General features: G+C 73.4%; 22 protein-coding genes and 4 pseudogenes (1 of these 26 running past the window's edge). 11 read left to right on the top strand and 15 right to left on the bottom strand.

Annotation, left to right across the window (positions count from 1 at the left end; all coding sequences use genetic code 11):
- Window positions 1-52 precede the first annotated feature (52 nt).
- Entirely contained in the window at window positions 53-1,138 is a 1,086-nt protein-coding gene (locus tag JE024_RS30900; RefSeq protein ID WP_205377200.1) for a WD40/YVTN/BNR-like repeat-containing protein, read from the top strand.
- Between the two features lie 146 nt (window positions 1,139-1,284).
- On the opposite strand, the gene JE024_RS30895 is transcribed toward JE024_RS30900, so the two are convergent.
- Window positions 1,285-1,962 carry a uracil-DNA glycosylase gene (locus JE024_RS30895; protein ID WP_205377199.1) on the bottom strand — a complete coding sequence of 226 codons (678 nt, stop codon included), beginning with the start codon at window positions 1,960-1,962 and terminating at the stop codon, window positions 1,285-1,287.
- Between the two features lie 342 nt (window positions 1,963-2,304).
- Here JE024_RS30895 and JE024_RS30890 point away from each other — a divergent pair, with 342 nt between their 5' ends.
- Complete coding sequence (locus JE024_RS30890) at window positions 2,305-3,336, top strand: N-acetylglucosamine kinase (RefSeq protein ID WP_205377198.1); 1,032 nt, start codon at window positions 2,305-2,307, stop codon at window positions 3,334-3,336.
- An 82-nt stretch (window positions 3,337-3,418) separates the two neighbouring features.
- A complete protein-coding gene (locus JE024_RS30885) occupies window positions 3,419-4,336 on the top strand; it encodes a sirohydrochlorin chelatase (protein ID WP_205377197.1) in 918 nt (305 codons plus the stop codon).
- Between the two features lie 477 nt (window positions 4,337-4,813).
- Here JE024_RS30885 and JE024_RS30880 read toward each other — a convergent pair whose 3' ends face one another.
- The 3 genes from JE024_RS30880 to JE024_RS30870 form a co-directional block, all read right to left on the bottom strand.
- Window positions 4,814-5,857, bottom strand: a complete 1,044-nt coding sequence (locus tag JE024_RS30880) for a lactonase family protein (protein WP_205377196.1) — start codon at window positions 5,855-5,857, stop codon at window positions 4,814-4,816.
- Window positions 5,858-5,997: 140 nt separating this feature from the next.
- Window positions 5,998-7,500 (bottom strand): FUSC family protein, encoded by a 1,503-nt coding sequence (locus JE024_RS30875; RefSeq protein WP_205378435.1) that lies wholly within the window; start codon window positions 7,498-7,500, stop codon window positions 5,998-6,000.
- Between the two features lie 285 nt (window positions 7,501-7,785).
- Window positions 7,786-8,007, bottom strand: a complete 222-nt coding sequence (locus JE024_RS30870; protein ID WP_205377195.1) for a hypothetical protein — start codon at window positions 8,005-8,007, stop codon at window positions 7,786-7,788.
- Between the two features lie 197 nt (window positions 8,008-8,204).
- On the opposite strand from JE024_RS30870, the gene JE024_RS30865 reads away from it, so the two are divergent.
- The 6 genes from JE024_RS30865 (at window position 8,205) to JE024_RS30840 (ending at window position 12,922) form a co-directional block, all read left to right on the top strand.
- A complete protein-coding gene (locus JE024_RS30865) occupies window positions 8,205-8,747 on the top strand; it encodes an Lrp/AsnC family transcriptional regulator (RefSeq protein WP_205377194.1) in 543 nt (180 codons plus the stop codon).
- Between the two features lie 163 nt (window positions 8,748-8,910).
- Window positions 8,911-9,603: an HAD family hydrolase gene (locus JE024_RS30860; RefSeq protein ID WP_205377193.1), complete on the top strand. Its 693-nt coding sequence runs from the start codon at window positions 8,911-8,913 to the stop codon at window positions 9,601-9,603.
- A 272-nt stretch (window positions 9,604-9,875) separates the two neighbouring features.
- Complete coding sequence (locus JE024_RS30855) at window positions 9,876-10,370, top strand: DUF2617 family protein (protein WP_205377192.1); 495 nt, start codon at window positions 9,876-9,878, stop codon at window positions 10,368-10,370.
- Entirely contained in the window at window positions 10,367-10,783 is a 417-nt protein-coding gene (locus tag JE024_RS30850) for a DUF4247 domain-containing protein (protein ID WP_205377191.1), read from the top strand. The genes JE024_RS30855 and JE024_RS30850 overlap by 4 nt, the downstream gene beginning before the upstream one ends.
- Window positions 10,784-10,883: 100 nt before the next feature.
- Window positions 10,884-11,321, top strand: coding sequence for a DUF350 domain-containing protein (locus JE024_RS30845; RefSeq protein ID WP_205377190.1), 438 nt, complete (start codon window positions 10,884-10,886; stop codon window positions 11,319-11,321).
- A 5-nt stretch (window positions 11,322-11,326) separates the two neighbouring features.
- Entirely contained in the window at window positions 11,327-12,922 is a 1,596-nt protein-coding gene (locus tag JE024_RS30840; protein WP_205377189.1) for a polyamine aminopropyltransferase, read from the top strand.
- Window positions 12,923-13,022: 100 nt separating this feature from the next.
- On the opposite strand, the gene JE024_RS30835 is transcribed toward JE024_RS30840, so the two are convergent.
- The 5 genes from JE024_RS30835 to JE024_RS30815 all read right to left on the bottom strand — a co-directional run bounded on the left by JE024_RS30835 (window position 13,023) and on the right by JE024_RS30815 (window position 18,711).
- A complete protein-coding gene (locus JE024_RS30835; RefSeq protein ID WP_205377188.1) occupies window positions 13,023-13,844 on the bottom strand; it encodes a siderophore-interacting protein in 822 nt (273 codons plus the stop codon).
- A 98-nt stretch (window positions 13,845-13,942) separates the two neighbouring features.
- Window positions 13,943-15,907, bottom strand: coding sequence for an acyl-CoA dehydrogenase family protein (locus JE024_RS30830; RefSeq protein WP_205377187.1), 1,965 nt, complete (start codon window positions 15,905-15,907; stop codon window positions 13,943-13,945).
- A gap of 307 nt (window positions 15,908-16,214) precedes the next feature.
- Window positions 16,215-17,432 (bottom strand): beta-ketoacyl-[acyl-carrier-protein] synthase family protein, encoded by a 1,218-nt coding sequence (locus tag JE024_RS30825; RefSeq protein ID WP_205377186.1) that lies wholly within the window; start codon window positions 17,430-17,432, stop codon window positions 16,215-16,217.
- Window positions 17,429-17,671: an acyl carrier protein gene (locus tag JE024_RS30820; RefSeq protein WP_205377185.1), complete on the bottom strand. Its 243-nt coding sequence runs from the start codon at window positions 17,669-17,671 to the stop codon at window positions 17,429-17,431. Before JE024_RS30820 ends, JE024_RS30825 begins: the two co-directional genes overlap by 4 nt.
- 29 nt (window positions 17,672-17,700) lie before the next feature.
- Window positions 17,701-18,711, bottom strand: a complete 1,011-nt coding sequence (locus tag JE024_RS30815) for a beta-ketoacyl-ACP synthase III (RefSeq protein WP_205377184.1) — start codon at window positions 18,709-18,711, stop codon at window positions 17,701-17,703.
- Window positions 18,712-18,842: 131 nt separating this feature from the next.
- Between JE024_RS30815 and JE024_RS30810 the strand changes: the two genes are divergently transcribed.
- Window positions 18,843-20,444 (top strand): acyl-CoA carboxylase subunit beta, encoded by a 1,602-nt coding sequence (locus JE024_RS30810; RefSeq protein WP_244883273.1) that lies wholly within the window; start codon window positions 18,843-18,845, stop codon window positions 20,442-20,444.
- Window positions 20,445-20,590: 146 nt separating this feature from the next.
- Window positions 20,591-21,355, top strand: a complete 765-nt coding sequence (locus JE024_RS30805; protein WP_205377183.1) for an AfsR/SARP family transcriptional regulator — start codon at window positions 20,591-20,593, stop codon at window positions 21,353-21,355.
- Window positions 21,356-21,456: 101 nt separating this feature from the next.
- On the opposite strand, the gene JE024_RS30800 is transcribed toward JE024_RS30805, so the two are convergent.
- From JE024_RS30800 to JE024_RS41320, 6 genes and pseudogenes are all read right to left on the bottom strand, one after another.
- A complete protein-coding gene (locus tag JE024_RS30800; protein WP_372449885.1) occupies window positions 21,457-21,990 on the bottom strand; it encodes a DUF1707 SHOCT-like domain-containing protein in 534 nt (177 codons plus the stop codon).
- A gap of 126 nt (window positions 21,991-22,116) precedes the next feature.
- Window positions 22,117-32,616, bottom strand: a pseudogene (locus JE024_RS42705) (type I polyketide synthase); the annotation flags it as partial.
- A gap of 87 nt (window positions 32,617-32,703) precedes the next feature.
- Window positions 32,704-47,580: pseudogene (locus JE024_RS42590) on the bottom strand (SDR family NAD(P)-dependent oxidoreductase); the annotation flags it as partial.
- Between the two features lie 96 nt (window positions 47,581-47,676).
- A pseudogene (locus JE024_RS42585) lies at window positions 47,677-50,979 on the bottom strand (type I polyketide synthase); the annotation flags it as partial.
- A 177-nt stretch (window positions 50,980-51,156) separates the two neighbouring features.
- Window positions 51,157-55,491: pseudogene (locus JE024_RS42580) on the bottom strand (type I polyketide synthase); the annotation flags it as partial.
- 25 nt (window positions 55,492-55,516) lie between these two features.
- A protein-coding gene (locus tag JE024_RS41320; protein WP_244883271.1) for a type I polyketide synthase crosses the window boundary here: on the bottom strand, window positions 55,517-57,671 show its 3' end. It continues 22,433 nt past the right edge of the window; only the last 2,155 of its 24,588 coding nucleotides appear in the window; its start codon lies beyond the right edge, outside the window; it ends in the stop codon at window positions 55,517-55,519.

Here is a 57,671-nt window from a genome sequence, read left to right as displayed (position 1 = left end):
GGGTGCACACTGGCCCGTATCCGAGACAACGGCGTCCTGGAGGGATCCGGTCATGACGGAAGTACTGCTCACCGTGGGCACACGCAAGGGGCTGTTCATCGGCCGCTCGAACGGCGGATCATGGGAGTTCGACGGCCCGCACTTCGCCGCGCAGGCCGTGTACTCCATCGGCATCGACACCCGCGGGGACGTGCCGCGGCTGCTGGTGGGCGGCGACAGCGCGCACTGGGGCCCGTCCGTCTTCCACTCCGACGACCTCGGCGCGACCTGGGTCGAACCGGACCGCCCCGCCGTCAGGTTCCCCAAGGAGACGGGGGCGTCGCTGGAGCGGGTGTGGCAGCTCCACCCGGCCTCCGCCGCCGAACCGGACGTCGTCTACGCGGGCACCGAGCCCGCGGCGCTGTTCCGTTCGGAGGACCGCGGCGAGAGCTTCGCCCTGGTCCGGCCGCTGTGGGAGCATCCCACCCGCTCCCAGTGGGTGCCCGGAGGCGGCGGCGAGGCCGTGCACACGGTGGTCACCGACGCCCGGGACACCGAGGCGGTGACGGTGGCCGTGTCGACCGCCGGCGTCTTCCGGTCCCTGGACGGCGGGGCGAGCTGGGCGCCGTCCAACGACGGGGTCTCGGCGGTCTTCCTGCCGGACCCGCACCCGGAGTTCGGCCAGTGCGTCCACAAGATCGCCCAGGACGCGGCCGATCCCGACCGGCTCTACCTGCAGAACCACTGGGGCGTCTACCGCAGCGACGACGCCGGAGCCACCTGGACGGACATCGGCACCGGCCTGCCCTCCGACTTCGGCTTCGCGATGGTCGCGCACCCCCACCGGGCCGACACGGCGTACGTCTTCCCCATCACCGCGGACTCCGACCGTGTCCCGGCGGACCGTCGCTGCCGGGTCTTCCGCACCCGCGACGCCGGGGAGAACTGGGAGGCGCTCAGCACGGGCCTGCCGCAGGGCGACCACTTCGGCACGGTGCTGCGGGACGCCATGTGCACCGACGGCGCCGACCCGGCGGGCATCTACTTCGGCAACCGCAACGGGGAGGTGTACGCGAGCGCCGACGACGGGGACACCTGGCGGCTGCTCGCCTCCCACCTCCCCGACGTCCTGTGCGTCAGAGCGGCCGTGCTGAGCTGACACCGGCGTCGCACCCGGACGCCGGCGGCCGCGCCCAGGCCGTCGGCGTCCGGCAACCGCGCCGTCGGCGGTCGTACACGATCCGCCGCCCGTCCGGACGGGCCGTCAGCCCGCCCCTGATGCCGGAGCAGTTGTCAGTGCGGTCGTCAGGGCAGTCGCCAGTCCACCGGCTGCGCCCCCAGGCGCATCAGGTGGTCGTTGGTGCGGCTGAAGGGACGGGAGCCGAAGAATCCGCGGTCCGCCGACATGGGCGAGGGATGGGCCGACTCGATCGCGGGCAGGTCGCCCAGCAGCGGGCGCAGATTGCGCGCGTCGCGCCCCCAGAGCACCGAGACCAGCGGCTTGCCGCGGGCGGTGAGGGCGCGGATGGCCTGCTCGGTCACTTCCTCCCAGCCCTTGCCGCGGTGCGCGGCCGGCTTGCCGGGGGCGGTGGTGAGCGCCCTGTTGAGCAGCAGGACGCCCTGCCGGGTCCACGGCGTCAGATCGCCGTTGGACGGGCGGGGCAGTCCGAGGTCGGTGCCGAGCTCACGGAAGATGTTCTCCAGGCTGCCCGGCAGGCGCCGCACCTCGGGCGCCACGGCGAAGCTCAGGCCGATCGCCATCCCCGGGGTGGGATAGGGATCCTGACCGACTATCAGGACCCGCACCTCGTCGAACGGCTGCTGGAACGCCCGCAGCACGTTCGCTCCCGCCGGGAGATAGGTGCGTCCCGCCGCGATCTCCGCGCGCAGGAAGTCCCCCATCGCCGCGATGCGTCCGGCGACCGGACCCAATGCCTCGGCCCAGCCGGGCTCCACCAGTTCGTTCAACGGTCGTGCTGTCACAGCGCGTCACCCTACCGGCCCACACGGGCCCGGGTCGATCGAGACCGATCATGACGGGCGGGCGGCGGGGGCGTGCGATGTGGGGGCGATGCGGGGGGAGGCTGCGGAGGCGGGCTCGCGCGGTGCCGTGATGCTGGCGCGGTGCCGTGATGCTCGTGCGGTGCCGCGCTCCGGCGCGTGGGCCGCTCGGACGGCGCGTGGCGCATCCGAACGGCGCGGAAGATCACGGCGGTTCCGCACCGGCGCAACGGGCGCTAGGCTTCCGGCCGTCGTCCCCTCCTCTTCTCCCCGGAGCCGGTCCATGAGGTCGCGCAGGCGTTCGTCCGAGAACCGCGGTGCGCCGTGCCCGTGGTGACGGGGCCGCTCGTCCTCGGCGTCGACTCGGGGGGCTCGGGGCTGCGGGTCGCCCTCGCGGACGCGGCCGTCCCCGGCCGCACCGAGACGCTGACCGCCCGGGTGCCCGTCAGAACGGGCCCGGACGGCATCGACGCCGGACACATGCGGGAACTGCTGCTGCCGATGGCCCGGAGCCTGCTGGAGCGGTCCGGACACGACGGCCGGGACACCGTGTCCGCCGTGGTGATCGGTGCCGCGGGCATGGCCACCCTCGGGGACGGCCTGCGGGCCGAACTGCCCCGGGCGCTGGGGGACGCGCTGGGCGCGCGCACCATCGGCCTGGCGGCCGACGCCGTCACCGCGTACGCCGGCGCACTCGGCCAGGCCCCCGGCGCCGTGGTCGCGGCGGGCACCGGAATGATCGCGCTGGGCACCGATCTCACCGCCTGGCGGCGCGCCGACGGCTGGGGGCACCTGCTGGGCGACTGCGGCTCCGGCGCGTGGATCGGCCGGGCCGGCCTGGAGGCCGCGCTGCGCGCCCACGACGGGCGGCGCGGCGGCTCACAGCCGCTGCTGGAGCGGATGACGGCCGTCCTCGGGCCGGCGCAGGAGGTGCCGGCGCTGCTGTATCCCCGGACGGACCGTCCCGCCGTGCTGGCGGCGTTCGCCCCGGAGGTCGCGGCCTGCGCGGGCGCGGACCCGGTGGCGGCGGGCATCCTGGCGCGCGCGGCCGAGGGGATCGCAGAGTCGGCGGCGGCCGTCTGCCCGCCGGCCGGAGCGGCGCCGGAAGGCTGCCGGGTGTCCCTGACGGGCGGGCTGTTGAAGATGGGCGACCCTCTTCTGGTGCCGCTGCGCGCGGAGTTGACGCGTCTGGTCCCGCACGCCGTGGAGGCACCGGCGGGGGGCGACCCGCTGGCGGGCTCGCTGCTGCTGGCCGGCGCCCTGGCCACGGACACGCTCCGGCTGCCGACACATCCGACGATGCTCCATGTATGCGACGCATCGGGCCGGAACATCCGTACGGTGCACGACGGATAACAGCGGATCAACACGGGCATATGACGCACGACTGCCCCCTCCCCGAACAGTCGCGGCGGCAAAACCAGTAGCATGCGGCGCCATGAGCTCCCCCACTGGGCCCGCACCCGGCCTGCCAGTACGAATGCCGCGCCCCCGTCAGTCCGGGCGACACCGCCGCCCGGAACCGGTGGCCGCTCCCGAGGGCGCACCCGCCCTCGTGCTCGCCGTGCCCGGCGCGCCCGCGCCCGCCATGCGCAGCCTGGCCGAAGAGGTCATAAGCATCGCCCGCTCCGAGCTGCCCGGCCTGGAGGTCGGCATCGGATACGTCGAGGGCGACGACGCCGAGTACCCCACGCTCGCGACCGTGGTCGCGGGCGTCGCGGCCCTGCGGACCGAGCGCTACGAGATCGCGCTCGCCGCCGGCCGCGAGGTGGCCGAGCCGCAGGGCCCCGCCGCCGTCGTGGTCCCGCTGCTGGTGGGCCCGGACAACGCGCAGATGCGCCGCATCCGGCAGGGCGTCATGGACAGCGGCGCGGTCGCGGAGCTGACCGATGTGCTCGGTCCGCACCCGCTGCTCGCCGAGGCCGTGCACGTGCGCCTGTCGGAGGCCGGCCTCGCCCGTGCCGACCGCGCGCGCCTGTTCACGGTGGCCACCGCCGCCGACGGCATCATCCTGGCGACCGTGGGCGGCGAGGAGGCCGTGCAGGCCGCCGGGATCACCGGCATGCTGCTCGCCGCGCGTCTCGCCGTCCCGGTGATGGCCGCCGCGCTCGACGAGGAGGGGTCGGTCGCCGCGATCGCCGAGCAGCTTCGCGGCTCGGGCTCGGTGCAGCTCGCGCTCGCCCCGTACCTGGTCGGCCCGGAGCTGCCCGAGGGCCTGCTCGACTCGGCCGCGAAGGACGCGGGGTGCGCCACGGCCGAGGCGCTGGGGGCGTACCCGGCGATCGGCAAGCTGGTGCTGTCGCAGTACACGACGGCGCTGGGGATCAGTCAGCCGCAGGGCACACAGCAGCGCTGAGGCGCGGCCGCGAGGCCGCCCCGGTGGAGGCAGGCCCCGGTCGGGGCGGCGCGGAAGCGCTGCCCCGACCGGGGCCTGCGGTGTGTCCGGCCGGGGGCGGGGCCTGGGGGCGGGGCTTGGGGGCGGGGCTTGGCGGCCGGGCGGGTGGGTGGAGCTTGCGGTGCGCCCCCGGGCGGGGGCCTGTGGCCGCGGCACGGCCTGCGGCCGTGTCCTCAAACGCCGGACGGGCTGGACAGGGGCGGGCTCCGGGGCGGGAAGGAGCGGGGCACGGATTCACCGGCCCGCCGCCGGGGCCGTGCGTGGGCACAGCCTGCAGCCGTGCCCTCAAACGCCGGACGGGCTGGACAGGGGCGGGCTCCGGGGCGGGAAGGAGCGGGGGCACGGATTCACCGGCCCGCCGCCGGGGCCGTGCGTGGGCACGACCTGCGGCCGTGCCCTCAAACGCCGGACGAGCTGGACCGGGGCGGGCTCCGGGGCTCAGGTGAAGAGGATGCTGGACGGGGCCGGGACGGGCAGGGAGCCGGTGGGGTGGGGGTGGCCCGTGGTGGGGTCGAGGGTGAACCAGGTGATGTCGCCGGAGCGTTCGTTGGCGACGTAGAGGCGGCGGCCGGACGGGTCGAGGACCAGGTCGCGGGGCCAGTGGCCGCCGCACGGCACGGTGGCGACGAGTTCGCCCTTCTCGAAGCTCTCGTCCAGGTCGACCACGGCGATGGTGTCCTGGCCCCGGACCGCCGCCCAGAGGCGCCTGCCGTCGGGTGAGACGGCGAGTTCGGAGGGGTAGGAGGGGCCTTCGGCGTCCTGGGGCACCAACGGGATCTCGGCCACCGGTGCCAGCTCGCCGGTGGCCTCGTCCCAGCGGCACAGGGTCACGGCCGCCTCCAGTTCGCCGAGGACGCAGACATGGCGGCCGCCCGGGTGGAAGGCCAGGTGGCGCGGGCCGCTGCCGGGGCGCAGGGCGGTCTCCCGGTGGACCCGGAGCTCGCCGGTGACCGGATCCAGGGTGCAGACGCGGACCGAGTCGGTGCCGAGGTCGACGCCGAGCACCCAGCGCCCCGAGGGGTCGGGCAGCACCTGGTGGGCGTGGGGCTCCTGCTGGCGTTCGCGGTCGGGGCCCTGGCCGGTGTGCCGGAGCACGGACGGCGTCCCCTGCGGGGCCTCGTCCGGTCCGAGGGCGAGGCTGCTGACGCTGCCGGAGCCGTAGTTGGCGGTGAGGACCCTGCCGTGCGCCAGGGCGAGGTGGGTGGGCCCGTCGCCCGCGACGGGCACCGGCGGCCCCAGCGGGCGCAGGTCCGGCCCGCCGGCGTCGAAGGCGGCGACGGCGCCCTGCGACGTCTCCGAGACGGCGTAGAGCACCGTCCCGCCGGCTCCGGCCGCCAGGTACGAGGGGTCCGCGACGGCGTCGCTCACCCCGGTCTCGGTGAGCGCGCCGGTGTCCGCGTCCACCTCCGTGACGACGATGCCCCGGCCGCCGGCCGAGGTGAACGACCCGATGAAGGCGCGTCGCGCCCTGCTGTCACCCACAGCGTTCTCCCCTCCGCGCCCCGGCACACCCGTGCCCCCGCGCGCGCACCAGACGGTAGCAGGCAGGTCTAGACCAAGAGGGTCCAGGCCAGGAGCGGGTCCCTCGCCGCACCGCCGGGGAGGCGGCGGTCAGGCGGGTGTCAGGCGGCGGGGACGAGGGGCGAGCGCGGAGAGGTGCGGACGGGGGCCGCGAGGTCGACAAGGGCCCGCTCCAGGTCGTGGAGGTGACGCAGGGCGGCCTCGGCGCCCGGGTGGTGCTGCGGGGCCGGGCCGAAGGCCATGGCGCGGCGGGCGGCCGAGCACGGCGGCACCAGCGCGTGGACGGCGCTCTCGACCCGCCGGCAGGCGGCCGTCAGCCGGGCGTCGTGGGAGGCCTGGGGGTCGGCGGCGACGGCCGAGAGCCCCTTGATCTCGCGGGCGCAGACGTCGAGCAGCTCCATGACCTGGCGGGCCCTGGTCCGGCGGGCGCGCAGGGGGCTGAGCGGATGCACCAGCGGCGCGAGCGAGAGGCGGACACGGCCGAGCAGCGTCTCCAGTTCGGCGACGAGCGGCGCGGGATCGGCCCGCTCGTCGCCCCCGAGCCGGCGGGCGGCCTCGGCGGTGCAGCGGTGCACGCACTCGACGGCCCGGCGGATCCAGGCGTCGGTGGCCGCGTGGGTGGTGACCGGCAGGACGACGGCGACGCCCAGCGCGGCGGCCACCGCGCCGACGGCGGTCTCCTCCAGCCGCAGCACCAGCAGTCCCGGGTGGAGGACGCCGAGGAGCCCGTAGAGCAGCCCGGCCATGACGGTCACGAAGAACATCATCCAGCTGTAGGAGGGCGCGGCGGTGTAGAAGATGCCGAAGACGCAGACGGCGACCAGCGCCGCGGTCGGGACGGCTTCGCCGGCCACCGGTACGGCGACGAGCAGGCCCGCCACGATGCCGGTGACGGTGCCCACCACCCGGCGGAAGCCGCGGACGAGCGTCTCGCCGCGCGACGCGGTGTTGACGAAGATCCACCAGGTGGTGCCGACGGCCCAGTACCAGCGGTCGTCCGAGACGAGCTGCCCGGCCGCGAGCGCCACCGCGCAGGCCGCGGTCGCCTGGAACGCCTGGCGGGTGGTGGGCCGGTCGAGTCCGCGGCCCGGCAGCGGCGCGGGGGCGGCGGGCGGCGGTGTGCGGCGCTCGACGCACCAGAGACCGAAGCGGACCGTCGAGGAGGCGAGCAGGGCCAGGCCCACGGCGGCGAACAGGCCCGGGAGCTGCGCGGTCACCGCGTGCAGGAACTGGGTGACGAAGAACATCATGAACGCGAAGATCCCGAGCGCGTGTCCGCGCGGTCCCCAGCGCCTGGCGTACACACCGCAGAAGACGACCGCGAGCCAGGCCGCGGCGCGCGGCAGCGGGTGGTCGTGCAGCAGGGTGGCGAGCGCGAGGACGGGGAATCCGGCGACCGGCAGCAGGGCCGTGGTGACCGCCTGCCGGCGGACGGTGGCGTCGCCGACGGTGAAGAGCGCGAGGAGGGCCGCGAGACCGCCGGTGATGGAGGCCGTCAGCGACAGTCCGCACAGCTCGGCCACGGCGACGGCGAGGCCGATGCCCAGCACCGCGCGCAGGGCGAGCCGCAGGCGCAGGCGCCCCGGGTCCGGGGCCATGAACATCTTCTTCACGGCGGTGCCGCTCCCCCTCACGGTGGTGTCCGCCGCGGCCGCCGCGGCCCGGGGTGGGGGCCGTCGTGTGCGGACACGACGAAGGCACCGCGGTCCGGTACGGCTTCGTCGCCGTCCGGCGCTGCGGCGCCGTGTGTCATGTGGATACGGCCAAGCTTAACCGCCCACCGGCCCAATGGCTCAATCGGCCGCTCGCCCGGTGGACCATTGGCCCACCGGACGCCCACCATGCCGAGCCGTCGGCTGCCCGGCCGTGCGCCGCGGGCGCGGGCGGGTCTAGCGCTGGAGGAAGGGGGCGTCGAGGCTGAGGGCGCCGTTGTCGTGGGTGCGGGCGTCCACGGCCTCGGGGGCCACGAAGGTGCCGAGGGTGTCCACGGCCTGCCCGGCGGGTGAGGGGACGGCGGCGGCGGGCACGGCGCACGCGGCCGCGGCGGCGACCGCCGTGGCGGCGACGGCGGCGGCGCGGCGGGCGGTACGGGTGAGCGGTACACGGATCATGCCGTGCCCAACGAGGCACCCCTCCCCCGGGCACGCCCCGCGCCCGCGCGCGGCCGCCCGCGCGCCCCGCACGCGGGAGTGCGCCGGATACGCGGGAGTGCGCCGCGCACCGCGCCGTCCGCCCGTTGGCGCCGTCCGCCCGTTGGTACGGTCGCTGCGAGCGCAGCCGAGAGCACAGGGAAGGACCCCGCGGAACCATGGCGGTCGACGAGCTGGACACCCGCATCCTGACGCTGCTGATCGAGCACCCGAGGACCAGCCTGCGGGAGTGCGCCCGCCTCCTCGGCATCGCCCGCGGCACGCTCCAGGCCCGGATCGACCGGCTGGAGCGGGACGGCGTGATCACGGGCACCGGGCCGCGCCTCTCCCCCGCCGCGCTGGGGCACCCGGTGCTGGCGTTCGTGCACGTCGAGGTGACGCAGGGGCGGCTGGACGAGGTCGGCGACGCGCTGGCCGAGGTGCCGGAGATCATCGAGGCGTTCTCCATCACCGGCGGCGGGGATCTGCTCACCCGGGTCGCCGCCCGGGACAACGGGCACCTGGAGGACGTGGTCCAGCGGCTGATCAGCATCCCGGGCGTGGTGCGCACCCGGACGGAGATGGCGCTGCGCGAGCGGGTGGCGTACCGGCTGCTGCCGCTGGTCGAGTCGGTGGGACGGACCGCCGGCGCCGTCGCCGACCCCGTCGCGGTGGCCCCGGCGCCCGAGAAGGCGGGCGCGGCCACCGCCGGCGGCGTCTGACCGCGCGGCGCCCACCCACCGCGCCACGCCATCGGCCGCACGCGTTCGACGTCCGCGCCGCGCCCATCGGCCGCACGCGTTCGACGTCCGCGCCGCGTTCATCGGCCGCGCCGCCCGGCCCCGGGGCCGCGACCGGGTGCGGCCGGTTGGCATGCTGGGGGCCATGAGCACCTCACCCGCCCCCGCGGTCGTCTTCGACCTCGACGGCACCCTCGTGGACAGCGAACCCAACTACTACGAGGCGGGGCGCAGGCTGCTCGCCGCCCACGGCGTGGACGGTTTCGACTGGGAGGAACACACCGCGTTCATCGGCATCGGCACCCGCGAGACGCTGGAGGTGCTGCGCGCCCGGTACGCGATCGACGCCTCCCTGGAGGAGCTGCTGGCCGCGAAGAACCGTCTGTACCTGGAGCTGGCGCGGCAGTCCACCGAGGTCTTCCCTGAGATGCGCCGCTTCACGGGGCTGCTGGCGGCGGCCGGCGTCCCGATGGCGGTGGCCTCGGGCTCGTCGCGGGCGGCGATCGACGCGATCCTCGCGGGGACCGGCCTCGACGCGCACATCCGGGTGACGGTCTCCGCCGAGGAGGTGGCGCGGGGCAAGCCGGAGCCCGACGTCTTCCTGGAGGCGGCCCGGCGGCTCGGGGCCGCGCCGGCGGACTGCGTGGTGGTGGAGGACGCGCCGCCGGGCGCGGCGGCGGCGCGCGCCGCGGGGATGCGCTGCATCGCCGTCCCCTATGTGGCACAGACCGCGGACGACCCGGCGTTCCTCGCCTCCGAGCTCCGCTTCCCGGGCGGGCAGGCGGAGTTCACCGCGCAGGCCGCGTGGGACTGGCTGATGGGCGGCGCCGGGCGCTGACGGCCCCCGGTCCCGCACGGCGCGCACCGGGCGTGCGCCGGAGCCGCCTGCGAGGGCGCTCCGGCGCTGTGCCATACTCGGCGCGCTCATGCCCGTTCCATGTCGTGGGGATCACCGTTGAAGCCCGAGTCCGCCGTCGTCGGCACCGGACACGCCGCCGGCGCCCGAGCTGTTCCCGCCTGGGCGGAAGTGTCCGGCTCGCCTGCGGTGCGCGGTTCGTCCGACGGGGCCGCCGCGGGCCGTGGCCGCCGGGGCTGCGAGGCCGACGGCAGGTGAACGGCATAGCGCTGACGACCCCTTATCTGGACACCGACGCGGACCAGCTCTCCTTCTCGCTGGAGCAGGGCCCGCTCGACGCGCTCGCCGTCCGGGAGGTGTCCGTCGGCGGCACCGCCGTCCAGTTGCGGCTGCTGGGCGCCTCGCACCAGGTCCTCGCCGGGCCCGTCCGCGAGACCGTGGCCTGTCTGCCGGGCGTGGCCGGCGGCCTGCCGGCCTCCGCGGCACGTGAGTTCGAGGGCTGGACCTACCGCTTCGGCGCCCGCGTCGAGCGGCTGCCCGGGGACCGTTTCAGCGAACGGGTCGCGTGGATCCGCAGCCGCTCGGACGGTGAACCGGCCGCGCTGTACGGCATTTTCCCCGGCTCCCCCGAGGCCGTCACCGCCCTGTGCGTCGAGCGGCGCGGTTCCGGTCTGAGCTGGCGCACCTGGCACACCTACCCGCAGAGCCGCCAGATCGTGGCGACGCACACCCGGCTGGAGGCCCGATGAAGACCGCCCGAATCCTCAGCGTGACCATACTTGCGGCGGCCGCGCTCACCGCCTGCGGCAGTGGCGACGACGATGACGACCACAACGCCGTGCCCTCGTCCTGGATCCGGCAGCAGTACAGCGTCGCGACCACCGGCTCGGGCTATGTCGACGCGGTGGACCGGCTGCCGGCCGTGGCCAAGGAGATCGACGGCCACGCCGCCGCCCGCGACCGCATCAGCTCCGCCGACGTGGAACTGCTGCGCTACCGGGACGACATCGTCGCGGTCACGCCGCTGGCGGCCGGCGGCAGCCGTATCGAGATAGACGACTACCGCACCGGCTACAACCGCTGGCAGACGCGGATCGGCAGCATGTGGCCCGACCCGGCGAGCAGTTCCTTCCGCGGCGGCGGCCCCGGCGAGGGCAAGTAGCCGCCCGGCCCTCCGCCGGACCGGCCCCGCCCGCCGCCCGCCCCGCCTCTCCCGCACCTCTCCGCCCGGACTTCCCGACGACGTACCCGAAAGGCACCCCGTGTCCGAGATATTCGAGTCGGCAGGCATCGCCCTGCTCTACGGCCTGGTCGGCTTCGTCGTGATGGCGGTCGGCTTCATCGCGCTCGACCTCGTCACGCCCGGCAAGCTGGTCCACGTGGTGTGGACCGAGCGCAACCGCGGCGCGGCGGTCCTGCTGGCCGGCCAGACGATCGCCATCGGTCTCGTCATCGACCAGTCCATCCGGGCGAGCGAGTCGGAACTGGGCCTCGACCACGGCCTGTTGAGCACGCTGCTGTACGGCCTCGCCGGTGTGGTGGTGATGACCCTGGTGTCCGTCATCGTCGGCCTGCTGACGCCCGGCCGGCTCGGTCACGCCGTGCTGGACGACAACGGCGACCGCCCCCACCCCGCCGCCTGGGTCCAGGCCGCGATGTACATCGGCACGGCCTTCATGGTCGGTGCCGCCGTCTCGTAGCACCCGTGAGCACCACCACCCCCGCCGCGGCGGCTCCGGCCGCCGCGGCCGCACCCCCCGTGCACTCGCGCGGCGCGCGCTTCCTGCTGATGTTCGCCGTCTTCCTCTGCGCCGCCTGCGGACTCGTCTACGAACTGGCCCTGACCGCGCTGGGCAGCTACCTCATCGGCAACTCGGTGATGCAGACCTCGGTCGTCATCTCGGTGATCGTCTTCGCGATGGGCATCGGGTCGCTGGCGGCCAAACCCCTCCAGAAGCGCGCCGTCGGCGCCTTCGCGCTCGTCGAGGGGCTGCTCGCGCTCGCGGGCGGCCTGTCGGTCCTGGTGCTGTACGTGTGCTTCGCGTGGCTGCGCGTCTACATGCCCGCGATGGTGGTCGTCTCGTTCGTCGTCGGTCTTCTGATCGGGGCCGAGATCCCGCTGCTGATGACACTGCTCCAGCGGATCCGCCGCCAGGAGGCGGGCAGCGCGGTCGCCGACATCTTCGCGGTGGACTACATCGGCGCGCTGATCGGCGGCCTCTGCTTCCCGCTGCTGCTGCTGCCCGTCTTCGGGCAGCTCAAGGGCGCCCTGGTGGTGGGGGCGGTCAATGCGCTGGCCGGGGTGCTCGTCGTCCTGTGGATCTTCCGGCGGCAGACCCGGCGGGTGGTGCGGATCGGGCTGCTGTCGGGCATGGCCGTGGTCATGGCGGCGCTCGGCACCGTGTACGTCCTCGCCGACGACATCGAGGTGACGGCACGCCAGCAGCTCTACCGCGACCCGATCATCCACGCCGAGACGACGCCCTACCAGGACATCGTGGTGACCCGGTCGACCGCGTTCACCGGCGAGCAGGACACCCGGCTGTTCCTCAACGGCGACCTCCAGTTCTCGTCCGTGGACGAGTACCGCTACCACGAGGCCCTCGTCCATCCGGCGATGTCCGGCGAGCACGGCTCGGTGCTCATCCTGGGCGGCGGTGACGCCCTCGCGCTGCGGGAGGTGCTGCGCTACGACGACGTGGAGAAGGTCACGCTCGTCGACCTGGACCCCGCGATGACCCGGCTCGCCCGCACCTTCGGGCCGCTGCGCGACCTCAACGGCCGAGCGCTCGCGGACCCCCGGGTGACCGCGGTCAACGCGGACGCCTTCAACTGGCTGCGGGACGCGCGCGGACGCTACGACACCGTCGTCATCGACTTCCCCGACCCGGACACCGCGGCGCTGGCCAAGCTGTACTCGGTGGAGTTCTACCACCTGCTGCGCAAGGTGCTGACGCCGGACAGCCAGGTCGTCGTGCAGGCCGGCTCGCCGTTCTTCGCGCCCAAGTCGTACTGGTCGATCGACGCGACGATCCGCGCGGCGGGCTACGGCACCACCGCGTACCAGGTGGACGTGCCCAGCTTCGGCAACTGGGGATACGTCCTCGCCCGGCCGGGCGGCGACGGGGCGCCGGAGCTGCGTCTCGCGGACGACGCCCCCGCGCTGCGGTTCCTCGACGACGCCGTCCTGGAGGCGGCCACCGTCTTCCCCGTGGACCGCCGGCCCCAGAAGGTCCGCGCCAGCACGCTGATGGACCCGGTGGTGCTGGAGTACTCCCGCCACGAGTGGAACAACTACTGACGGGCCGCCGCCCGGAGCCGTCTCACCCGCGGCGGCGGGCGCCGCGCTGTCGGGCCGTGCCCGGTGGTCCCGGTGGTCCCGCCGGCCGGGGGCCGGATGGTCAGGCGGCCTGGCCGGCTTCGTGCTTCCAGAAGCCGGAGAAGGTGATGCGGTCCTTGGGCAGGCCCAGGCGGTGCAGGTGCCGGCGGCCCTCGGTGGCCAGGGCCGACTCGCCGACGACGAAGGCGTAGCCGGCGGCGTCGACGGAGGTGTGGCGCAGGAGTTCGGCGAGGGCGGCGGTGCCGGGCACCGAGCGCGTGTCCCGGCGGACGACCCAGGTGACCGCCATCCCGGGCGGCGCGTCCATGATCCGGCGGTCGCCGGCCGTGGGCACCTCCTGGATGACGCGTCCGACGGTGTCCTGCGGCAGGGAGCGCAGGATGCCGGCGGTGGCCGGCAGGCCCGTCTCGTCGGCCACGATCAGGACCTCGGTCGCGTCCTCGGGGCGGTCGAAGAGGATGCCCTGGTCGAGCACGGCGAGCGCGTCGCCCGGCCGGGCCGAGCACGCCCAGATCGCGGCGCGGCCCTCCAGTTCGCCGGTGGGGCCGCAGTGCAGCACGAAGTCGATGTCCATCTCCGCCTCACCGGCGCGGAAGTCGGCCACGCTGTAGTTGGCGCAGTGGGGCCGCTCGCGCTCGGGGATGGCGAGATAGGGCTGCCACCAGCGGGTGCCGGTGAACTCGGGGAGCCGCATGGCGCCCTGCTGGTGCGGGAGTTGGAGGAAGAGGCGGAACCAGTGGTCGTAGCCCAGCCAGGGGAACCGGCCGAGTTCGGGGCCGGTGACCGTCACGCGCTGGACGGAGGGGGACATCCGTGCGGAACGCACGACCTCGGCCCGGAACATGCCGGGCTGCTCCGGTGTGAGCCGGTGGATCTTCGCCATGAGGCAAGGTTAGCCTTACCGAACCTGCCTGTGCAGCCCGGGGGCCGATCCGGTGCCGGTGCGCGGCCGCCGGGCGGACCCGGCGGCCCCGGCTCGGCTCACCCCACGAGGTCCGGCGCGCGCAGCATCTCCGGCGGGACGCCCCAGGCGTCGACCAGCTCGGGGGCGAGGGGCCGGACCTTGCGGCAGAGGTCGTTCACCTCGCGGCTGATCGCCTTGGAGCGCTGCACGGTCAGCCTGCCGTGCTCCATGAACCAGGCCCGGTCCGCCTCGATCGTCGACAGGGCGAACAGGTCGCACAGCAGGCCGAGCGCGACCTTGTTGCCGCTCTCGGGCAGCACGCGCACCGCGTCGGTGAACGCCTCCAGCACCAGGCGTTCGACATGCGCGCGGGCGAGCGCGATGACATGGTCCTGCACCTGCGAGAAGACGGCGCCGGCATCGCGCTTCTGGTCGATCCCCCGCTTGAGCCGCCGGGCCACCCCGGCGAGCATGTGCTCCTCGCGGTAGCGGAGCATGGCGAGCTGGTACTCCGAGTCGAGCAGACCGGCCTCCTGGTCCCACTCGTCGCCGCCGGGCAGCAGGTCGCGCACCCGCTCCAGCAGTTTGTGGACGGACGTCTTCTCGATGACCGTCTCGACGGCGAGCCCGGTGACATGGCGGACCATGCCGAGCTGGTCCAGGTCCTCGAACTCGCTCGCGTAGTCGGTCAGCAGGCCCTTGGCCACCAGTTGCAGCAGGACGTGGTTGTCGCCCTCGAAGGTGGTGAAGATGTCGCTGTCCGCCTTGAGGGCGGCGAAGCGGTTGACGGCGAGGTAGCCGGCGCCGCCGCACGCCTCGCGGCACTCCTGGACGACGCGGGTGGCGTGCCAGGTGGCGAGCGCCTTGGTGCCGGCGGCCCGTGACTCCAGCAGGCGGCGCGCCTGCTCGTCGCCGGTGATCCCGGAGAAGACCTCGTGCAGACGGGTGCGCACCACGTCCTGCGCGAAGTGCAGCGCGTAGGTGCGGGCGATCAGCGGCAGCAGACGCCGCTGGTGCAGTCCGTAGTCGAGGAGCAGCTGCTCCTCCTCGCCCGGGGACGCCCGGAACTGCCGCCGCCGCACGGCGTACTTGGTGGCGATGGTGAGGGCGACCTCGGCCACGCCGACCCCGGCGCCCGCGACGCTGACCCGGCCCTGCACCAGGGTGCCGAGCATGGTGAAGAAGCGCCGGCCGGGGTTGTCGATCGGGCTCTCGTAGACGCCGTCCGGGGTGACGTCGGCGAACCGGTTGAGCAGTGCCTCGCGCGGCACCCGCACCCCGTCGAAGGCGAGACGGCCGTTGTCGACGCCGTTGAGGCCCATCTTGCGGCCGTCGTCCTCGATCCGGACGCCGGGCGCGGGCTCGCCGCCGGCCCGGATGGGGACGAGGAAGGCGTGCACGCCCTCGGCCTTCCCGCCGACCTCCAGCTGGGCGAAGACGACCGCCAGCTCGCCGTGGCGGGCCGCGTTGCCGATGTAGTCCTTGCGCGCCTCGTCGCCGTGGGTGGTGATGACGAACTCCCGCGTGCCGGCGTCGTAGCGCGCCACCGTCCCCAGCGCCTGGACGTCGGAGCCGTGGCCGGTCTCCGTCATCGCGAAGCACCCCATGAGCCGCCCGGCGATCACGTCCGGCAGGTAGGCGTCGTGGTGGCGTGCGGTGCCCAGGTGCAGGATCGCCCCGCCGAAGAGCCCGAACTGCACGCCGACCTTGACCAGTACCGACAGGTCGCCGTGGGCGAGCGTCTCGAACGCGGCGATCGAGGCGCCGATGTCGCCGCCCCCGCCGTACTCGCCGGGGAAGCCCATGCCGGTCTGGCCCGTCGCGGCCATCTCGACCACGAGTGCGCGCACCCGCTCGCGGAAGGCGTCCACGCCGAGTTCCTCCGCGTCCTCGAGGACGGAGGCGTGCTTCACCAAGTTCTTGCGGACGAGGTCGCGGATCCCGGCGTACTCGCCGTCGAGCAGCGCGCTCAGCGCCGGGACGTCGACCTCGGGCTCCACATAACCGCTCGCGGCGGTAGATGCGTTGTCAGTAGCAGCCATACCGGCTTGCTACCCCGAGCGGAGACGATCAAGCGGTCGGCCCGGGCAGACGGAGCAGCCGGGCTCCCCCGGCCGGGGCGGCGGGGGCCCGGGGCTGCCCGGCGGAGGGCCGGGCCCCGGGCGGCGGTGGAGGCGCGGCGGAAGGCGGCCGCGGGGCGGCGGTGACGGCGCGGTGGAGGGCCGCCACCCGCCCGGGGAGGGCCGGGCGGGTGGCGGGGGCGGCGCGGCAAACCCGCGCCGCACCCCTATCGGACCCCTGAGCCGCCCGCGCGCCGCGCGGTGCGGCGCCGTGCGGACCGGCGCCGGGTCAGGGGGCGAAGGCGAGGACGGCGTTCTGCCCGCCGAAGCCGAGCGAGTTCGACAGCGCCAGGCCGACCGGCTGGGGCCGGGCCTCCTTGACCACCACGTCGATGTCGATCTCCGGGTCCTGGCTCTCCAGGTTGGCCGTCGGCGGGATCAGCCCGTTCTCGATCGTCAGCACCGTCAGCGCCGCCTCGATCGCCCCGGCCGCGCCGAGCGTGTGCCCGAGCGCCCCCTTGGCCGAGGTGACCGCCGGGCCGGGACCGAGACAGCGGGCCAGCACCCTGGCCTCCGCCAGGTCGTTCAGCGGCGTCGACGTGCCGTGCGCGTTGACGTGGTCCACGTCGGACGGCACCGCGCCGGCATCGGCGAGCGCGGCGCGCAGCGCCCGCTCCACACCGGCGCCCGACGGGTCCGGCGCCGTCGCGTGGTACGCGTCGGCGGAGGCCCCGTAGCCGACGAGCCGGGCCCGGACCCGGGCGCCGCGGGCCGCGGCGTGCTCGGCGCGTTCGAGGACGAGGATGCCGCTCCCCTCCCCGATGACGAATCCGTCGCGGTCGGTGTCGAACGGCCGGGACGCCGTCGCCGGTGACGTGCTCCGGGTCGACAGCGCCCGCATCCGGGTGAAGCCGGTGAGGATGAGCGGCACCACGGCGGATTCGGTGCCGCCCGCCAGGACGATGTCGCAGACGCCCTGGCGCAGCATGTCCCGGGCCACGCCGATGGCGGTCGCCCCGGAGGCGCACGCCGTGGCGGTGATGAGGTTCGGTCCGGTCGCCCGGAACCGCATGCCCAGGTGCCCGGCGATCATGTTGGGGAGCATCATCGGCATCATCAGCGACGAGACCTGATCGGGTCCCTCGGCGAGGAAGGTCGCGTGCTGCGTCTCCCAGGTTCCGGCGCCGCCCAGGCCGCAGCCGACGACGACGCCGACCCGGGTGCCGTCCCAGGTGGCGGGATCCAGTCCGGCGTCCGCGACGGCCTCGTCCGCGGCGATGAGCCCCAGCTGCACGAAGCGGTCGTACAGGAGGTTGGCGCGGCGGCCCAGCAGCTCCCGGGCGTCGAACTCCGGCACCCGGCACGAGAAGTCGACGGGCAGCCCGGCCAGCGACGGGTCGGTGGCGGCGGTCGGCTCACCGGCGCACACCGCGCGCCAGGTCGGTTCGGTGCCGACGCCGGCGGCGGTCACCAGCCCCAGACCCGTGACGACGACACCGGTGGTCATGACGCGGGGTCGAGCTGGGCTTCGATGAGCTTCACGACGTCGGCGACCGTGCTGCGCGGCGTCGCGTCGTCCTCGTTGATCTCCACGTCGAGGTCCCGCTTGACGACCAGGGTGAGTTCCACCAGGAACAGCGAGTCCAGTTCGAGCTCCTCGAAGGTGACGTCCGGACGGAGCTCGTCGGGCCGCACCTCGAACTGGTTGACCAGGATGTCGGTGAGCCGGTCGTACGCACTTGCCATGGGGTGACTCCTCTTCAGCAGTGGTTCCGTCACTCGCCGGTCGCAACCGCGAGTTCGGGCCAGGTCAGCAGCGTCGAGCCCCAGGTGAGGCCCGCGCCGAACGCGGTCAGCAAGGTCCGCTGCCCGGGTCGCACGGCGCCGTCCGCGACCCCGTGGAACAGCGCCAGCGGGACGGAGGCGGCCGCCGTGTTGCCGACGCGGTCGATGTTGGCGACGACGCGGCCCCGGTCGACGCCCAGCTCGTCGGCGAGCTGGTGCAGGATGCGGATGTTGGCCTGATGGGCCACGATCCGGTCGACGTCGGCGGGCTCCTGGCCGGCGCGCTTGAGCACCGTCCGGCACGAGTCGGCCATCCGCCCGACGGCGTGCTTGAACACCTCGCGGCCGGCCATCGTCAGATACCGTTCGCCGTCCTGTTCCGGCCGGCCGGACATGCGCTGGCGTGAGCCGCCGCCGCCGACCGCGATGAGGTCGGCTCCGGTGCCGTCGCTGCCCAGGTCGATGTGGCCGATCGCGCCCGGCTCCCCGGGGGCACCGGCCCGCAGCACCACCGCGCCGGCCCCGTCGCCGAAGATGGGGGCGGTTCCGCGGTCGAGCGGGTCCAGCAGGCAGGAGTAGGTCTCGGCGCCGATGAGGAGCACCCGGTCGGCGGCCCCGGTGGCGATCAGGCCGGCCGCGGCGGCGAGCCCGTACAGGAACCCGGTGCACGCGGCGTTCATGTCGAAGGCGGCGGCGCCCGTCAGCCCCAGGCGGGTCGCGATCTCGGGGGCGGTGGCCGGGCAGATCCGGTCGGGCGTGGTGGTGGCCAGCACGACGGCGTCCGCCCGCGGCTCGCCGGAGGAGGCCAGGGCGCGCGCGCCGGCCTCGACGGCGAGGTCGGACGTCGCGGAGCCGGGATCGGCCCGGTGACGGCGGGTGATGCCGGTACGGGTGCGGATCCACCGGTCGGAGGTGCCGAGTCCGGCCGGAAGGTCGTCGTTGGTCACCACCCGTGGAGGCAGCCAGCCGCCCAGTCCACAGATCACCGCGGCACGCGTCATGCGCCAACCATGGCAGCGGGCGCTGAAAATCGGCTGAAGGGCCTCTGACGTCCAGGCACTTTCAGTGGTCTGTCAGCGGTCTTTCCGCAGCCGTTCAGGGGCAGGGCGGCCGGGTGCGACAGCATGCAGGGGTGCATTCGGAAGAGGTGTGTTCGCAGCAGGGGCCCGCCGGGGAGACGCGCACCACCGCGGGCAGGATCGCCGAGCTGCGGGCCCGGCGCGAGGCGGCCCGCCACGTCCCCGACCGCACGGTCCGCCGCCTGGCCAGGTTCGGCCGGATGACCGCCCGCGACCGTATCGAACACCTGCTGGATGCGGGCTCGTTCGTGGAGACCGGTCTGCTCGCCCGGCACCGCCACACCGGATTCGCGGCCGACACGGAGCGGCCCGTCGGCGACGGCGTCATCACCGGTCACGGCACGGTGGACGGCCGCAAGGTGTGCGTCTACGCCCAGGACGTCCTGGCGCTGGGCGGCAGCGTCGGCGAGGTCTTCGGCGAGAAGGTGGGCAAGCTCCTCGACCTGGCCCTGACCATCGGCTGCCCGGTCGTCGCCATCAACGACTCCAGCGGCGCGCGCGTCGCCGAGGGCGTGCTCTCCCTGGCCGCCTACGGCCGCATCGCCAACAAGGTGGTCACCGCCTCCGGTGTCGTGCCGCAGATCTCGCTGATCATGGGCCCCTGCGCGGGCGGTGCCGTCTACGTGCCGGCCTGCACCGACTTCGTCGTCATGGTCGACCGGACGTCCCACATGTTCGTGACCGGCCCCGACGTCATCCGGTCGGTGACGGGCGAGCGGGTCCACATGGAGGACCTCGGGGGCGCGCGGGTGCACGCCTCGGTCACCGGCAACGCGCACTACGTGGCCGACAGCGAGGCCGAAGCCCTCGACTACGTACGGGACCTGCTGTCCTTCCTCCCGTCCAACAACCTCGACGAGACGCCGTCCTACCGGACCGACGCGCCCCTCGACGTCACGCCCGACGACCTCGCACTCGAACCGCTGGTGCCCGACGGCCCGCGCGAGGCGTTCGACATGAACGAGGTGATCGCCCGTGTCGTCGACGACGGCGATCTGCTGCAGGTGCACCCGGACTTCGCGCCCAACATCATCTGCGGGTTCGGCCGGATCGAGGGACACACCGTCGGCCTCGTCGCCAACCAGCCGCTGCACCTGGCCGGCGCGCTCGACATCGCGGCCGCCGAGAAGGCCGCACGCTTCGTGCGCTTCTGCGACGCGTTCAACGTCCCCATCGTCACCCTGGTGGACGTCCCCGGCTTCCTGCCCGGCACCGCCCAGGAACACCAGGGCATCGTCCGGCGCGGCGCCAAGCTCGGCTTCGCCTACATCGAGGCGACGGTGCCCAAGGTGACCGTCATCGTCCGGAAGGCGTTCGGCGGCGGGTACGCGGTGATGGGGTCCAAGGAACTCGGCGCCGACATGAGCTTCGCCTGGCCCACCGCCACGATCGGTGTGATGGGCGCCGCCAGCGCCGTCGACATGCTGTGCCACCGCGGTCTGGGCGCCGCCGACGACCCCGCCGCGCTGCGCGAGGAGCTGATCGAGGAGTACGAGGAGACCGTGCTCACCCCCTACATGGCGGCCGAACGCGGCTGCCTCGACGACGTGATCCTGCCGTCGGAGACCCGGCCCGCCGTGCTGCGCGCGCTCAGGGCGCTGCGCACCAAGCGCACGACACCGCCGCCGCGCAAGCACAGCAACATCCCGCTGTGACGGACCCCGGGGTCGAATAGGGGGGTCTGCCGGGGGATATACGGGGCGGCGGCTGTTGACGCTGTCCGGAGGCGGCGGCAAGCATGGGCCGCGTCGATCGTTCGTCGGCACGCCCCATGACAGCACCGGCCAGGCGGAGAGTCCCGATGGAAGTAGCAATTCTCGGCCCCCTGACGGTGATCGGGAAGGGACCCGTCCCGGTGGGCGGAACCAAGGTGCGGGCCCTGCTCGCCCTCCTCGCCCTCGACGCCGGCTCGGTCGTGTCCTCGCAGGACCTGGCGGACGAACTCTGGGACGACCGCCCGCCGCGCACCATCAGGAACACCCTCCAGGCCCACATCGCCCGGCTGCGCCGGACACTGGAGGAGGCGGGCCGGCCGGACGCGCTGCAGACGGTGCACGAGGGGTACGTGCTGGACCTGCCCCCCGACGCGATCGACGCCCAGCGCTTCCAGCACCTCGCCGCCCGTGGCGCCCGGCGCATCGCCGACCGTCCGCAGACCGCCGTCGAACTCCTCGAACAGGCCCTGGGCCTGTGGCGGGGGCCCGTGCTGCTCGACGCCGGCAACGGGGCGCGCTGCCGTTCCGCGGCGCTGTGGCTCAACGACAGCCGCGTCGCCGCGCACGAGAACCTCATGGCCGCACGGCTGGCCCTCGGCGACGAACGCGCGGTCGCCGCCGAACTGGAGAGCCTGGCGGCACGGCACCCACTGCGCGAGGGCCTGCACGACCTGCTCATGCTCGCGCTGTACCGGGCGGACCGGCAGGCCGAGGCGGTGGAGGTGTTCCACCGGCTGCGCCGCCGCCTGCGCGACGACCTCGGCCTGCAGCCCGGCCCTCAGATCCAGCGCCGGTACCGCGCCATCCTCGACCAGGACCCCGCGCTCACCGCGCCACCGCACGCGGTGTGACGTCCGACGGGCCCGGCCGGCGGGCCAGGGCCCACCGGTCCCGGCTCACGGGCCCGGACGCACCCGCCCCGGCCGACGGGCCGGGACTCACGGCCCCCGGCTCACGGCCGCTGCTCGACGACCTTCGCGTGCTGGAGCGTTCCGACGAGCTGGATGCGGAGGCGCGGGTCGGGCACGGCGTCGTCCGAGGCACGCTTGACCTGTGAGTACGTCAGGTGGAGCTGGTCGGTGTCGATCGCGATGCCGGGTGCCGTGACGATCACGAGCTTGCCGTGCTCCATGTCCGCGTCGATGCGCAGCGTCCCCGACGTGATCACCGCGTCGGTGAAGTCGAGGGTGACCCGGCACATCTTCGTGCGCACCGTGATGTGCCGCGGAACCGTCCAGTGGCCGGCCCGTGACCAGGCGCCGCCGCGCTGCTCGACGACGATGTCCTCCGCCGTCATGGCGTCGGCCGGCAGGTCCGCGACCAGCGCGGCCAGCTCGCCCTGCGTCTGCGCCACCAGCGCGCGCTCCACGCGGTCCTCGAGCTCCTCCGAGGTGAGCCGGCCGTCCCCGCCGGCGATCCGCAGAACGTCCACGACGCGGTCACGGTCTCCGTGCGATGCCCTCAGCTCGGGCAGGTTCGTCGACATGGCAAACATCCTTTCACAGACGGTACTTGTGGTGTCGGTCCCCGGGTGCCCGCCGGCGGAACGAGTCCGTGGCGGGCACCCCCGGTGGCGGTCCCGACGGCGCGGCGGCCGGCCGCGCGGGCCCGGCTACTCCGTTCCCTCGCGCAGCTCCTTCTGGATGAGGGCGATGAGTTCGTCGTCGCCGGCCGCGTCGAGCCGCTCGGCGAGCGACTCGTCCGCACCGGCGGGCCCGTCCGCCGTCCACTTCTCCAGGAAGGCCTGGAGCCGGACGGTCACCCGGGCGCGGACCAGTCCGTCGGTCCGGCCGGCGGCGAAGGCCGCGTCGAGCTCGTCCAGCGCGCTGATCATGGGCTCGGCGACATCGGCTCCGCCGCCGCCCAGCTCGTCGAGCAGGTGCCGCACGAGCGCGGCCGGCGTCGGATGGTCGAACACGACCGTCGAGGCGAGCGGCAGACCGCTCTCCCTCGCCAGTTCGTTGCGGAACTCGACCGCCGTCAGCGAGTCGAACCCGAGATCCCGGAACGGCCTCCTGTCGATGTCCTCCTCCGACTTGTAGCCGAGCACGGCGCCGATGCCGCGGCGGACCATCCCGGACAGCTCCGCCTCCTGTTCCTCGGGGCTCATCGGAGCCAGACGCGCGCGCAGACCGGCGGCGCTCGCGCCGCCGTCCTCGTCCTGCTCCACGGCTCCTTCCCCGGCCGCCGCGGTGAACGCCTGGAGCAGCGGGCTGGGCCGCAGAAGCGTGAAGGCCTCGGCGAAGCGTGTCCAGTCGACGTCGGCGACGGTCAGGCCGCTGTCGCCGTGATCCACGGCGTCCGCCAGCGCCCGGATCGCCAGGTCGGCGTCCAGGGGTGCCAGCCCGCGGCGGCGCAGGCCCTGTTCCGCCTCGCCCCGGGCCGCCATGCCGGCTCCGGCCCAGGGTCCCCAGGCGAGGGACGTGCCCACCAGACCGCGCTCACGGCGGTGCTGGACCCACGCGTCGAGGAAGGCGTTGCCCGCCGCGTACGCGCTCTGGCCGCCGCTGCCCCAGGTCGCGGCGATCGAGGAGAACACCACGAACAGGCCGAGCGGCATGCCCGCGGTGAGTTCGTCGAGGTGCCGGGTCCCGTCGACCTTCGCACGGAGCACCGAGGCGAAGGCCTCGGGACCGGTCTCCTCGATCCGCTGCGGGAGGTCGAGGCCCGCCGCGTGGACGACACCGGTCAGCGGCAGACCGGCGGGGACACCGTCGATCACCGCGGCCAGGGCGTCCCGGTCGGCCACGTCGCAGGCGGCGACCGTGACCTGCGCGCCCAGTCGGGCGAGCTCCTCGACCAGTCCGTCGGGCGCGACGCCGCCACGGCTCGTCAGCACCAGGTGCGGCACACCGCGGCCGGCCAGCCAGCGGGCCACCTCCGCGCCCAGCGCACCGGTGCCGCCCGTGACCAGCACGGTGCCGGACGGGTCCGGGCTCCACGGCGCGGCCGGCGCGTCGGCAGGCACCGCACGCTCCAGCCGGCGGCCGTACACCCCGGTCCCCCGGACCGCGACCTGGTCCTCGCCGCCGGCGGCGGCCAGGACGCCCGCGAGGCGCTCGGCGGCCCGCGCGTCCGGCCCGGCCGGCAGGTCGACGAGACCGCCCCAGCGCTGCGGCAGTTCCAGGGCCGCGACACGGCCCAGGCCCCACACCGCCGCCAGGTCCGGATCGCCGGGCCCGTCGGAACCGTCCGCGGACACCGCGCCCCGGGTGAGCACCCACAACGGCGCGTCCACCCCGGCCAGCCCCTGCACGACGGCCAGCGTCTGCGCCGCACCGGAGGCGACCAGCACCACACCCGCCAGGCCGGGCAGTCCCGGCACGTCCTCGGCGGGAAGGGCGACGACGGTCGCGCCCGCGGCGTCCAGCGCCGCCGACACCTCCGGGTCCTCGGTGCCGACGACCGCCCAGAGGCCGCTCAGGGAAGCCGCCCGCGGCAGGCCGTCCAGCGGCTGCCAGGTGATCCGGTAGCGCCAGGAGTCGAGCGCCGACCGCTCCCGGTGACGCCGCCGCCACGCCGACAGCGCGGGCAACGCCGACTCCAGACCGTCGAGTTCCGCCAGGTCCTCGCGTTCCACCGCGTCCCAGAACGCCGCATCGGCCAGCTCATCGCCGCCGGCACCAGCGGCGTCCGTCACCGCGAGCTCGGGCCAGTAGCGCTCACGCTGGAACGCGTACGTCGGCAGACCGACCGTCCGGCCGCCCCAGCCGGCGAACACCGCCGTCCAGTCGACCTCGGCACCGCACGCCCACAGGCGGCTGATCGCGGTGAGGGCGGTGCCCGCCTCGTCGCGGTCCTTGCGCAGGACGGAGACGAACTCCGCCGCGGTGACCGTGTCCTGGGCCATGCCCGACAGGACACCGTCCGGGCCGAGTTCCACGTACCGCGTCACGCCCAGCGCGTCGAGCGCCGTGACGCCGTCCGCGAAGCGGACCGTGCCGCGGACCTGGTCCAGCCAGTACGCGGGCTGCTGCATCGCACCGGGTTCGGCGACCGCGCCGGTCAGGTTCGACACGACCGGGATGCGCGCCGGGTGGAACGTGAGGCCGTCCAGCACCCGCGCGAACTCCGCCAGCATCGGTTCCATCAGCGCCGAGTGGAACGCGTGCGACACGCTCAGGACCGTGCACCGGCGCCCCTGCTCCGCGCATCGGGCGGCGTAGTGCCCGATGGCCGCCGAGTCGCCGGAGAGCACCACCGAGGTGGGGCCGTTGACCGCGGCGACGTCCAGGCCGGAGCCGGCGACCTCGGCCTCGGTGGCCCGGACGGCGAGCATGCCGCCGCCCGCGGGCAGCGCCTGCATCAGCCGGCCCCGCTCCGCGACCAGCACACAGGCGTCGTCCAGGTCGAGGACGCCCGCCACATGCGCGGCGGCGATCTCCCCGAGGGAATGGCCCAGCAGCACGTCCGGGGTCACACCCCACGACTCGACGAGCCGGAACAGCGCGACTTCGAGCGCGAACAGCCCCGCCTGCGCCCACACCGTCCGGTCCAGGTCGACGCCGTCGGCCAGCACCTCGCGCAGCGGACGCTCCAGCCGCACGTCGAGCCGGGCGCACACCGCGTCGAACGCCTCCGCGAACACCGGGAACGCCTCGCGCAGCTCCAGGCCCATGCCCGGGCGCTGCGCACCCTGGCCGGTGAACAGGAACGCCGTCCGGCCGTCGCCGGCGAAGCCCGTGGCGAGCGTCGTGTCCCCGGCCAGCACCGCGCGGTGCTCCAGCCCGGCCCGGGTGGTCGCGAGCGACCAGCCGACGTCCACCGGGTCCAGCTCCGGCCGCCGCGCGGCGAACGACCTCAGCCGCTCCACCTGCGCGCCCAGCGCGGCGCCGGACTTCGCCGACACCACCCACGGCACGACACCGCCGGGCACCCGACGCGGCCCGGCGGCCGGAACCGTCTCCGGCTCCGGCTCGGGCTTCGGCGCCTGCTCCAGGATGACGTGCGCGTTGGTGCCGCTGATCCCGAAGGACGACACCGCCGCACGGCGCGGACGGCCGGCCTCCGGCCACGAACGCGCCTCGGTCAGCAGCTCCACCGCGCCCGCGGACCAGTCCACCTGGGTGGACGGCTCGTCGACGTGCAGCGTCGCGGGCAGCAGACCGTGCCGCAGCGCCATGACCATCTTGATGACGCCCGCAGCGCCGGCGGCGGCCTGGGTGTGACCGATGTTCGACTTCACCGAGCCCAGCCACAGCGGCTCGCCCGCACCGCGCTCCTGCCCGTAGGTCGCCAGGAGCGCCTGCGCCTCGATCGGGTCCCCGAGACGGGTGCCCGTGCCGTGCGCCTCGACCACGTCGACGTCCGCGCCCGTGAGGTCGGCGTTGGCGAGGGCCTGGCGGATCACCCGCTGCTGCGAGGGACCGTTCGGGGCCGTCAGACCGTTGGACGCGCCGTCCTGGTTGACCGCGCTGCCCCGCACCACGGCGAGGATCTCGTGCCCGTTGCGCTCGGCGTCCGAGAGCCGCTCGACGAGCAGCAGACCGACACCCTCGCCCCAGCCCGTGCCGTCCGCGCCCGCCGCGAACGCCTTGCACCGGCCGTCGGCGGCCAGACCGTCCTGACGGTCGAACTCCACGAACGCACCAGGGGTGACCATCACCGTCACACCGCCGGCCAGGGCGAGTTCGCACTCACCGGCCCGCAGGGCCTGACCGGCCCAGTGCAGCGCGACCAGCGACGACGAACACGCCGTGTCCACCGTCACCGCCGGGCCCTCCAGACCGAAGGCGTAGGAGACCCGGCCCGACAGCACCGCCGCCGCGTTCCCCACGGCCGCGTGTCCGTCACCGGAGTCCCGCGACACCGCGAGGACCTGCCCGTAGTCCTGGCCGTTGGTACCGGCGAAGACACCCACACTGCGGCCGCGCTGCGAACGCGGGTCCATCCCCGCCGACTCGAACGCCTCCCAGGCGGTCTCCAGCAGCAGCCGCTGCTGCGGGTCCATCGCCAGCGCCTCGCGCGGCGAGATCCCGAACAGGCCCGCGTCGAACTCGCCGGCGTCATGGACGAATCCGCCCACGCCGCCCGCGACACCGGACACCTCGGCCGGCCATCCCCGGTCGGCCGGGAACACCGACAATCCGTCCGCCCCGTCCAGGACCAGGTCCCACAACTGCTCGGGCGATCCCACACCGCCGGGGAAGCGGCACGCCATCCCGACGATCGCCAGCGGCTCGTCGGTGCCCGCCGGCAGCGCCGGCGCACCGGACGCGACCACCGCTCCCGTACCGGTCAGCTCCGCGCCGAGGTGACCGGCGAGGGCGCCCGGTGTCGGGTGGTCGAACACGAGGGTGGTCGGCAGCGACAGCTCCGTCGCCGCGGACAGCAGATTGCGCAGCTCGACCGCCATCAGCGAATCGAAGCCCAGCTCCCGGAACACCCGGTCCGGCTCCACCGCCTGCACCCCGGCATGGCCGAGGACGGCCGCGGCCTGCCCCCGGACCAGGTCGAGCAGGACCTGGCGGCGCCTGCCGTCCGACAGGCCCGCCAGCTGCTCCCGCAGGCTCGGCCCGCTCGGGCCGGCCGGCAGAGCCGCCGCGACCGCGGCGGCCTCCGGAAGGTCCGCCAGCAGACGGCTGGGGCGTGCCGAGGTGAACACCGGGACGAACCGCTCCCAGTCGACGTCCACGACCGTTACATCCGCGTCACCGGACCGGACCGCGTCGCCGAACACACGCAGCGCGAGCTCCGCGTCCAGCGGACGGACCCCGCCGCGCCGCAGCCGCTCGCGGACGGCACCGTCGGCCGCCATGCCCTCCTCGGCCCACGGACCCCACGCCACCGACACGGCCGGCAGGCCACGCCCGCGACGCCACTGGACCCACGCGTCCACACACGCGTTCGCGGCGGCGTAGTTGCCCTGACCCGCGCTGCCCACCGAGCCCGCGAGCGAGGAGAACACCACCAGCCACTCGACGGGCAGCTCCGCCGTCACCGCGTCCAGGTTGACCAGACCGTCCACCTTCGGCGCCATCACCGACGCCAGACGCTCCGCCGACAGGCCCTCCAGCAACCCGTCGTCCAGCACACCCGCCGCATGGACCACGCCCGTCAGCGGCACATCGTCCGGCACGCCCGCGACGACCGCCGCCAGCGCCTCCCGGTCGGCCACATCGCACGCGGCCACGGTCACCCGCGCGCCCAGCTCCGCGAGTTCGTCGACCAGTCCCTCCGGCGCGACACCGCCGCGGCTGGTCAGCAGCAGATGCGGCACACCCCGCCGCGCCAGCCACCGCGCGACCTCGGCGCCCAGCGCTCCGGTGCCACCCGTGACGAGCACCGTCCCCGACGGGTCCGGGCTCCACGACGTGTCCTGCGGCGCGGGAGGCACGGCGCGCACCAGACGGCGCCCGAACACCCCCGACCCGCGGACCGCGACCTGGTCCTCACCGCCGCCGGCGGCACCGGCGGCCAGGACGCCCGCGAGGCGGGCACCCGCCCGCGCGTCCAGCTCGGCCGGCAGGTCGATCAGGCCGCCCCAGCGGCCCGGGATCTCCAGCGCCGCGACCCGGCCCAGGCCCCACACAGCCGCCAGGCCCGGATCACGCAGCCGGTCCGGACCACCGACCGACACCGCACCGCGGGTGAGCACCCACAGCGGGGCGTCCACCCCGGCCAGGCCCTGCACAACGGACAGCGTCTCCGCCACGCCCGAGGCGACCAGCACCACACCGGCCAGGCCCGGCAGACCCGCGACCTCCGCCACCGGGACACCCACGACCGACGCGCCCGCCGCCGCGAGGGCCGCGGACACCTCCGGGTCCTCGGTGCCGACGACCGCCCACACACCGGACAGCGTCTGCGACGACCGGCCGTCCAGCGGACGCCATGTCACCCGGTAGCGCCACGCGTCGACCGTGGACCGCTCCTGATGACGCCGACGCCACGCGGACAGCGCCGGCAACGCCGACTCCAGGCCCGCGAGTTCCGCCAGGTCCTCCCGTTCCACCGCGTCCCAGAACGCGGCATCGACCAGGTCGCCACCGCTCGCGGCGGCCGTCGGCGACGCGTCCGGCCAGTACCGCTCACGCTGGAAGGCGTACGTCGGCAGATCGACCGTCCGGCCGCCCCACCCGGCGAACAACGCCGTCACGTCGACGGACGCGCCGGAGGCCCACAGTCGGCCGACGGCCGCGAGGGCGGTGCCGGTCTCGTCGCGGTCCTTGCGCAGGAGGGAGACGAACTCGACGCCGCTGACCGTGTCCTGGGCCATGCCCGACAGGACACCGTCGGGACCGAGCTCCAGGCAGCGGATCACGCCCATCGCGTCGAGCGTCGCGGCACCGTCCGCGAAGCGGACCGCCTGCCGCACCTGGCGCAGCCAGTATCCGGGCTCCTGCATCAGCCCCGGCTCGGCCACCTCGCCGGTCAGGTTGGAGACGACCGGGATCCGGGCCGGGTGGAACGTCAGCCCGTCCAGGACCTGTGCGAAGTCGTCCAGCACCGGTTCCATGAGGGCGGAGTGGAACGCGTGCGACACCGACAGGATGTGGTGACGCAGGCCCCGCTCGGCGCATCGGGCCGCGTAGTGCCCGATGGCTTCGACGCTGCCGGAGAGGACGACGGAGGCGGGCCCGTTGACGGCGGCGATGTCCAGGCCGCTGTCGGCGACCTCGGCCTCGGCGGCCTGGACGGCGAGCATGCCACCGCCGGCGGGCAGCGCCTGCATCAGCCGGCCGCGCTCGGCGACCAGCACGCACGCGTCGTCGAGGTCGAGGATTCCCGCGACGTGGGCGGCGCTGATCTCGCCCAGGGAGTGCCCCAGCAGCACGTCCGGGGTCACGCCCCAGGACTCGACCAGGCGGAACAGGGCGACTTCCAGGGCGAAGAGGCCTGCCTGGGCCCACATGGTCCGGTCGAGGTCGGCGCCGTCGGTGAGGACGTCCCGCAGGGGGCGTCCGAGCCGTGCGTCCAGCCTCGCGCAGACCGCGTCGAACGCCTCCGCGAACACCGGGAACGCCTCGTACAGCCCCAGGCCCATGCCCGCGCGCTGCGATCCCTGGCCGGTGAACAGGAACGCCGTCCGGCCCTCACGGGCGGTACCCGTGGCGAGTGTCCCGTCCCCGGACAGGACCGCACGGTGCTCCAGTGCGGCCCTGGTGGTCGCGAGCGACCAGCCGATGTCGACGGGGTCCAGCTCCGGGTGGCCGGTGACGAACGACCTCAGGCGTTCGATCTGCCCCTGAAGCCCGGTCTCGGAGTTCGCCGAGACCATCCACGGCACCTGCGCCGGCGCCCGCCTCGTCGTGTCGTCCTGTGCCGGCTCCGGTTCAGGGGCCTGTTCCAGGATGACGTGGGCGTTGGTGCCGCTGATACCGAAGGAGGAGATGCCCGCGCGGCGGGGGCGGTCCTGTACCTGTGGCCAGGCCCGGGATTCGGTGAGGAGTTCCACCGCACCCGCCGACCAGTCCACCTGCGGCGACGGCTCGTCCACATGCAGCGTCGCCGGCAGGACGCCGTGCCGCATCGCCATGACCATCTTGATCAGGCCCGCGACACCGGCCGCCGCCTGTGTGTGGCCGATGTTCGACTTCACCGAACCCAGCCACAGCGGCTCGCGCTCGTCACGCCCCTGGCCATAGGTGGCGAGGAGCGCCTGCGCCTCGATCGGGTCCCCGAGACGGGTTCCCGTGCCGTGGGCCTCCACCGCGTCGATGTCGGCACCGGTGAGGCGGGCGTTGGACAGCGCCTGGCGGATCACCCGCTGCTGCGACGGCCCGTTCGGCGCCGTCAACCCGTTGCTCGCACCGTCCTGGTTGACCGCACTGCCCCGCACCACGGCGAGGATCCTGTGCCCGTTGCGCCGGGCGTCGGAGAGCCGCTCGACGAGAAGAAGACCGACCCCCTCCGCCCAGCCCGTGCCGTCCGCACCCGCCGCGAAGGACTTGCACCGGCCGTCCGCCGCCAGCCCGTCCTGACGGTCGAACTCCGCGAAGGTGGTCGGACTGACCATCACCGTCACACCACCGGCCAGCGCCATGTCGCACTCACCCGAGCGCAGCGCCTGCCCGGCCAAGTGGAGTGCCACCAGCGACGACGAACACGCCGTGTCGACGGTGACGGCCGGACCCTCCAGACCGAAGACGTAGGCCGCCCGGCCGGAGATCACGCTGTTCGCCGCACCCGACAGCACATGCCCCTCGGAACCGGCGACATATCCCGACGACAACGCCCCAGCGAACACACCCACGCTGCGGCCCCGCAGCGACCGCGGGTCCATCCCCGCGGACTCGAACGTCTCCCAGGCCGCCTCCAGCAGCAGCCGCTGCTGCGGATCCATCGACAACGCCTCACGCGGCGAAATCCCGAACAGCTCGGCGTCGAACTCGTCCGCGTCATGGACGAACCCGCCCACACCCGCACCCCGCGCGGCCAGCTCCGCCGGCCACCCACGATCCACCGGGAACGGCGACAAACCGTCCAGCCCACCCGAGACCAGATCCCACAACTGCTCCGGCGACGTCACCCCACCGGGCAGCCGGCACGCCATACCCACGATCGCCAGCGGCTCGTCGGATCCGGTCGCCGACAGCCGCTGGGCAGGCTCCCCGACCGATTCCGCGCCGCCGAAGAACTCCGCCAGCAGATGATCGGTCAGTACCACCGGGCTCGGATAGTCGAACACCAGCGTCGCGGGCAGCCGCAACCCCGTCGCCGCCGTGAGCCGGTTGCGCAGTTCGACGGCGGTCAGCGAGTCGAAGCCGAGGTCCTTGAACGCGTGACGCTCGCCGACGGCGTCCACCGAGGCGTGGCCCAGAACGGCCGCGGCACTCCCCCGCACCAGCTCCAGCAGCACCTGCGCGCGCCGGGCACCGGGCATCGAGCGAAGCCGCTGTGCCAGCGCCAGGCCCGCGCCCGACGCCTGCGCGACACCGCGCCGCACCCGGCCGGTGACCAGACCACGCAGCAGCGCGGGCACCTCACCGGCCGCCCGCACCGCCGCCAGATCCAGACGGACCGGCACCACATGCGCAGCCGACAGCCCCAGCGCCGCATCGAACAGCGCAAGGCCCTGCTCGGTGGACGTCCCCGTGGACAACTGGTCCCGGAGATGACCGGTCATCCCGCTGGCCTCCTGCCACAGCCCCCAGGCCAGGGACAGGCCGGGCAGACCCTCCGCGCGGCGGCGGACGGCAAGGGCGTCGAGGTAGGCGTTGGCGGCCGAGTAGTTGGCCTGCCCCGGGGTGCCGAACGTCGCCGACGCCGAGGAGTACAGCACGAAGAGTGCCAGGTCGGTCTCGCGGGTCAGTTCGTCGAGGTTCGCCGCCGCCGTGGCCTTGGCGCGCAGGACGGTGTCCAGACGCTCCTGGGTAAGGGCGGTGACGATGCCGTCGTCGAGGACACCGGCGGCGTGCACGACACCCGTGAGCGGCGCCTCGGCGGGAATGTCCGCGAGGACCGCCGCGAGGGCGTCACGATCGGCCGCGTCACACGCCACGACCCGTGCGTCCGCTCCGAGTTCGGCGAGTTCGGTGGTCAGGTCGCCGGCACCGGGGGCGTCGGGCCCCTGACGGGACAGCAGCACCAGGTGCCGCACGCCGTGCTCGGTGACCAGGTGGCGGGCCAGGAGCCCGCCGAGGGTCCCGGTGCCGCCCGTGATCAGGACGGTGCCGTCACCGTTCAGCGATGCGGCAGCCTGGCCCCTGCCGGTGGCGCGGGCGAGGCGGGGCGCCAGCAGCGCGCCGTCGCGGACGGCGACCTGTGGCTCGTCCAGGCCGGTCAGCAGAGACAGATCCACCGGAGAGTCGTCAGCCGGATCGGCGTCCACGAGGACGATGCGGTCCGGGTGCTCCGACTGCGCCGAACGCACCAGACCCCACACCGCCGCACCCACCGGGTCCACGACACCGTCCGAGCCCGCGGGCGCGGGACTGCCGGAACTCGTGGGCGCGGCAGTGCCGGACCCTGTGGGAGCGAGACTGCCGGAACCCTTGGGCGCGGCACTGGCGGAGCCCGTGGGCGCGGCGCCCCGGGTCACGACCGCCAGACGCGAGCCGTACGTGCTCTCGTCGGCCAGCCACTCCTGCACACCGCGCAGGACCTCGCCGAGGACCTGCTCCACCGGGCCGTCGCCGGCCTCCAGCACCGTCCACGCCGGGTCCTCACCACCAGCGGTGTCCGGCGACAGCTCGACCCACTCGACCGCGAACAGCGCGTCAGCCGTGGTGTTCCCGGCCGACGACAGCTGCTCCGCCGACACCGCCCGCGTCGTCAGCGACCGGACGAGGGCGACCGGCGCGCCGGTGCCGTCGGCGGCCTCGACGCCGACGCCTTCGCCGTCGGGCCGGATCGCGACCCGCAGCGTGGTCGCGCCGACCGCGAACAGCTCCACACCCGACCACGCGAACGGCAGCCGCGGACCGGACTCACCCGGGTCCCCCGGCTCGTCCGACTCACCTGCCTGCACGGCCCCTTGGGACAGGAGATGGGCCGCGTGCAGCGCGCCGTCCAGCAGCGCCGGGTGGATACCGAACGTGTCGACCTGGTCCGCGCCCGGCTCCGGCAACACCAGATCCGCGTACACACCGGACTCGTCACGCCAAGCAGCCTGCACACCCCGGAAGGCCGCCCCGTAGCCGAAGCCCGCTCCGGCCAACGACTCGTAGAACCCGTCGACGTCCACCGCGACCGCATCCTGCGGCGGCCACACGCCCAGCTGGAACTCGGGCACCCGGCTTTCGGACACGGCAAGGGAGCCCGACGCGTGCGGCGTCCACTCCTCCGTGCCGTCCGGCCTGCCATGGATGTGAACCGGCCTGTCCCCGGATTCGTCCGGCCCGCCGACGCTCACCTGGACCTGCACGCCGCCGGTCTCGGGCAGCGCCAGCGGCGCGTGCAGGATCAGCTCCCGGAGCAGGCCGCAGCCCACTTCCTGCCCGGCCCGCAGCACCATCTCCACCAGGGCGGCACCGGGAACCACGACCTGGTCCAGCACCGTGTGCTCGGCGAGCCACGGCTGTGCGTCGACCGACAGACGGCCGGTCAGCAGCACTCCGTCGCCCTCGGCCAACGGCACCACGGAGCCCAGCAGCGCGTGTCCGGACCCGGTCTGGCCGACAGCGCGCAGATCACCGGCGCCCAGGTCCGGCCGGGGCCAGTACCGCTCACGCTGGAAGGCATACGTCGGCAACTCCACGATCCGGCCGCCCCAGCCGGCGAACACCGTGGACCAGTCGACCTGAGCGCCGACCGCCCAGAGACGGCCGATCACGGTCAGGGCGGTGTCGGTCTCGTCGCGGTCCTTGCGCAGGACGGGGACGAAGACGGCGTCGGTGGTCGTGGTGGTGGTGTGCTGGGCCATGCCCGAGAGGACTCCGTCCGGACCCAGCTCCAGGTAGCGCTTGACGCCCATGGCTTCGAGGACCGTGACGCCGTCGGCGAAGCGCACCGTGCCACGGACCTGGTTCAGCCAGTACTCCGGCTGCTGCATGGCGCCGGGTTCGGCGACGGCACCGGTCAGGTTCGACACGATCGGGATGCGCGCCGGGTTGAAGCTCAGGCCGTCCAGGACCTGTGCGAACTCGTCCAGCATGGGTTCCATCAGGGCGGAGTGGAACGCGTGCGACACCGTGAGGACGGTGAACTTACGCCCCAACTCCGCGCATTGGGCGGCGTAGCCCTCGATGGCCTTGAGGTCGCCGGAGAGGACGACGGAGGTCGGGCCGTTCACGGCGGCGATGTCCAGGCCGCTGTCGGTGACGTCGGCTTCGGTGGCCTGGACGGCGAGCATGCCGCCACCGTCGGGGAGTGCCTGCATCAGGCGGCCGCGTTCGGCGACGAGGGTGCAGGCGTCGTCGAGGTCGAGGATGCCCGCGACGTGGGCGGCGGTGATCTCGCCGAGGGAGTGGCCGAGCAGGACGTCCGGGGTGACGCCCCAGGACTCGACGAGGCGGAAGAGGGCGACTTCGAGGGCGAAGAGGCCGGCCTGGGCCCACATCGTCCGGTCGAGGTCAGTGCCGTCGGTGAGGACGTCGCGCAGGGGGCGTTCGAGTCGGGCGTCGAGGCGGGCGCAGACGGCGTCGAACGCCTCGGCGTACGCCGGGAACTGCTCGTAGAGCCCCAGGCCCATACCGGCGCGCTGCGATCCCTGCCCCGTGAACAGGAACGCCGTCCGGCCCTCGGCGGCTACGTCCGAGGCGAGCGTGTTGTCCCCGGTCAGGACTGTGCGGTGGTCCAGTGCGGCCCGGGTGGTCGCGAGTGACCAGCCGACGTCGACCGGGTCGAGGTCCGGGTGGTCGGTCGTGAACGCCCGCAGCCGCTCGACCTGTGCCCGCAGAGCGGTCTCGGTCTTCGCCGAGACGACCCACGGCACCAGTCCGGGTCGTGTCACCAACAGGGGTGCGGTCGGCTCCTGTTCAGCAGGCTCAGGGGCCTGTTCGAGGATGACATGGGCGTTGGTGCCGCTGATGCCGAACGAGGACACCGCCGCGCGCCGTGCGCGGTCGGTGGCGGGCCAGGAGCGCGCTTCGGTGAGGAGTTCCACCGAGCCCGCGGACCAGTCCACTTGGGTGGACGGCTCGTCCACATGCAGCGTCGCCGGCAGCACGCCGTGCCGCATCGCCATGACCATCTTGATCACACCCGCGACACCGGCCGCCGCCTGCGTGTGACCGATGTTCGACTTCACCGAACCCAGCCACAACGGCGCGCTCTCGTCCCGGCCCTGGCCGTAGGTGGCGAGGAGCGCCTGCGCCTCGATCGGGTCCCCGAGCCGGGTACCGGTTCCGTGGGCCTCCACCGCGTCGATGTCGGCACCGGTGAGGCGGGCATTCGCCAGCGCCTGACGGATCACCCGCTGCTGCGACGGCCCGTTCGGCGCCGTCAACCCGTTGCTCGCACCGTCCTGGTTGACCGCACTGCCCCGCACCACGGCAAGGATCCTGTGCCCGTTGCGCCGGGCGTCGGAGAGCCGCTCGACGAGAAGAAGACCGACCCCCTCCGCCCAGCCCGTGCCGTCCGCACCCGCCGCGAAGGACTTGCACCGGCCGTCCGCCGCCAGCCCGTCCTGACGGTCGAACTCCGCGAACGCGGTCGGACTGACCATCACCGTCACACCACCGGCCAGCGCCATGTCGCACTCACCCGACCGCAGCGCCTGCCCCGCCAGGTGGAGTGCCACCAGCGACGACGAACACGCCGTGTCGACGGTGACGGCCGGACCCTCCAGACCGAAGACGTAGGCCGCCCGGCCCGAGATCACGCTGTTCGCCGCACCCGACAGCACATGCCCCTCGGAACCGGCGACATATCCCGACGACAACGCCCCAGCGAACACACCCACGCTGCGGCCCCGCAGCGACCGCGGGTCCATCCCCGCGGACTCGAACGTCTCCCACGCCGCCTCCAGCAGCAGCCGCTGCTGCGGATCCATCGACAACGCCTCACGCGGCGAAATCCCGAACAGCTCGGCGTCGAACTCGTCCGCGTCATGGACGAACCCGCCCACACCCGCACCCCGCGCGGCCAGCTCCGCCGGCCACCCACGATCCACCGGGAACGGCGACAAACCGTCCAGCCCACCCGAGACCATGTCCCACAACTGCTCCGGCGACGTCACCCCACCGGGCAGCCGGCACGCCATACCCACAATCGCCAGCGGCTCGTCGGATCCGGTCGCCGACAGCCGCTGGGCAGGCTCCTCAACTGCCGCGAGCTCGCCGAAGAGCTGCGACAGCAGATACTCACCGAGGACGGTCGGGTTGGGATAGTCGAACACCAGCGTCGCCGACAACCTCAGTCCCGTGGCCGCGGTCAAGCGGTTGCGGAGCTCGACGGCCATCAGCGAGTCGAAGCCGAGGTCCTTGAACGCCTGGCCCTCGCCCACGGCATCGGCCGCCGCATGCCCCAGAACAGCCGCTGCGCTGCCGCGCACCAGGTCCAGCAGCATCTGCACGCGCTGAACCTCGGACACCGACCGCAACCGCTGCACCAACGCCAGCCCGGCGCCCGACGCCTGCGCCACCCCGCGCCGCACCCGGCCCGTCACCAGACCACGCAGCAACGCCGGCACCTCACCGGCAGCCCGCACCGCACCCAGATCCAGATTGAGCAGCACCACCTGCGCCAACGGACTCGTCAGAGCCACATCGAACAGCGCCAAGCCCTGCTCGGTGGAGAGCGCGGTGCCCGCACTGGTCGCCCGGGCCCGGTCGGTCGCGGCGAGTCCACCGGTCATCGCGCTGGCCTGCTCCCACAGACCCCACGCCAGCGACAGACCCGGCAGCCCCTCCGCCCGGCGGCGGACGGCGAGTGCGTCGAGGAACGCGTTGGCGGCCGAGTAGTTGGCCTGACCGGCCGTGCCGAACGTCGCCGACGCCGAGGAGTAGAGGGCGAACAGGGCAAGGTCCGCGTCGCGGGTGAGTTCGTCCAGGTTCACGGCTGCCGACGTCTTCGCCCACAGCACCTTCTCCAGGCGCTCCTGGGTGAGTGCGGTGAAGACGCCGTCGTCGAGGACACCGGCAGCGTGCACGACACCCGTGAGCGGCGCCTCGGCGGGAATGTCCGCGAGGACCGCCGCAAGGGCATCACGATCGGCCGCGTCACACGCCACGACCTGTGCAGTCGCGCCGAGTTCGGCGAGTTCGGTGATCAGGTCGCCGGCACCGGGGGCGTCGGGCCCCTGACGGGACAGCAGCACCAGGTGCCGCACGCCGTGCTCGGTGACCAGATGACGGGCGAGCAGGCTCCCGAGGGTCCCGGTGCCGCCCGTGATCAGGACGGTGCCGTCACCGTCCAGGGACACGGACTCGTCCCCGCCCGAGGCACGAGCGAGTCGGGGCGCCAGCAGCGCGCCGTCACGGATCGCGACCTGCGGCTCGTCCACGCCGGCCAGCAAGGACAGATCCACGTCCCGCTCATCGGTTGCGGGGTCGGCGTCGACGAGGACGATGCGGTCCGGGTGCTCCGACTGCGCCGAACGCACCAGACCCCACACCGCCGCACCCACGGCATCCACCGCACCGCGACGACCGGCCGGCATCGCACCGCGCGTCACCACAGCCAGACGCGACCCGAACGAAGCCTCGTCGGCCAGCCACTCCTGCACCCGGTACAGGACCTCACCGAGCACCCGCTCCACCGGACCGTCACCGGCCTCCAGCACCGTCCACTCCGGCGCCTCGCCACCAACGGTGTCGGGCGACAGCTCAACCCACTCCACCGCGAACAACGCGTCATCGACACGCCGCACAGCCGACAACTGCTCCGCCGACACCGACCGCAGCGTCAGCGAACGCACCACCGCGACCGGCACACCGGCGCCATCCGCCGCCTCGATACTCACACCGTCGCCGTCCGGCCGGATCGCCACCCGCAGCGTGGTCGCACCGACCGCGAACAACTCCACACCCGACCACGCGAACGGCAGCCGAGGCCCGGAAGCCTCACCGTCACCGAGCACAAAACCGGACGGATGCAGCGCGGCATCCAGCAGGGCGGGGTGGATACCGAGCGTGTCGACCTGGTCCGCGCCCGGCTCCGGCAGCGCCACGTCGGCGTAGACACCCGACTCGTCACGCCAGGCCGCCTGCACGCCCTGGAACAAAGGCCCGTAGCCCAGGCCCGCGTCGGCCATCGCGTCGTAGAAGCCGTCGATGCCGACCGGGACGGCGTTCTGCGGCGGCCACACCTCCAGATCGAACCCGGGCGCCGCGGCTTCCGACGCCGACAGGAAGCCCACAGCGTGCAACGTCCAATCCTCGGCACCGTCGATCCGGCCGTAGACCTGGACAGGGCGGTCGCCCGAGGCGTCCGGGTCCTCGACCCGCACCTGGACCTGGACCCCGCCGGTCTCCGGCAGCGCCAGCGGCGCCTGGAGGATCAGCTCCCGGAGCAGGCCGCAGCCCACTTCCTGCCCGGCCCGCAGCACCATCTCCACCAGGGCGGCACCGGGAACCACGACCTGGTCCAGCACCGTGTGCTCGGCCAGCCACGGCTGTGCGTCGACCGACACGCGGCCGGTCAGCAGCACCCCGTCGCCCTCGGCCAACGGCACCACCGTACCCAGCAGGGAGTGACCGGCGTCCTCGATACCGAGCGCACCGACATCCCCGCTGATCGCACTCGGCCGGGGCCAGTACCGCTCACGCTGGAAGGCATACGTCGGCAGCCCGACGACACGGCCGCCCCAGCCGGCGAACAGGCTCGTCCAGTCGACGGTTGCGCCGGAGGCCCACAGGCGGCCGAGGGCGGTGAAGGCGGTGTCGGTCTCGTCGCGGTCCTTGCGCAGGACGGGGACGAAGACGGCGTCGGTGGTCGTGGTGGTGGTGTGCTGGGCCATGCCCGAGAGGACACCGTCCGGACCCAACTCCAGGTAGCGCTTGACGCCCATGGCTTCGAGGACCGTGACGCCGTCGGCGAAGCGCACCGTGCCACGGACCTGGTTCAGCCAGTACTCCGGCTGCTGCATGGCGCCGGGTTCGGCGACGGCACCGGTCAGGTTCGACACGATCGGGATTCGCGCCGGGTTGAAGCTCAGGCCGTCCAGGACCTGTGCGAACTCCTCCAGCATGGGTTCCATCAGGGCCGAGTGGAACGCGTGCGACACCGTGAGGACGGTGAACTTGCGCCCCAGCTGCGCGCATTGGGCGACGTAGCGCTCGATGGCTTCGATGCTGCCGGAGAGGACGACGGAGGTCGGGCCGTTGACGGCGGCGATGTCCAGACCGGAGTCGGTGACGTCGGCTTCGCTCGCCTGGACGGCGAGCATGCCGCCACCCTCGGGCAGCGCCTGCATCAGACGGCCGCGTTCGGCGACGAGGGTGCACGCGTCGTCGAGGTCGAGGATGCCCGCGACGTGCGCGGCGCTGATCTCGCCAAGGGAGTGACCCAGCAGCACATCGGGCGTGACGCCCCAGGACTCGACGAGGCGGAAGAGGGCGACTTCGAGGGCGAAGAGGCTGGCCTGAGCCCACATCGTCCGGTCGAGGTCGGCGCCGTCGGTCAGAACCTCGCGCAGGGGGCGTTCGAGGCGGGCGTCGAGGCGGGCGCAGACCGCGTCAAACGCCTCCGCGAACACCGGGAACTGCTCGTAGAGCCCGAGACCCATGCCCGCGCGCTGCGATCCCTGCCCCGTGAACAGGAACGCCGTCCGGCCCTCACCCGCGACACCCGCCGCGAGCACATCCCCGTCGGCGTCGAGAACCACACGGTGGTCCAGTGCGGCCCGGGTGGTCGCGAGTGACCAGCCGACGTCGACCGGGTCGAGGTCCGGGTGGTCGGTCGTGAACGCCCGCAGCCGCTCGACCTGTGCCCGCAGAGCGGTCTCGGTCTTCGCCGAGACGACCCACGGCACCAGTCCGGGCGTGTGCCGCGGTTCGGCATCCCGCACCGGCTCCGGTTCAGGGGCCTGTTCGAGGATGACGTGGGCGTTGGTGCCGCTGATGCCGAACGAGGACACCGCCGCGCGCCGTGCGCGGTCGGTGGCGGGCCAGGAGCGCGCTTCGGTGAGGAGTTCCACCGAGCCCGCGGACCAGTCCACTTGGGTGGACGGCTCGTCCACATGCAGCGTCGCCGGCAGCACACCGTGCCGCATCGCCATGACCATCTTGATCACACCCGCGACACCGGCCGCCGCCTGCGTGTGGCCGATGTTCGACTTCACCGAACCCAGCCACAGCGGTGCGCTCTCGTCACGCCCCTGGCCATAGGTGGCGAGGAGCGCCTGCGCCTCGATCGGGTCCCCGAGCCGGGTACCCGTGCCGTGGGCCTCCACCGCGTCGATGTCGGCACCGGTGAGGCGGGCATTCGCCAGCGCCTGACGGATCACCCGCTGCTGCGACGGCCCGTTCGGCGCCGTCAACCCGTTGCTCGCACCGTCCTGGTTGACCGCACTGCCCCGCACCACGGCAAGGATCCTGTGCCCGTTGCGCCGGGCGTCGGAGAGCCGCTCGACGAGAAGAAGACCGACCCCCTCCGCCCAGCCCGTGCCGTCCGCACCCGCCGCGAAGGACTTGCACCGGCCGTCGGCCGCAAGCCCGTCCTGACGGTCGAACTCCGCGAACGCCGTCGGACTGACCATCACCGTCACACCACCGGCCAGCGCCATGTCGCACTCACCCGACCGCAGCGCCTGCCCCGCCAGGTGCAGTGCCACCAGCGACGACGAACACGCCGTGTCCACCGTCACCGCCGGACCCTCCAGACCGAAGACGTAGGCCGCCCGGCCCGAGATCACACTGTTCGCCGCACCCGACAGCACATGCCCCTCGGAACCGGCGACATATCCCGACGACAACGCCCCAGCGAACACACCCACGCTGCGGCCCCGCAGCGACCGCGGGTCCATCCCCGCGGACTCGAACGTCTCCCAGGCCGCCTCCAGCAGCAGCCGCTGCTGCGGATCCATCGACAACGCCTCACGCGGCGAAATCCCGAACAGCTCGGCGTCGAACTCGTCCGCGTCATGGACGAACCCGCCCACACCCGCACCCCGAGCGGCCAGCTCCGCCGGCCATCCACGATCCACCGGGAACGGCGACAAACCGTCCAGCCCACCCGAGACCATGTCCCACAACTGCTCCGGCGACGTCACCCCACCGGGCAGCCGGCACGCCATACCCACAATCGCCAGCGGCTCGTCGAGCGGAACGACCCGCGCCTGCTCTGCCGCCTCCGGCTCATGCGTGCCGAAGAACTGCTCGGCCAGATACTCACCGAGCACGGTCGGGTTCGGATAGTCGAACACGAGCGTCGCGGGCAGCCGCAGGCCCGTGGCCGCGGTCAGGCGGTTGCGCAGTTCGACCGCGGTGAGGGAGTCGAAGCCGAGGTCCTTGAACGCCTGGCCCTCGCCCACCGCATCGGCCGCCGCATGCCCCAGAACAGCCGCCGCGCTGTCACGCACCAGTTCCAGCAGCATCTGCACGCGCTGAACCTCGGACACCGACCGCAACCGCTGCACCAACGCCAGCCCGGCGCCCGACGCCTGTGCGACCCCACGCCGCACCCGGCCCGTCACCAGACCACGCAACAACGCCGGCACCTCACCGGCAGCCCGCACCGCACCCAGATCCAGATTGAGCAGCACCACCTGCGCCAACGGACTCGTCAGAGCCACATCGAACAGCGCCAAGCCCTGCTCGGTGGACAACCCGCGCGCCAGCTGATCCTTCAGATGACCGGTCATCGCGCTGGCCTGCTGCCACATGTCCCACGCCAGGGACAGGCCGGGAAGCCCCTCCGCCCGGCGGCGGACGGCGAGGGCGTCCAGGAACGCGTTCGCCGCCGAGTAATTTGCCTGGCCCGCCGTGCCGAACGTGGCGGAGACCGACGAGTACAGCACGAACATCGACAGGTCCGCGTCGCGGGTGAGTTCGTCGAGATTCACGGCTGCCGACGTCTTCGCCCGCAGCACCTTCTCCAGGCGTTCCGGGGTGAGGGCGGTGAAGACGCCGTCGTCGAGGACACCGGCGGCGTGCACGACACCCGTGAGCGGCGCCTCGGCGGGAATGTCCGCGAGGACCGCCGCGAGAGCGTCACGATCGGCCGCGTCACACGCCACGACCCGTGCGTCCGCACCGAGTTCGGCCAAGTCGGCCGTCAGCGCGACCGCGCCGGGGGCATCGGGCCCCTGACGGGACAGCAGCACCAAGTGCCGCACGCCATAGTCGGTGACCAGATGACGGGCCAGGAGCCCCCCGAGAGTGCCCGTGCCGCCCGTGATCAGGACGGTGCCGTCACCGTCCAGGGACACGGACTCGTCCCCGCCCGAGGCACGAGCGAGTCGGGGCGCCAGCAGCGCGCCGTCACGGATCGCGACCTGCGGCTCGTCCACGCCGGTCAGCAGAGACAGATCCGCCGACGAGTCGTCAGCCGGATCGGCGTCCACGAGGACGATCCGGTCCGGGTGCTCCGACTGCGCCGAACGCACCAGACCCCACACCGCCGCACCCACGGCATCCACCGCACCAGGCCCGGCCGGCATCGCACCCCGCGTCACCACAGCCAGACGCGACCCGAACGAAGCCTCGTCGGCCAGCCACTCCTGCACCCGGTACAGAACCTCACCGAGCACCCGCCCCACCGGACCGTCACCGGCCTCCAGCACCGTCCACTCCGGCGCCTCACCACCAACGGTGTCGGGCGACAGCTCAACCCACTCCACCGCGAACAACGCGTCATCGACACGCCGCACAGCCGACAACTGCTCCACCGACACCGACCGCAGCGTCAGCGAACGCACCACCGCGACCGGCACACCGGCGCCATCCGCCGCCTCGATACTCACACCGTCGCCGTCCGGCCGGATCGCCACCCGCAGCGTGGTCGCACCGACCGCGAACAACTCCACACCCGACCACGCGAACGGCAGCCGAGGCCCGGAAACCTCACCGTCACCGAGCACAAAACCGGACGGATGCAACGCGGCATCCAGCAGGGCCGGATGGATACCGAGCGTGTCGACCTGGTCCACAGCCGGCTCCGGCAGCGCCACGTCGGCGTAGACACCCGACTCGTCACGCCAGGCCGCCTGCACGCCCTGGAACAAAGGACCGTAGCCCAGGCCCGCGTCGGCCAAGGCGTCGTAGAAGCCGTCGATGTCGACCGGGACGGCGTTCTGCGGCGGCCAGACGCTCAGGTCGAAGTCGGTTGAGGGGTGGGCCTGTTCCGCCAGTGCGCCGGAGGCGTGGAGTGTCCACTCGTCGGTGCCCTCGGCGCGGGCATGGATGTGCACCGGGCGGTCGCCCGAAGCGTCCGGGCCCTCGACCCGCACCTGGATCTGGATCCCGCCGGTCTCCGGCAGCGCCAGCGGCGCCTGGAGGATCAGCTCACGGAGCAGGCCGCAGCCCACTTCCTGCCCGGCCCGCAGCACCATCTCCACCAGCGCGGCACCGGGCACCACGACCCGGCCCATGACGAGGTGGTCGGCCAGCCACGGCTGCGCATCGACCGACAGGCGACCGGTCAGCAGCACCCCGTCGCCCTCGGCCAACGCCACGACCGACCCCAGCAGGGAGTGACCCGAGGCGGTCAGACCGACCGTACGCAGGTCGCCGGTGCCGAAGTTGGGCCGCGGCCAATACCGCTCACGCTGGAAGGCATACGTCGGCAGCCCGACGACACGGCCGCCCCAGCCGGCGAACACCGTGGACCAGTCGACCTGAGCGCCGACCGCCCACAGACGGCCGAGGGCCGTCAGGGCGGTGTCGGTCTCGTCGCGGTCCTTGCGCAGGACGGGGACGAACGCGGCGTCGGTGACGATGGTGTCCTGAGCCATGCCGGACAGGACTCCGTCCGGACCCAGCTCCAGGTAACGCTTGACGCCCATGGTCTGGAGGGCCGTGACACCGTCGGCGAAGCGCACCGTGCCACGGACCTGGTTCAGCCAGTACTCCGCCTGCTGCATGGCCCCGGGTTCGGCGACGGCACCGGTCAGGTTCGACACGATCGGGATACGCGCCGGGTTGAAGCTCAGGCCGACCAGGACCTGTGCGAACTCGTCCAGCATGGGTTCCATGAGGGCGGAGTGGAACGCGTGCGACACCGTGAGGACGGTGAACTTACGTCCCTGTTCGGCGCATTGGGCGGCGTAGCCCTCGATGGCCTTGAGGTCGCCGGAGAGGACGACGGAGGTGGGGCCGTTGACGGCGGCGATGTCCAGGCCGCTGTCGGCGACGTCGGCTTCGGTGGCCTGGACGGCGAGCATGCCGCCACCCTCGGGCAGCGCCTGCATCAGACGGCCGCGTTCGGCGACGAGGGTGCACGCGTCGTCGAGGGACAGGATGCCCGCGACGTGGGCGGCGCTGATCTCGCCGAGGGAGTGACCCAGCAGCACGTCCGGGGTCACACCCCACGACTCGACGAGGCGGAACAGAGCCACTTCCAGGGCGAACAACCCGGCCTGCGCCCACATGGTCTGATCCAGGTCGGCGCCCTCGGTGAGGACGTCACGCAGGGGGCGTTCGAGTCGTGCGTCGAGGCGTGCGCAGACCGCGTCGAACGCCTCGGCGAAGACCGGGAACTGCTCGTAGAGCCCCAGGCCCATGCCGACACGCTGCGATCCCTGCCCCGTGAACAGGAACGCCGTCCGGCCCTCGGCAACGACGTCCGAAGCGAGCGTGACCTCTCCGCCCAGCACTGCACGATGCTCCAGGGCGGCGCGGGTGGTCGCGAGTGACCAGGCGATCTCCACCGGGTTCAGGTCCGGCCGTTCCGCTGTGAACGCGCGGAGCTGTTCGACCTGTGCCCGCAGAGCGGTCTCGGTCTTCGCCGACACCACCCACGGCACGAGTTGCGGCGGTTGCCGCAGTGCGACGACCGGCGTCGGTGCCGGCTTCGGTGCGGGTGCCTGTTCCAGGATGACGTGGGCGTTGGTGCCGCTGATGCCGAACGAGGACACCGCCGCGCGGCGCGGACGGTCACCGGTCTCGGGCCACGACCGTGCCTCGGTGAGCAGCTCCACCGCGCCCGCCGACCAGTCGATCTGGGGCGAGGGCGCGTCGACGTGCAGCGTCGCCGGCATCAGCCCGTGCCGCATCGCCATGACCATCTTGATCACACCGGTCGCGCCGGCGGCTGCTTGGGTGTGGCCGATGTTGGACTTGATGGAGCCGAGCCACAGCGGTTCGCTGTCGTCGCGGTTCTGGCCGTAGGTCGCGAGGAGGGCTTGGGCTTCGATGGGGTCGCCGAGGCGGGTGCCGGTGCCGTGGGCTTCGACGGCGTCGATGTCGGCGCCGGTGAGGCGTGCGTTGGCGAGGGCTTGCTGGATGACGCGTTGTTGGGAGGGGCCGTTGGGTGCGGTGAGTCCGTTGCTCGCGCCGTCCTGGTTGACGGCGCTGCCGCGGATGACGGCGAGGATGTCGTGTCCGTTGCGCTGGGCGTCGGAGAGTCGTTCGACGAGGAGGATGGCGGCGCCTTCGGACCAGCCGGTGCCGTCGGCGGCGGCGGCGAAGGATTTGCAGCGTCCGTCGGCGGCGAGGCCGCCCTGGCGGGCGAAGTCGACGAACACGCTGGGGGTGGAGAGCACGGTGACGCCGCCGGCGACGGCGAGGTCGCATTCGCCGTTGCGGAGGGCTTGTGCGGCGAGGTGGAGTGCGACGAGGGAGGAGGAGCAGGCGGTGTCGACGGTGACGGCGGGGCCTTCGAGTCCGAAGACATAGGCGGCGCGGCCTGAGAGGACGCTGCCGGCGTTGCCGGTGCCGAGGAAGGCGTCGACGCCGTCGGGGACCATGCCCAGGCTCTGGGCGTAGTCGTGGTACATGATGCCGGCGTAGACGCCGGTGGAGGATCCGCGCAGGGACAGCGGGTCGAGGCCGGCGGACTCGAAGGCTTCCCAGACGCCTTCGAGGAGGAGGCGTTGCTGGGGGTCCATGGCGAGGGCTTCGCGGGGGCTGATGCCGAACAGGGCGGCGTCGAAGTCACCGGCGCCGGTGACGAACCCGCCGACGCCTTCGACGCCGCTCCAGGCGACGTCCCACCAGCGGTCGTCGGGGAAGGCGCTCATCCCGTCGCGGCGGGCGGTGACCAGGTCCCACAGACCGGCCGGCGACGTCACCCCTCCGGGCAGGCGGCACGACATGCCCACGATCGCGATCGGTTCGTTGGCGAGTGCCGGCCTTGCGGGCGTGGCGGGGCGCCTGGTGGTGGCGGGTTCGTCGGTGCCGGTGAGGGTCTGGTCGAGGTGGGTGGCCAGGGCGTGGACGTTGGGGTAGTCGAAGACGAGGGTGGCGGGCAGGCGCAGTCCGGTGGTGGTGTTGAGCCGGTTGCGCAGTTCGACGGCGGTGAGTGAGTCGAAGCCGAGGTCCTTGAAGGCCTGGCGTTCGCCGATCGCGTCGGTGGTGGTGTGTCCGAGGACGTGGGCGACCTCGGTGCGGACCACGTCCTGGAGCAGGACGGTCCGTTCGCCTCCGGTGAGGCCGGTGAGGCCGGTCAGGCGGCGCAGCAGGTGCGTGTCGCCCGCGGCGGCGGCGGTGCGGCGGGCCCGGCGGACACCACTGGTGGGGGCGAGGGCGCGCAGCAGCGCCGGGACGGGTGTGGCCGCGTCGAGGGTGCGCAGGGCGGTGACGTCGATCGGCATCGCGACCACGCCGGCCAACTCGGTGCGCAGGGCGGTGTCGAACAGGGCCAGGCCCTGTTCGCTGGACAGGCCGGGGCCGAGTCCTCGGCCGGCCCGGTCCTGGAGGTGCCCGGTCATCGCGCTGGCCTGCTCCCACAGGCCCCAGGCGATGGACAGACCCGGCAGTCCCTCGGCCCGGCGGCGCACGGCGAGGGCGTCGAGGAACGCGTTGGCGGCGGAGTAGTTGGCCTGCCCGGCGGTGCCGAACGTCGCCGAGACCGACGAGTAGAGCACGAACATCGACAGGTCGGCGTCGCGGGTCAGCTCGTCCAGGTTCACCGCCGCGGTCGCCTTCGCCCGCAACACGGTCTCCAGGCGCTCCGGGGTCAGAGCGGTGAAGATGCCGTCGTCGAGAACACCGGCCGCGTGCACGACACCCGTGAGCGGCGCTGTTTCGGGGATGGTGGCGAGGACCGCCGCGAGGGCGTCGCGGTCGGCCGCGTCGCAGGCTACGACCTGTGCGGTTGCGCCGAGTTCGTCGAGTTGGGTAACCAAGTCGGCTGCGCCGGGGGCTTCCTGGCCCTTGCGGGACAGCAGCAGCAGGTTGCGCACGCCGTGTTCGGTGACCAGGTGGCGGGCGAGGAGCCCGCCGAGGGTTCCCGTTCCGCCGGTGATGAGCACGGTGCCGTCCCCGACCAGGGACACCTCCCGCTCCCCGATGCCGTTGGCACGCACCAGCCTGGGCGCGAACAGCACGCCGTCACGGATCGCGACCTGCGGCTCGTCCACGCCCGCCACCAGCGACAGATCCACTGGCGAGTCGTCGGCCGGGTCGGTGTCGACGAGGACGATGCGGTCCGGGTGCTCGGACTGCGCCGAGCGCACCAGACCCCACACCGCCGCACCCACGGCATCCACCGCACCAGGACCACCGGCCGGCATCGCACCGCGCGTCACCACAGCCAGACGCGTATGGTCGGGGCCGTCCTCGCCCAGCCACTCCTGCACCCGGTGCAGGACCTCGCCGAGCACCTGCTCGACCGGGCCGTCACCGGCCTCCAGCACCGTCCACTCGGGAGCCTCTGCCGCCTCGCCATCAGTGATGTTCGACGGCAGTGCGACCCACTCGACCGCGAACAGCGCGTCATCGGCATGCTGGACGGTCGACAACTGTTCCGCCGACACCACCCGTGACATCAGTGACCGGACGAGGGCGACCGGCGCACCGGTGCCGTCGGCCACCTCGACGGTGAGGCTTTCACCCACCGGGCGGATCGCGACCCGCAGGGTGGTCGCGCCGACCGCGAAGAGTTCCACGCCCGACCAGGCGAACGGCAGCCGCGGCCCGGAAGCTTCCGCGTCACCGAGGATCAGACCGGAGGGGTGGAGTGCGGCGTCCAGCAGGGCCGGGTGGATGCCGAAGCCGTCCACCGCGTCCGGGACGGTCACCTCGGCATACACACCGGTCCCGTCACGCCAAGCGGCCTGCACGCCCTGGAACACCGGACCATAGCCGAAGCCCGCGTCCGCCAGCGTGTCGTAGAAGCCGTCGGTGTCCACCTGAACGGCATCGACCGGCGGCCACACCTCAAGATCGAACCCGGGCACCCCGGCATCCGACGCCGCCAGGAAGCCCGTCGCGTGCAACGTCCACCCCTCGGCCCCGTCGACCCGGCCGTAGACCTGCACGGGGCGGTCGCCCGAGACGTCCGGGTCCTCGACCCGCACCTGGACCTGGACCCCGGCGGAGTCCGGCAGCACCAGCGGCGCCTGGAGCACCAGCTCCCGCAGCAGACCACAGCCCACCTCCTGCCCCGCCCGCAGCGCCATCTCCACCAGCGCCGTCCCAGGCACCACGACCCGCCCGAGCACCACATGATCAGCCAACCACGGCAGCGCCTCCACCGACAGACGACCGGTCAGCAACGCACCGTCACCCTCGGCCAGCGGAACCACCGAACCCAGCAGCGCATGCCCGGAACCGGCCTGACCGACAGCCCGCAGATCACCGCTGCCCGGGTTCGCCCGCGGCCAGAACCGCTCCCGCTCGAACGCATACCTCGGCAGATCGACAACCTGCCCACCCCAACCCGCGAACACCCCGGGCCAGTCGACATCCACACCCGCCGCCCACAAACGGCTCACCGCAGCCAGCGCGGCCTCGGCCTCGTCCCGCTCCTTGCGCAGGACGGGCACGAACACCGCATCACCAGCGGTCTCCTGAGCCATCCCGGACAGGACCCCGTCCGGGCCCAGCTCCAGGTAGCGGGTGACACCCATCGCTGCGAGGGTGACGGCGCCGTCAGCGAAGCGGACGGCTTGGCGGACCTGACGGAGCCAGTACTCCGGCTCCTGCATCAGCCCCGGTTCGGCCACCGCACCCGTCAGGTTCGACACGACCGGGATCCGTGCCGGGCTGAAGGTCAGCCCGTGCAGCACCCGGCCGAACTCCTCCAGCATGGGTTCCATCAGGGCGGAGTGGAACGCGTGCGACACCGACAGCACGGTGAACCTGCGGCCCTGCTCCGCGCATGCGGCCGCATACCCCTCGATCGCCTCGACGCTGCCCGACAGCACGACGGAGGTCGGGCCGTTGACGGCGGCGATGTCCAGACCGGAGTCCGCGACATCGGCCTCGGTGGCCTGGACGGCGAGCATCCCGCCGCCCTCAGGCAGCGCCTGCATCAGCCGGCCGCGCTCGGCCACCAGTACACACGCATCGTCCAGGTCGAGGATGCCCGCCACGTGGGCGGCGGTGATCTCGCCCAGCGAGTGCCCCAGCAGCACATCCGGTGTGACGCCCCACGACTCGACGAGCCGGAACAGGGCCACTTCGAGGGCGAACAGCCCCGCCTGCGCCCACATGGTCCGGTCGAGGTCGGCGCCCTCGGTCAGGACCTCCCGCAGCGGACGCTCCAGCCGCACGTCGAGACGGGCGCAGACCGCGTCGAACGCCTCCGCGAACACCGGGAACTGGTCATACAGACCCAATCCCATGCCCGCACGCTGCGACCCCTGTCCCGTGAACAAGAAGGCCGTCCGCCCCTCGGCGACGACGCCCGAAGCGAGGGTGGCATCCCCGGCCAGCACCGCACGGTGCTCCAGGGCAGCTCGGGTGGTCGCCAGCGACCAGCCGATATCGACCGGGTTCACCTGGGTCTGGCCGGCCATGAACGACCGCAGCCGCTCGACCTGTGTCCGCAGCGCGGTTTCGGTCTTGGCCGACACCACCCACGGCACCAGTCCGGGCGCCTGCCGGGTCGCGACAACCGCCGCAGGCTCCGAATTCGGAGCCTGCTCCAGGATGAGGTGGGCGTTGGTGCCGCTGATGCCGAAGGAGGACACGGCCGCGCGGCGCGGACGGTCATCGATCTCGGACCAGGGGCGTGCTTCGGTGAGGAGTTCCACCGCGCCCGCTGTCCAGTCGACCTGCGGGGACGGCTCGTCGACGTGCAGGGTCGCGGGCATGAGGCCGTGCCGCATCGCCATGACCATCTTGATGATGCCGGCGACGCCCGCGGCGGCCTGGGTGTGGCCGATGTTGGACTTGATCGAGCCGAGCCACAGCGGCTCGCTGTCCTCGCGGTTCTGGCCGTAGGTGGCGAGCAGCGCTTGGGCCTCGATCGGGTCGCCGAGGCGCGTGCCGGTGCCGTGGGCCTCGACGGTGTCGATGTCGGCGCCGGTGAGGCGGGCATTCGCCAGTGCCTGACGGATCACCCGCTGCTGGGAGGGCCCGTTGGGGGCGGTGAGTCCGTTGGAGGCGCCGTCCTGGTTGACGGCGCTGCCGCGGATGACGGCGAGGACGTGGTGTCCGTTGCGCCGGGCGTCGGAGAGGCGTTCGACGAGGAGGAGGCCTGCGCCTTCGGCCCAGCCGGTGCCGTCGGCCGCGGCGGCGAAGGACTTGCAGCGCCCGTCGGCTGCCAACCCGTCTTGGCGGTCGAACTCGGCGAACGCGCCCGGGGTGACCATGACCGTCACACCGCCGGCGAGCGCCAGATCGCACTCCCCGGACCGCAGCGCCTGCGCCGCCAGGTGCAGGGCGACCAGCGACGACGAACACGCCGTGTCCACCGTCACGGCCGGGCCTTCGAGCCCGAAGACGTAGGCGAGGCGGCCGGAGATGACGCTGTTCGCGGTGCCGGTGAGCAGGTGTCCTTCGGCGCCGGCGACGCCGTTGCTGCCGTATCCGGACGGGGAGGCGCCGGCGAACACGCCGACGCTGTGCCCGGTCAGCGACCGGGGGTTCATGCCGGCCGATTCGAGGGTTTCCCAGGCGGTCTCCAGCAGCAGTCGCTGCTGCGGGTCCATCGCCAGCGCTTCGCGCGGGCTGATGCCGAACAGGCCGGCGTCGAACTCGTCCGCGTCATGGACGAAACCGCCCCGCGCCGCTGTGCCGTCGAGCATGCCGACGGGCCAGCCCCGGTCCTCCGGGAACGGCGTGATGCCGTCGACCCCGCCGGCGACAAGGCTCCACAACTGCTCCGGCGAGGTGACACCGCCGGGATAGCGGCAGGCCATCCCCACGATCGCGACCGGCTCGTCGCTGCCCGCGACTGCGGACGCGGGCCGTGCCGAAGCGGTCAGCGCACCGTCGCCCAGGAACTGGGTGAGCAGGTAGTCCCCGAGGACGGTCGGGTTGGGGTAGTCGAACACGAGGGTGGCGGGCAGGGTGAGCCCGGTGTGGGTGGTCAGCAGGTTCCGCAGTTCGACCGCCATCAGGGAGTCGAAGCCCAGGTCCCGGAACGCCCGGCCCGGCTCGACCGCCTCCGCACCCGCGTGACCCAGCACCTCGGCCGCACGCTCGCGCACCAGATCCAGCAGCATCTGCGAGCGCTCCGTGACCGTGGCCTCCACGAGCCGCCGACGCAGCTCCGCCCCCGGCCCCTCGTCCGCAACACCAGAGGCGGAGGTGGTCGCGAGAGCGTCCGCCGCCTCGGGAAGGTCCGACAGCAGCGCACTGGGACGGACCGAGGTGAAGGCGGGAGCGAACACCGACCAGTCCACGGCCGCGACGGTCACGCCGGATTCCCCGCCGTCCACCGCCCGGGCAAGGGCCTGGATCGCCATCGCCGGATCCATCGGGATCAGACCGCGACGGCGCAGAGCCTGCTCCGCCTCGCCCCGCACCACCATCCCGGCACCGGCCCACGGACCCCACGCCACCGACGTCCCCGCAAGCCCACGCTCCCTGCGGTGCTGCACCCACGCGTCCAGGAACGCGTTACCGGCCGCATACGCGCCCTGACTGCCACTGCCCCACGTCGCCGAGATCGACGAGAACACCACGAACAGATCAAGCGACACATCACGCGTCAACTCGTCCAGATACCGGGTCCCGTCGACCTTCGACCGCAACACCGACCCGACACCCTCAGCAGTCGCCTCTTCGAGCGTCTGGGGCACGTCGACACCGGCCGCGTGAACCACGCCGGTCAGCGGCCACTCGGCCGGGACAGCCGCGATCACGGCACTCAGCGCGTCGCGGTCGGCGACGTCACACGCGGCGACCGTCACCTGTGTACCCAGAGCCGTCAGTTCCTCGACCAGGCCCTCGGGCGCGACACCGCCACGGCTGGTCAGCACCAGATGCGGCACACCCCGGCCCGCCAGCCAGCGGGCCACCTCCGCGCCCAGCGCACCGGTACCACCGGTGACCAGCACGGTGCCGGAGGAGTCCGGGTTCCATGCCTCGTTCAGCACCCCGGCCGGCACGGCCCGTGCCAGACGGCGACCGAAGACGCCGGAGGCACGCACCGCGACCTGGTCCTCGTCAACACCCGTGAGGACGCTCACCAGTCGGGCACCGGCCCGCGCGTCGAGGGTCTCGGGCAGGTCGACCAGACCGCCCCAGCGACCGGGAAGCTCCAGCGCCGCGACCCGGCCCAGACCCCACACCGCGGCCAGATCCGGACGCGTCAGCCGGTCCGAACCACCGACCGACACCGCACCCCGCGTCAGCACCCACAACGGCGCCGACACCTCGCCCAGCCCCTGCACGGTGGCAAGGGTCTGCTCCCATCCGGACGGCATCAGCACGACGCCAGCCACTCCGGGCAGCTGCGCCACTTCCTCGACTGCGACGTGCACCACGGTCGCACCGGCCGCGGACAGCGCGGCCGAGACTTCCGCGTCCTCCTCGCCGACAACTGCCCACAGGCCGGTCAGTGCGGCCGGCGGCATGCCGTCCAGCGGCTTCCAACTGACACGGTAGCGCCAGGAGTCGAGCGTCGACCGCTCCCGGTGACGCTGCCGCCACGCCGACAGCGCGGGCAGCGCCGACTCCAGGCCCGCGAGCTCCTGAAGATCCTCACGCTCCACCGCGTCCCAGAACGCGGCGTCCACCAACTCACCCGAAGCAGCCGCCGATACGACCGAAACCTCCGGCCAGAACCGCTCATGCTGGAAGGCGTATGTCGGCAGATCGACAGTTCGGCTGCCCCAACCCGCGAACACGGAGCGCCAGTCGACGTCGACGCCGACGCTCCACAGGCGGCTGAGCGCGGTCAGCGCGGTGTCCGCCTCGTCCCGGTCCTTGCGCAGGACGGGCACGAACACCGCGTCGCCGACGGTCTCCTGAGCCATCCCGGACAGCACTCCGTCCGGGCCCAGCTCCACGAAACGCGTCACACCCAACTCCGCGACGGCCGCGACACCATCCGCGAAGCGCACCGCCTGACGGACCTGACGGAGCCAGTACTCCGGGTCCTGCATCAACCCGGGCTCGGCCAGTTCACCGGTCAGGTTGGAAACGACCGGGATCTCTGCCGGGTTGAACGTCAACCCGCCCAGCACCCGGCCGAACTCCGCCAGCATCGGCTCCATCAGCACGGAATGGAACGCGTGCGACACCGACAGCACACTGAACCGCAGACCGCGCTCCGCGCACTCCGCCGCATACCGCTCGATCGCCTCGACAGCACCGGACAGGACCACGGACCGCGGCCCGTTCACCGCAGCGATGTCCAGACCCGAGTCCGCGACCTCCGCTTCACCAGCCTGCACCGCGAGCATCCCGCCACCCGCCGGCAGCGCCTGCATCAACCGGCCCCGCTCGGCCACCAGCACACACGCATCGTCCAGCGACAGGATCCCGGCGACATGCGCGGCACTGATCTCACCCAGCGAGTGCCCCAACAGCACATCCGGGGTCACGCCCCACGACTCCACCAGCCGGAACAGCGCCACCTCCAGCGCGAACAGACCCGCCTGCGCCCACGCCGTCCCGTCCAGACCGACACCGTCGGCCAGAACCTCCCGCAGCGGGCGCTCCAACCGGGCGTCCAGGCGGACGCACACCGCGTCGAAGGCCTCCGCGAACACCGGGAACTGCTCATGCAGCCCCAGGCCCATACCGGCGCGCTGCGAACCCTGCCCCGTGAACAGGAACGCCGTCCCGCCCTCACCCGCGACACCCGCGGCCAGCGCATCCCCGCCTGCGGCCAGCACCACCCGGTGCTCCAAAGCCGCACGGGTCGTCGCCAGCGACCAGCCGACGTCCACCGGGTCCAGCTCCGGCCGTCCGGCGACGAACGACCGCAGCCGCTCGATCTGCGCCCGCAGCGCGGCCTCGGACTTGCCCGACACCACCCACGGCGCCGACCCCGGCAGCGGCCCCGCAGCGTCGAGCGCCGCGGGCTCCGATTCCGGAGCCTGCTCCAGAATGACGTGGGCGTTGGTGCCGCTGATGCCGAAGGAGGAGACGGCCGCGCGGCGCGGACGGTCGCCGGTCTCGGGCCAGGGGCGTGCCTCGGTGAGCAGTTCCACCGCGCCGACGGACCAGTCCACATGCGGAGACGGCTCGTCCACGTGCAGCGTCGCCGGCATCAGGCCGTGCCGCATCGCCAGGACCATCTTGATCACACCGGTGACGCCCGCGGCCGCTTGGGTGTGGCCGATGTTCGACTTCACCGAGCCGAGCCACAACGGCTCGCCGTCACCGCGGCTCCGGCCGTAGGTGAGCTGGAGGGCCTCCGCCTCGATCGGGTCGCCGAGGCGCGTGCCGGTGCCGTGCGCCTCGACGACGTCGATGTCCGCGCCCGTCAGCCGGGCACTGGCCAGCGCCTGGCGGATCACCCGCTGCTGCGAGGGACCGTTCGGGGCCGACAGGCCGTTGGAGGCGCCGTCCTGGTTGACGGCGCTGCCCCGCAGCACCGCCAGGATCTGGTGCCCGTGGCGTTGCGCGTCCGACAGCCGCTCCACCAGCAGCACACCGACGCCCTCGGCCCAGCCGGTGCCGTCGGCGGCTGCCGCGAACGCCTTGCACCGGCCGTCCGAGGCGAGACCGCCCTGCTTGGCGAAGGCGCTGAACGAGGCGGGCGTCGCCATGACGGCCACGCCTCCGACGAGCGCCATGCGGCACTCGCCCTGTCGGATCGACTGTGCGGCCAGGTGCAGGGCGACCAGGGACGACGAGCACGCCGTGTCCACCGTCACCGCGGGGCCCTCCAGCCCGAAGACGTAGGACATGCGGCCCGACAGGACGCTGCTGGCGCCACCGGTCAGGGCGAAGGACTCGGCGTCCTCGGAGCCGTGGGCGAGCAGGCCGTAGCCGGAGGGCGAGGCCCCGATGAAGACCCCGGTGGGCGTGCCGACGAGCGAGCGCGGGTCGACGCCCGCCGATTCGAGCGCCTCCCATGCCGCTTCCAGCAGCAGGCGCTGCTGCGGGTCCATCGCCAGGGCCTCGCGCGGGCTGATGCCGAACAGGTCGGCGTCGAAGAGGTCGGCGTCCTGGACGAAACCGCCCCTGGGTGCGTAGGTCTCGTCTCCCCGGCCGCCGTCGGACGGCCCGAATTCCTCCCAACCGCGGTTGGCGGGGAAGCCGGTGGTGGCGTCCGTCCCCGTGCTCACCAGGTGCCAGAAGTCGTCGGGGTTCGCGACGTCTCCGGGGAGGCGGCAGCTCATGCCGACGATGGCGATCGGCTCGCTGCTCGCCGCCAGGATCTCGCGATTCTGGGAGCGGAGCCGCTCCACCTCCTTGAGGGAGGTCCTCAGCGCTTCGACGATTCGGTTGGCCGGGTCAGCGGTCATTGGCTTCTCCAGAATTGGCGTCGTGCCGGGCGGCGTCGAGCGCGATGTTGATGAGGGCTTCGGCGTCCAGGTCGTCCAAGGCGTCCAGGGCGTCCAGTGAGCCGAGGCTCTCGGCCGAAGGGTGCTCGACGGCACCGGCGGGATCCGCCAGTTTGAGCAGTGTGTCCACGAGTCCTGCTTCCCTCAGCCGCTCGATCGAGATCGAGGCGAGGGCGCTGCGGATCTCGGCGTCGTGGGCGTCCGAGTCGTTCTGTGCGGTCGGTTCCGGCATGAGTTCGGTCAGGAGCAGGTCGGCGACCGCGCGCAGCGTGCTGAAGTTGAAGACGAGGCTGACCGGGAGGTTCAAGCCGGTCTGCCGGTTGAGGTGGTCGCGGAACTCGACCGCCATGAGGGAGTCGAAACCGAGGTCCTTGAACGCCTCCCCGGCTCCGATCGCCTGCACATCCCGGTGGCGCAGGACGGTCGTGGCCGTACGCCGGACCATGTCCAGCAGTATCCGTTGGCGCTGTCCGGCCGGGGCGTCCGCCAACCGCTGCCGCAGCTCGGCGCCGGCATCCGCATCCGGCCGGCCGGCTCCTGCCGCTCCGGCGGCCGGTGCGTCGGCTGCCTGCTCCGTGAACTCCTGGAGCAGCGGGCTGGGCCGCATGAGGGTGAAGGCTTCGGCGAAGCGGGTCCAGTCCACATCGGCGACCGCGAGGCTTTCGTCGTCGCGGTCGACGGCGGCGGCCAGGGCCTGCATCGCCAGAGCCGGGTCCATCGGTGACAGGCCTCGCCGGCGCAGGTTCTGGGCCGCTTCGGGGTCGGTGGCCATGCCGGCTCCGGCCCACGGCCCCCATGCCACGGATGTTCCCGTCAGCCCGCGGTCGCGGCGGTGCCGCACCCAGCCGTCCAGGAAGGCGTTGCCGGCCGCGTAGGCGCCCTGGCCGCCGCTGCCCCAGGTCGCGGAGATGGAGGAGAACACCACGAACAGGTCCAGCGGCAGGTCCCGCGTCAGTTCGTCCAGGCACTTCGTGCCGTCGACCTTGGCGCGCAGCACCGCGGCGAACGCCTCCGTGGTGGCGTCCTCCAAGCGCTCCGGGACGTCGAGCCCGGCGGCGTGCACGATGCCGGTCAGCGGCCACTCGGCGGGGACGGCCGCGATGACGGCGGCGAGGGCGTCGCGGTCGGCCACGTCGCAGGCGGCGACGGTGACCTGTGTGCCCAGCGCGGCCAGTTCCTCGATCAGGCCCTCGGGTGCGACACCGCCGCGGCTGGTCAGGACCAGGTGCGGAACACCCCGTCCGGACAGCCAGCGCGCCACCTCCACACCGAGGGCCCCGGTGCCGCCGGTGACGAGCACGGTGCCGGAGGGGTTCGGGGTCCAGGGCTGGTCCACCGTTCCGGCCGGCACGGCCCGGGCCAGTCGGCGGCCGAAGACGCCGGTCGCGCGTACGGCGATCTGGTCCTCACCGTCGCCGGCGGCGAGGGCGCTCACCAGGCGGGTGCCCGCCCGTGCGTCGAGGGTCTCGGGCAGGTCGACGAGACCGCCCCAGCGGCCGGGCATCTCCAGTGCCGCGACCCGGCCGAGTCCCCAGACCGCGGCCTGGTCCGGGTCGCCCAGCCGGTCGGAACCGCCGACCGACACCGCGCCCCGTGTCAGCACCCACAACGGGGCCGACACCTCGCCCAGCCCCTGCACCACGGCCAGCGTCCCGGTCACGTCAGACGCGACCAGCAGGACACCCGCGATTCCGGGGAGCTGTGCCACCTCCTCGACCGGCAGGCTCACCACCGTGGCGCCCGCCGCGGACAACGCGTCGGACACCTCGGGGTCCTCCGCGCCGACGACCACCCACAGGCCGGTCAGTGCGGCCGGCGGGAGGCCGTCCAGCGGCTTCCACGTGATCCGGTAGCGCCAGGAGTCCAGCGTCGACCGCTCACGATGGCGCTGCCGCCACGCCGAAAGGGCCGGCAGCGCCGACTCCAGACCGGCGAGCTCCTGAAGATCCCCACGCTCCACCGCGTCCCAGAAGGCCGAGTCCGGACCGTGGTCGCCGGTGTCCCGCACCGGGAGTTCCGGCCAGTACCGCTCACGCTGGAACGCATACGTCGGCAGATCGACGATCCTGCCGCCCCAGCCGGCGAAGACCTCGGGCCAGTCCACG

The sequence above is a fragment of the Streptomyces zhihengii genome (genome assembly GCF_016919245.1).
GTDB classification, from domain to species: domain Bacteria; phylum Actinomycetota; class Actinomycetes; order Streptomycetales; family Streptomycetaceae; genus Streptomyces; species Streptomyces zhihengii.
The sequence above is the reverse complement of the archived record's forward strand: the minus strand, read 5'-3'. Positions and strand labels throughout refer to the sequence as shown.

Bases quoted from the DNA above. Each gene is read 5' to 3' on its own strand.
- JE024_RS30835 (WP_205377188.1), bottom strand. From the start codon at position 13,844: ATGGCGAAGATCCACCGGCTCACACCGGAGCAGCCCGGCATGTTCCGG.
- JE024_RS30865 (WP_205377194.1), top strand. From the start codon at position 8,205: ATGGCGGTCGACGAGCTGGACACCCGCATCCTGACGCTGCTGATCGAG.
- JE024_RS30850 (WP_205377191.1), top strand. From the start codon at position 10,367: ATGAAGACCGCCCGAATCCTCAGCGTGACCATACTTGCGGCGGCCGCG.
- JE024_RS30875 (WP_205378435.1), bottom strand. From the start codon at position 7,500: ATGTTCATGGCCCCGGACCCGGGGCGCCTGCGCCTGCGGCTCGCCCTG.
- JE024_RS30830 (WP_205377187.1), bottom strand. From the start codon at position 15,907: ATGGCTGCTACTGACAACGCATCTACCGCCGCGAGCGGTTATGTGGAG.
- JE024_RS30900 (WP_205377200.1), top strand. From the start codon at position 53: ATGACGGAAGTACTGCTCACCGTGGGCACACGCAAGGGGCTGTTCATC.
- JE024_RS30800 (WP_372449885.1), bottom strand. From the start codon at position 21,990: ATGTCGACGAACCTGCCCGAGCTGAGGGCATCGCACGGAGACCGTGAC.
- JE024_RS30805 (WP_205377183.1), top strand. From the start codon at position 20,591: ATGGAAGTAGCAATTCTCGGCCCCCTGACGGTGATCGGGAAGGGACCC.
- JE024_RS30815 (WP_205377184.1), bottom strand. From the start codon at position 18,711: ATGACGCGTGCCGCGGTGATCTGTGGACTGGGCGGCTGGCTGCCTCCA.
- JE024_RS30820 (WP_205377185.1), bottom strand. From the start codon at position 17,671: ATGGCAAGTGCGTACGACCGGCTCACCGACATCCTGGTCAACCAGTTC.
- JE024_RS30885 (WP_205377197.1), top strand. From the start codon at position 3,419: ATGAGCTCCCCCACTGGGCCCGCACCCGGCCTGCCAGTACGAATGCCG.
- JE024_RS30825 (WP_205377186.1), bottom strand. From the start codon at position 17,432: ATGACCACCGGTGTCGTCGTCACGGGTCTGGGGCTGGTGACCGCCGCC.
- JE024_RS30860 (WP_205377193.1), top strand. From the start codon at position 8,911: ATGAGCACCTCACCCGCCCCCGCGGTCGTCTTCGACCTCGACGGCACC.
- JE024_RS30870 (WP_205377195.1), bottom strand. From the start codon at position 8,007: ATGATCCGTGTACCGCTCACCCGTACCGCCCGCCGCGCCGCCGCCGTC.